The sequence below is a fragment of the Synechococcus sp. H55.8 genome (assembly GCF_047462375.1).
Taxonomy (GTDB): Bacteria; Cyanobacteriota; Cyanobacteriia; order Thermostichales; family Thermostichaceae; genus Thermostichus.
The window spans coordinates 1-55,424 of record NZ_JANSJC010000019.1; the positions used below are offsets into that span (position 1 = coordinate 1).

Annotated in this window: 54 protein-coding genes and 4 tRNA genes (1 of these 58 running past the window's edge); 25 read left to right on the top strand and 33 right to left on the bottom strand. The window is 59.2% G+C overall.

Features of this window, described 5'->3' with window-relative positions; genetic code table 11:
• Positions 1–134: 134 nt before the first annotated feature.
• The 4 genes from argS to NW862_RS08985 all read right to left on the bottom strand — a co-directional run bounded on the left by argS (position 135) and on the right by NW862_RS08985 (position 3,054).
• Entirely contained in the window at positions 135–1,925 is a 1,791-nt protein-coding gene (gene argS / locus NW862_RS08970; protein WP_414332691.1) for an arginine--tRNA ligase, read from the bottom strand.
• Between the two features lie 197 nt (positions 1,926–2,122).
• A tRNA-Pro gene (locus tag NW862_RS08975) sits at positions 2,123–2,196 on the bottom strand.
• A 103-nt stretch (positions 2,197–2,299) separates the two neighbouring features.
• Positions 2,300–2,725, bottom strand: a complete 426-nt coding sequence (locus NW862_RS08980; RefSeq protein WP_414337413.1) for an NfeD family protein — start codon at positions 2,723–2,725, stop codon at positions 2,300–2,302.
• Between the two features lie 89 nt (positions 2,726–2,814).
• Entirely contained in the window at positions 2,815–3,054 is a 240-nt protein-coding gene (locus tag NW862_RS08985; protein ID WP_414332581.1) for a hypothetical protein, read from the bottom strand.
• Positions 3,055–3,193: 139 nt separating this feature from the next.
• Between NW862_RS08985 and NW862_RS08990 the strand changes: the two genes are divergently transcribed.
• Positions 3,194–3,388 (top strand): hypothetical protein, encoded by a 195-nt coding sequence (locus NW862_RS08990; RefSeq protein ID WP_414332583.1) that lies wholly within the window; start codon positions 3,194–3,196, stop codon positions 3,386–3,388.
• Here the strand turns inward: NW862_RS08990 and NW862_RS08995 are convergent.
• The 3 genes from NW862_RS08995 to NW862_RS09005 all read right to left on the bottom strand — a co-directional run bounded on the left by NW862_RS08995 (position 3,364) and on the right by NW862_RS09005 (position 5,454).
• Positions 3,364–4,434 carry an SAM-dependent methyltransferase gene (locus tag NW862_RS08995; protein WP_414348893.1) on the bottom strand — a complete coding sequence of 357 codons (1,071 nt, stop codon included), beginning with the start codon at positions 4,432–4,434 and terminating at the stop codon, positions 3,364–3,366. The genes NW862_RS08990 and NW862_RS08995 overlap by 25 nt on opposite strands.
• Positions 4,431–5,033 (bottom strand): 3-isopropylmalate dehydratase small subunit, encoded by a 603-nt coding sequence (leuD, locus tag NW862_RS09000; RefSeq protein ID WP_414332587.1) that lies wholly within the window; start codon positions 5,031–5,033, stop codon positions 4,431–4,433. Before leuD ends, NW862_RS08995 begins: the two co-directional genes overlap by 4 nt.
• A 94-nt stretch (positions 5,034–5,127) precedes the next feature.
• A complete protein-coding gene (locus NW862_RS09005; RefSeq protein WP_414332589.1) occupies positions 5,128–5,454 on the bottom strand; it encodes a phasin family protein in 327 nt (108 codons plus the stop codon).
• Positions 5,455–5,495: 41 nt separating this feature from the next.
• Here NW862_RS09005 and NW862_RS09010 point away from each other — a divergent pair, with 41 nt between their 5' ends.
• Both NW862_RS09010 and NW862_RS09015 read left to right on the top strand, forming a co-directional pair.
• Entirely contained in the window at positions 5,496–5,834 is a 339-nt protein-coding gene (locus tag NW862_RS09010) for a hypothetical protein (protein ID WP_414348892.1), read from the top strand.
• On the top strand, positions 5,831–6,307 hold the full coding sequence (locus NW862_RS09015) for an urease accessory protein UreE (RefSeq protein ID WP_414332593.1): 477 nt from the start codon (positions 5,831–5,833) through the stop codon (positions 6,305–6,307). The genes NW862_RS09010 and NW862_RS09015 overlap by 4 nt, the downstream gene beginning before the upstream one ends.
• Before the next feature lie 25 nt (positions 6,308–6,332).
• On the opposite strand, the gene NW862_RS09020 is transcribed toward NW862_RS09015, so the two are convergent.
• On the bottom strand, positions 6,333–8,258 hold the full coding sequence (locus tag NW862_RS09020) for a S9 family peptidase (RefSeq protein WP_414427107.1): 1,926 nt from the start codon (positions 8,256–8,258) through the stop codon (positions 6,333–6,335).
• Between the two features lie 359 nt (positions 8,259–8,617).
• Here NW862_RS09020 and urtA point away from each other — a divergent pair, with 359 nt between their 5' ends.
• From urtA to mnmH, 6 genes are all read left to right on the top strand, one after another.
• On the top strand, positions 8,618–9,892 hold the full coding sequence (gene urtA, locus NW862_RS09025) for an urea ABC transporter substrate-binding protein (protein WP_414332597.1): 1,275 nt from the start codon (positions 8,618–8,620) through the stop codon (positions 9,890–9,892).
• A 108-nt stretch (positions 9,893–10,000) separates the two neighbouring features.
• Positions 10,001–11,158, top strand: a complete 1,158-nt coding sequence (gene urtB, locus NW862_RS09030; protein ID WP_414332599.1) for an urea ABC transporter permease subunit UrtB — start codon at positions 10,001–10,003, stop codon at positions 11,156–11,158.
• A gap of 56 nt (positions 11,159–11,214) precedes the next feature.
• A complete protein-coding gene (gene urtC / locus NW862_RS09035; RefSeq protein WP_414348890.1) occupies positions 11,215–12,360 on the top strand; it encodes an urea ABC transporter permease subunit UrtC in 1,146 nt (381 codons plus the stop codon).
• Between the two features lie 148 nt (positions 12,361–12,508).
• Positions 12,509–13,276, top strand: a complete 768-nt coding sequence (gene urtD, locus NW862_RS09040; protein WP_414332603.1) for an urea ABC transporter ATP-binding protein UrtD — start codon at positions 12,509–12,511, stop codon at positions 13,274–13,276.
• A 66-nt stretch (positions 13,277–13,342) separates the two neighbouring features.
• Complete coding sequence (gene urtE / locus NW862_RS09045; protein ID WP_414367710.1) at positions 13,343–14,095, top strand: urea ABC transporter ATP-binding subunit UrtE; 753 nt, start codon at positions 13,343–13,345, stop codon at positions 14,093–14,095.
• Between the two features lie 129 nt (positions 14,096–14,224).
• Positions 14,225–15,274, top strand: a complete 1,050-nt coding sequence (gene mnmH / locus NW862_RS09050) for a tRNA 2-selenouridine(34) synthase MnmH (RefSeq protein WP_414332607.1) — start codon at positions 14,225–14,227, stop codon at positions 15,272–15,274.
• On the opposite strand, the gene NW862_RS09055 is transcribed toward mnmH, so the two are convergent.
• The 3 genes from NW862_RS09055 to NW862_RS09065 form a co-directional block, all read right to left on the bottom strand.
• Positions 15,271–16,074: a M55 family metallopeptidase gene (locus tag NW862_RS09055; protein ID WP_414332609.1), complete on the bottom strand. Its 804-nt coding sequence runs from the start codon at positions 16,072–16,074 to the stop codon at positions 15,271–15,273. The genes mnmH and NW862_RS09055 overlap by 4 nt on opposite strands.
• A gap of 276 nt (positions 16,075–16,350) precedes the next feature.
• Entirely contained in the window at positions 16,351–17,385 is a 1,035-nt protein-coding gene (locus NW862_RS09060; RefSeq protein WP_414332611.1) for an adenosine deaminase, read from the bottom strand.
• A gap of 122 nt (positions 17,386–17,507) precedes the next feature.
• Positions 17,508–18,386, bottom strand: a complete 879-nt coding sequence (locus NW862_RS09065; RefSeq protein ID WP_414332613.1) for an isoaspartyl peptidase/L-asparaginase — start codon at positions 18,384–18,386, stop codon at positions 17,508–17,510.
• Between the two features lie 229 nt (positions 18,387–18,615).
• On the opposite strand from NW862_RS09065, the gene NW862_RS09070 reads away from it, so the two are divergent.
• Entirely contained in the window at positions 18,616–20,229 is a 1,614-nt protein-coding gene (locus NW862_RS09070; protein ID WP_414332693.1) for an NAD(P)H-quinone oxidoreductase subunit 4, read from the top strand.
• 20 nt (positions 20,230–20,249) lie between these two features.
• On the opposite strand, the gene NW862_RS09075 is transcribed toward NW862_RS09070, so the two are convergent.
• Positions 20,250–20,858 (bottom strand): Uma2 family endonuclease, encoded by a 609-nt coding sequence (locus NW862_RS09075; RefSeq protein WP_414332615.1) that lies wholly within the window; start codon positions 20,856–20,858, stop codon positions 20,250–20,252.
• Positions 20,859–20,919: 61 nt separating this feature from the next.
• Positions 20,920–21,666: a rhomboid family intramembrane serine protease gene (locus tag NW862_RS09080; RefSeq protein ID WP_414332617.1), complete on the bottom strand. Its 747-nt coding sequence runs from the start codon at positions 21,664–21,666 to the stop codon at positions 20,920–20,922.
• A gap of 193 nt (positions 21,667–21,859) precedes the next feature.
• On the opposite strand from NW862_RS09080, the gene NW862_RS09085 reads away from it, so the two are divergent.
• Positions 21,860–22,534, top strand: coding sequence for a response regulator transcription factor (locus tag NW862_RS09085; RefSeq protein ID WP_414332619.1), 675 nt, complete (start codon positions 21,860–21,862; stop codon positions 22,532–22,534).
• Positions 22,535–22,615: 81 nt separating this feature from the next.
• Here the strand turns inward: NW862_RS09085 and psb35 are convergent, their stop codons facing one another.
• On the bottom strand, positions 22,616–22,924 hold the full coding sequence (gene psb35, locus NW862_RS09090) for a photosystem II assembly protein Psb35 (RefSeq protein ID WP_414332621.1): 309 nt from the start codon (positions 22,922–22,924) through the stop codon (positions 22,616–22,618).
• 122 nt (positions 22,925–23,046) lie between these two features.
• The gene (locus NW862_RS09095) at positions 23,047–23,265 is read right to left on the bottom strand and encodes a chlorophyll a/b-binding protein (protein ID WP_414332623.1); all 219 of its coding nucleotides are present in this window, start codon (positions 23,263–23,265) and stop codon (positions 23,047–23,049) included.
• A 179-nt stretch (positions 23,266–23,444) separates the two neighbouring features.
• Here NW862_RS09095 and NW862_RS09100 point away from each other — a divergent pair, with 179 nt between their 5' ends.
• From NW862_RS09100 to NW862_RS09115, 4 genes are all read left to right on the top strand, one after another.
• Complete coding sequence (locus NW862_RS09100; RefSeq protein ID WP_414332625.1) at positions 23,445–24,722, top strand: SufS family cysteine desulfurase; 1,278 nt, start codon at positions 23,445–23,447, stop codon at positions 24,720–24,722.
• Positions 24,723–24,939: 217 nt separating this feature from the next.
• On the top strand, positions 24,940–25,053 hold the full coding sequence (gene petG / locus NW862_RS09105) for a cytochrome b6-f complex subunit V (RefSeq protein WP_414332627.1): 114 nt from the start codon (positions 24,940–24,942) through the stop codon (positions 25,051–25,053).
• 48 nt (positions 25,054–25,101) lie between these two features.
• Positions 25,102–26,730 carry a bifunctional pantoate--beta-alanine ligase/(d)CMP kinase gene (locus NW862_RS09110; RefSeq protein WP_414332695.1) on the top strand — a complete coding sequence of 543 codons (1,629 nt, stop codon included), beginning with the start codon at positions 25,102–25,104 and terminating at the stop codon, positions 26,728–26,730.
• A gap of 343 nt (positions 26,731–27,073) precedes the next feature.
• On the top strand, positions 27,074–28,111 hold the full coding sequence (locus tag NW862_RS09115) for a hemolysin family protein (protein ID WP_414332631.1): 1,038 nt from the start codon (positions 27,074–27,076) through the stop codon (positions 28,109–28,111).
• Positions 28,112–28,120: 9 nt separating this feature from the next.
• On the opposite strand, the gene NW862_RS09120 is transcribed toward NW862_RS09115, so the two are convergent.
• The 3 genes from NW862_RS09120 to bioB form a co-directional block, all read right to left on the bottom strand.
• Complete coding sequence (locus NW862_RS09120; RefSeq protein WP_414332633.1) at positions 28,121–28,417, bottom strand: 2TM domain-containing protein; 297 nt, start codon at positions 28,415–28,417, stop codon at positions 28,121–28,123.
• Between the two features lie 88 nt (positions 28,418–28,505).
• Complete coding sequence (locus tag NW862_RS09125; protein ID WP_414337423.1) at positions 28,506–30,581, bottom strand: ATP-binding protein; 2,076 nt, start codon at positions 30,579–30,581, stop codon at positions 28,506–28,508.
• A gap of 158 nt (positions 30,582–30,739) precedes the next feature.
• On the bottom strand, positions 30,740–31,672 hold the full coding sequence (gene bioB / locus NW862_RS09130; protein ID WP_414337425.1) for a biotin synthase BioB: 933 nt from the start codon (positions 31,670–31,672) through the stop codon (positions 30,740–30,742).
• Between the two features lie 109 nt (positions 31,673–31,781).
• Here bioB and NW862_RS09135 point away from each other — a divergent pair, with 109 nt between their 5' ends.
• Positions 31,782–32,777 carry a deoxyhypusine synthase family protein gene (locus tag NW862_RS09135; RefSeq protein WP_414332639.1) on the top strand — a complete coding sequence of 332 codons (996 nt, stop codon included), beginning with the start codon at positions 31,782–31,784 and terminating at the stop codon, positions 32,775–32,777.
• A 142-nt stretch (positions 32,778–32,919) separates the two neighbouring features.
• On the opposite strand, the gene NW862_RS09140 is transcribed toward NW862_RS09135, so the two are convergent.
• The 3 genes from NW862_RS09140 to NW862_RS09150 are packed head-to-tail and all read right to left on the bottom strand — an operon-like array spanning position 32,920 to position 34,878.
• Positions 32,920–33,468, bottom strand: coding sequence for an ankyrin repeat domain-containing protein (locus NW862_RS09140; protein WP_414332641.1), 549 nt, complete (start codon positions 33,466–33,468; stop codon positions 32,920–32,922).
• Positions 33,469–33,472: 4 nt separating this feature from the next.
• Positions 33,473–34,246 (bottom strand): MBL fold metallo-hydrolase, encoded by a 774-nt coding sequence (locus NW862_RS09145; RefSeq protein ID WP_414427108.1) that lies wholly within the window; start codon positions 34,244–34,246, stop codon positions 33,473–33,475.
• Complete coding sequence (locus NW862_RS09150; protein WP_414427109.1) at positions 34,243–34,878, bottom strand: anthranilate synthase component II; 636 nt, start codon at positions 34,876–34,878, stop codon at positions 34,243–34,245. Before NW862_RS09150 ends, NW862_RS09145 begins: the two co-directional genes overlap by 4 nt.
• Before the next feature lie 171 nt (positions 34,879–35,049).
• Here NW862_RS09150 and NW862_RS09155 point away from each other — a divergent pair, with 171 nt between their 5' ends.
• Together NW862_RS09155 and NW862_RS09160 are read left to right on the top strand one after the other, a co-directional pair.
• On the top strand, positions 35,050–37,461 hold the full coding sequence (locus NW862_RS09155; RefSeq protein WP_414348896.1) for a DEAD/DEAH box helicase: 2,412 nt from the start codon (positions 35,050–35,052) through the stop codon (positions 37,459–37,461).
• Between the two features lie 229 nt (positions 37,462–37,690).
• Positions 37,691–38,236 (top strand): hypothetical protein, encoded by a 546-nt coding sequence (locus NW862_RS09160; RefSeq protein ID WP_414332647.1) that lies wholly within the window; start codon positions 37,691–37,693, stop codon positions 38,234–38,236.
• Between the two features lie 338 nt (positions 38,237–38,574).
• Here NW862_RS09160 and NW862_RS09165 read toward each other — a convergent pair.
• From NW862_RS09165 to NW862_RS09190, 6 genes are all read right to left on the bottom strand, one after another.
• Positions 38,575–38,659: transfer RNA gene (locus NW862_RS09165), tRNA-Ser, on the bottom strand.
• Positions 38,660–38,731: 72 nt separating this feature from the next.
• Positions 38,732–39,157 (bottom strand): DUF2358 domain-containing protein, encoded by a 426-nt coding sequence (locus NW862_RS09170; RefSeq protein ID WP_414332649.1) that lies wholly within the window; start codon positions 39,155–39,157, stop codon positions 38,732–38,734.
• Positions 39,154–39,951, bottom strand: a complete 798-nt coding sequence (locus tag NW862_RS09175) for an MBL fold metallo-hydrolase (RefSeq protein ID WP_414332651.1) — start codon at positions 39,949–39,951, stop codon at positions 39,154–39,156. The genes NW862_RS09170 and NW862_RS09175 overlap by 4 nt, the downstream gene beginning before the upstream one ends.
• 4 nt (positions 39,952–39,955) lie before the next feature.
• Positions 39,956–41,296 (bottom strand): TldD/PmbA family protein, encoded by a 1,341-nt coding sequence (locus NW862_RS09180; protein WP_414348881.1) that lies wholly within the window; start codon positions 41,294–41,296, stop codon positions 39,956–39,958.
• A 13-nt stretch (positions 41,297–41,309) separates the two neighbouring features.
• Positions 41,310–42,206 carry an Rpn family recombination-promoting nuclease/putative transposase gene (locus NW862_RS09185; RefSeq protein WP_414427110.1) on the bottom strand — a complete coding sequence of 299 codons (897 nt, stop codon included), beginning with the start codon at positions 42,204–42,206 and terminating at the stop codon, positions 41,310–41,312.
• 15 nt (positions 42,207–42,221) lie between these two features.
• On the bottom strand, positions 42,222–43,682 hold the full coding sequence (locus NW862_RS09190) for a TldD/PmbA family protein (RefSeq protein ID WP_414367693.1): 1,461 nt from the start codon (positions 43,680–43,682) through the stop codon (positions 42,222–42,224).
• A gap of 289 nt (positions 43,683–43,971) precedes the next feature.
• Between NW862_RS09190 and NW862_RS09195 the strand changes: the two genes are divergently transcribed.
• Positions 43,972–44,592, top strand: coding sequence for a uracil-DNA glycosylase (locus NW862_RS09195; RefSeq protein ID WP_414348894.1), 621 nt, complete (start codon positions 43,972–43,974; stop codon positions 44,590–44,592).
• Between the two features lie 85 nt (positions 44,593–44,677).
• Here NW862_RS09195 and NW862_RS09200 read toward each other — a convergent pair whose 3' ends face one another.
• Positions 44,678–45,526, bottom strand: coding sequence for a methyltransferase domain-containing protein (locus NW862_RS09200; protein WP_414348879.1), 849 nt, complete (start codon positions 45,524–45,526; stop codon positions 44,678–44,680).
• A 137-nt stretch (positions 45,527–45,663) separates the two neighbouring features.
• Here NW862_RS09200 and NW862_RS09205 point away from each other — a divergent pair, with 137 nt between their 5' ends.
• Positions 45,664–47,280, top strand: coding sequence for a B12-binding domain-containing radical SAM protein (locus tag NW862_RS09205; RefSeq protein ID WP_414332665.1), 1,617 nt, complete (start codon positions 45,664–45,666; stop codon positions 47,278–47,280).
• A 6-nt stretch (positions 47,281–47,286) separates the two neighbouring features.
• Here the strand turns inward: NW862_RS09205 and NW862_RS09210 are convergent, their stop codons facing one another.
• Both NW862_RS09210 and NW862_RS09215 read right to left on the bottom strand, forming a co-directional pair.
• Complete coding sequence (locus NW862_RS09210) at positions 47,287–47,805, bottom strand: inorganic diphosphatase (RefSeq protein ID WP_414332700.1); 519 nt, start codon at positions 47,803–47,805, stop codon at positions 47,287–47,289.
• A 244-nt stretch (positions 47,806–48,049) separates the two neighbouring features.
• Positions 48,050–48,121, bottom strand: a tRNA-Asn gene (locus tag NW862_RS09215).
• Positions 48,122–48,319: 198 nt separating this feature from the next.
• On the opposite strand from NW862_RS09215, the gene yidC reads away from it, so the two are divergent.
• The 4 genes from yidC (at position 48,320) to NW862_RS09235 (ending at position 51,676) form a co-directional block, all read left to right on the top strand.
• A complete protein-coding gene (gene yidC, locus NW862_RS09220) occupies positions 48,320–49,510 on the top strand; it encodes a membrane protein insertase YidC (RefSeq protein WP_414332667.1) in 1,191 nt (396 codons plus the stop codon).
• A gap of 70 nt (positions 49,511–49,580) precedes the next feature.
• Entirely contained in the window at positions 49,581–50,174 is a 594-nt protein-coding gene (locus NW862_RS09225) for a protein jag (protein ID WP_414332669.1), read from the top strand.
• A gap of 86 nt (positions 50,175–50,260) precedes the next feature.
• A complete protein-coding gene (locus NW862_RS09230; protein WP_414332671.1) occupies positions 50,261–50,755 on the top strand; it encodes a YceD family protein in 495 nt (164 codons plus the stop codon).
• A 9-nt stretch (positions 50,756–50,764) separates the two neighbouring features.
• Complete coding sequence (locus NW862_RS09235; protein ID WP_414332673.1) at positions 50,765–51,676, top strand: homogentisate phytyltransferase; 912 nt, start codon at positions 50,765–50,767, stop codon at positions 51,674–51,676.
• A 49-nt stretch (positions 51,677–51,725) separates the two neighbouring features.
• Here NW862_RS09235 and NW862_RS09240 read toward each other — a convergent pair whose 3' ends face one another.
• A complete protein-coding gene (locus NW862_RS09240) occupies positions 51,726–52,526 on the bottom strand; it encodes a photosystem II S4 domain protein (protein ID WP_414332675.1) in 801 nt (266 codons plus the stop codon).
• Between the two features lie 68 nt (positions 52,527–52,594).
• Between NW862_RS09240 and NW862_RS09245 the strand changes: the two genes are divergently transcribed.
• Positions 52,595–52,667 (top strand) — tRNA-His (locus NW862_RS09245).
• Between the two features lie 30 nt (positions 52,668–52,697).
• On the opposite strand, the gene NW862_RS09250 is transcribed toward NW862_RS09245, so the two are convergent.
• Both NW862_RS09250 and NW862_RS09255 read right to left on the bottom strand, forming a co-directional pair.
• Complete coding sequence (locus NW862_RS09250) at positions 52,698–54,719, bottom strand: hydantoinase/oxoprolinase family protein (RefSeq protein WP_414332677.1); 2,022 nt, start codon at positions 54,717–54,719, stop codon at positions 52,698–52,700.
• A 242-nt stretch (positions 54,720–54,961) separates the two neighbouring features.
• Positions 54,962–55,424, bottom strand: the 3' portion of a protein-coding gene (locus tag NW862_RS09255; RefSeq protein WP_414332679.1) for a peroxiredoxin. 188 nt of this gene lie beyond the right edge of the window; the window shows 463 of its 651 coding nt (coding positions 189–651); its start codon lies beyond the right edge, outside the window — the gene reads right to left on this strand; its stop codon occupies positions 54,962–54,964.

Genomic DNA, 55,424 nt, shown 5'->3' on the forward strand with positions numbered 1-55,424 from the left:
TGTATTGGGAAGGGCTAGGCTTTGGCATGATTTGCTCCCTAGAAATTGTGAAGCAATACATCCAGAATCAGTCAGAGAGTGCTATCCATCCCCACCGTATAGACGGTGGGGAATTCCGCACCTTACGTTAACATCTACATCGACTCTGGCGCGCTCAGGCCGAGAATGCCGGTGAGCACGTTAAATAAAACCTGTCGCGTGGCCTGCACCAATTGGATGCGGGCTTGGGCCAAAAGGGGATCCTCTTTTAAGAGGGGCAAAATGCGGCAGTTGTCGTAAAACTTGTTGAAATCGGCAGCAATCGCCTCGGCATAGCGAATGATCTTGTGAGGGGCGCGCTCTTCGGCAGCGGCAATCAGCTCATCGGGCAGGGCCAAGAGGCGCAGCAGCAGGGATCGCTCTTCAGGTTCTTTGTAGGGCAGTTTTTGCTGCTCCGTCAAAGCAACTGTGGCGGTTAGCTGCACCTGTTCCTCTTCCTGTAACCGCCGCAGCAGGGTACAGCAGCGGGCGTGGCTGTAGTGGACATAGACCACCGGGTTGTCGAAAGTTTGCTTGACGGCCAAATCCAAATCAAAGTTGATGGGGCTGTCCATGCTGCTGCTGAGCAAAAACCAGCGGGCTGCATCGACCCCCACGCCAATTTCGGGATCCTCAATAAGATCGTTTAAGGAGACAAAATTGCCGGTGCGCTTCGACATGCGCACTTCGGTCTTCTCGCCGGTTTCCGGGTCGGTTTTGAACAATTTGACAAATTGTCCAATCAGGATCTCCAGCTTGACCTCTGGGCTGAAGGCGCCCACCGCCGCCCTTAAACGACCGATATAGCCGTGGTGATCCGAGCCGAGGATGTTGATGAGTCGCTGATAGCCCCGCCGCACTTTGTCGCGGTGGTAGGCAATATCGGCGGCCAGGTAGGTAAAGGAGCCATCGGCCTTTTGCACCACCCGATCCTTGTCGTCGCCAAACTCTTGGGTTTTGAAATAGACGGCCTCTTCCGCCCCCGGCTTGGGATCCTCACCCCGCGGCGCCTTAGCCCTGTAGAGGAAGCCGCGCTCCTGCAGCTCCTGCAAAGCCTGTTGGATGGCGCTCAGCCCTGTCTGGGGATCGGGGGTGTGCAGGCGGCGTTCGCTAAACCAGTGATCGAACTCGGTGCGCAGTTGTTGCAGGGTCTGCTGTTGCCAGGCCAGCATTTCCTGGTAAGCAAAATCGGTGTACTCTTCCGGGGTGGTGGGCAGAGGGCGGATCCCGGCCTTGACCTGATCCAACAGCCGCCGGGCGATATCGACCAAATAGCTGCCGTGGTAGGCATCTTCCGGCAGAGCCACCTCTTCGCCTTGCAGTTGTCGCACCCGCACTTCTAGCGACTGGCCCAAGAGCCGCATCTGGTTGCCAGCATCGTTGATGTAGAACTCCCGCTCCACCTGGTGCCCCGTCCAGCGCAGCAGGTTGGCCAGGGTCGAGCCGACAGCAGCCCAGCGCCCATGTCCCACGTGCAGCGGCCCCGTTGGGTTAGCGGAAACATACTCCAGCAGGATGCGCTCGGGATGGGGGGCAGCGGTTTTGCCGAAATCTTCCCCCAACCGCAACAGCTCTTGCAATCGCTCGGCCAAAAAGGGATCCCCCAGCCGGAAGTTGAGGTACCCACCGCCTGCCACCTCGGTTTCTATGTCCGGCAGATCCAGGTGTTTTTGCAGGGTTTGGGCAATTTGGGCCGGCGCCATGCGGCAGAGCTTGGCCATCCCCAAGGGGGTAGGACAGGCGTAGTCGCCGTAGCGGGGATCGCTGGGGATCTGGATCACGGGAGTAACCCCTGCCGCCTGCTCAGGTGTTAGGGATCCCAGTTGGCCTGCCGCCCGTTGAATGCTCTCGGATACGGCGGCGGCGAGGAACCGAATCAGCGAGGTGGAAGGGGATTGGGTTGCCATGGCTAAAGGGAGCTGAGTGGAGAGCGAGGTTGACAGGGATCCCTGCTGCAGCAGGAGCACTATCATACTGGCAACAGACTGGCTATGACCAAAGGCTGCCCACACCTGAGCTGCGAATTTCCCAGCATCGAAGAGCTGATGGTTGCCCCCGACCCTCGACAAGCAGGCGAACAGCTCAACTCGTTGTACAAGCAGGATCGGGATGACAGGATTTGAACCTGCGGCCCTCTGCTCCCAAAGCAGATGCGCTACCAAGCTGCGCTACATCCCGGCTTAACTTTTGCGATTATGACAGATCCCCGCCGCTAATGCACACTTGAACAAGGCTGCGGCAGCCCCCTCAGGGCGATAGGGGAATGGAAAATCCGTTCAGATCAAGACTTCAGCATCTTGGCCGGCATGACAATGAGGGTGTTTCCCTGCCGCTCCACCACGTAGAGCTCCTGCCCGGCTTGGATTTCGAGGTTGGGGATGCTGCACTTGGCATTCCAGGTGGAACCGAGATAAGAGACCCGACCGCGCTGACCAGGCGGGATCGCTGTAACTGCCCGTGCCTCTCGCGATTCTTTGAGAAGATCTTCTAGTTGAGTCGAACCGGAAGGGACTAGGCGTCGGCTGAGGACGATCAATCCAATGGAGAGCAGGATCCAAGCCGAAAATTGTGCCCAAATGGGCCAACCCCAGTAGGCCAAAAGGGCGGCCCCCAGGGCCGCTACACCTACCGGGCCGGCTACCAACTCCGGCAAAAACAGCTCAGAGGCGATGAGAACCAAGCCAAAGACAATCCAAGGCCAAACCATAGAATCCAGGGATCCCACAAATTCAGTATGGCTTAAAACCTGTGATTGTTCAGGGGGATCCCTTGTCTTTGGAGAGATGGGGTTGGGGCTTATCCACCCAGGCGGTAATTCTCCAAAAACTGGAGGGGATCCAACTCGCCTTGAGGCAGGTTCTTGGGCAGGTTTTTGGATTCGGCAATCTGCATCAGCGTCTCCCAGTCGGTGTTCATGACAAAGGCCACCGCTTGACGAGCCGCCTCTCGGTGGGGGCAGGCCTCTCCCAAGACACAGCCATCTCGACAGAGGGTAGCGCAATCGTGTGCGGTGCTTTTGGGATCCGGGCCAGCCATGATGTCTTCCTCTCTTGGGTTTCATATTTTCTTTAGGATACCTGAAGAGAATCTTGCGCTTGCAGGAGATTTTGGAGAGGGCGGATAGCCTAGACGAGGAAATGAGGCGACAAGACCTGTTCAAGCGAAGAGGAGCCTTATGGAGTTTTCACAATTGCAAGCGCTGGTGAATCGAGCCTTAGAAGACAAAAAGCTCACCCGCACCGAGGTTGACCAAATCGTCGGCGCCATCCGGGCCGACGGCAAAATCTCCCCCGAAGAGATGGACTTGCTGGAGTCCATTCGCCAGATGGTGCTCCGCCGGGAAATTCAGGTGGTGGAAACGGCAGATTGAGGGACCCTCAAGTAGAGGGTGACTTCGCTGCGGTTGTGGAACAGGTGACGGGCCCTCACCACAGAGAAGGCACGACCCAAGATCTCCAGACTTTGCCGCAGCACCCGCAGGCGCTGCCGGTGGGGCAACTTCAGGGTCATCAGGGCCGCTCCCTGTGGCTCCAGATGGGGGGCGAAAGCCACCATCAAGTTGGCAGAGGCCGGGCCATCCATGCGCATGTCGTTGAGGATGAGGTGAAACCGGCCTGGGCTACGGGCCAAGTAGGCTTGGGCGCTGAGGCGATGGTGGCAGATCCCCGGATCTTGGCTGAGGCGCTCGTCCAAGTCTGCCGGATCCACTGCTGTCACCTGCTGGCCATACAGGCGCAAAATGCGCGACCATCCCCCCGGCGCTGCCCCCAGATCCAAAGCCTGTCCGCCCGCTACCCAAGGAACCTGAAACACCTGGATGGCCTCCAGCAGCTTAAACTCGGAGCGGCTGATCTGGTTTGGATCCCGCCGGAAGCGGTGGATCCCGCCAGCCCAGTTGGAGAGGTTCTGTGCAGCCAGGGATAGGCCCAGCCAGGCCCGGATCCCTCCTGTCTCGGCCAGGATCACCACCGAGATCACCTGCTGGGGATCTTTGACCTGCAGGGGGGCTCCCACCGCCGCGATCACCTGTTCGGCCAGGGCTTCGTTGACCTGAAAGGGCTTGAGATTCGGCCCTCCAAACAGGCGCGTCTGCACCGAAAAGCTGCGCATGGGGTCGATGGCCGCCAACATTTCCTCATCAAGGTGCAATTTGCTCAGGGATCCCTCGTCTAGCCGCTGTTCTCGGTGAATGGGGCAGATGTGGCGCAAAAAAATGGGCGGGTCAGCCTGCCAAGCCTCCACCAGGTCAACAAACGAGCGTTGGCTGCACACCCACACCAAGCCGGGCGCCTCCCGCAGCCGCTGTACGGCGGCCTCCGGATCCGCAGCTTTTATCTCCCGGATGGCCAGATCCAAAAAATCCGGGTCGGCGCTGCCCAGCCAGGTATGGGTATCGGGGGGAAGAGAACTGCTCAACGGGCTCGCTGCCAACGCAGGTAGGGTAAACAGGCGGCTACTTGTTGAATCTGGGCTGTGGCCGCCAGCAATTGCCCTGTGGCATCCCAGGTGCCCTGCACCAGCATTTGCCAGGCCCCCTGAGGGATCTCCACAGCAGCGGCATGGTTCTGCCAGCGCACCTGTTTGTTGGGCAGATCCAGGGTCAACCGAAGCTGTGGATCCTCGGCCACCGCCTTTTGCAGGGTTTGGATCAGGCTCGCCGGCGCCGTCGCACAAGGGATCCCCAGGGCCAAACAGTTGCCGAAGAAGATCTCGGCAAAGCTTTCGCCGATGAGGGCGCGGATCCCCCACTTGGCCAGCGCTTGCGGCGCATGCTCGCGGCTGGAGCCACAGCCAAAATTGGCGTTGACCACGAGGATTTCGGCTCCCTGGTACTGGGGCAGGTCAAAGGGATGCTGGCCGGAAGCTTGGGCGCGGTCGTCGGCAAACACGTGCCGGCCCAAGCCCTCAAAGGTGACGCACTTCAAAAAGCGGGCCGGGATGATCCGATCGGTGTCGATGTCGTTGCCCAGCAGGGGGATGCCTCGGCCTGTAACGGTCAAAACTTCGCTCGGCATGGAAACTGGAATGAACTTTGGGACTGGATCTGGGGGTTGGCTGCGGGGTAGCGACGTTTGGCAATGCCCTGCTCGACGGCCAACTGGGCCTCGGCTACCGGCGGTAAACCTGATTTTCCAGATTGCGCACCTGCCGTTCCAGCCGATCCAGCCGCCCGCGCAGCTCGTCCATTTCCGATTGGCGGGGCACGCCCAAATCCTGTAGAACGTTGCGCACCTGCCGCTGCACGTAGGATTCAAAGTTGCTCTGCTCGGATTTTACCTGGTTGAGCAGGTTGTTGATGAGATTGGATGCCTCTTCTGGGTTGAGCTGGCCCTTCTGCACCAGATCGTCGGCAGCCTTCTTCAACTGCTCTGCCAGCAAGGTGGTGGTGCCGACGCCCATCAGCAAAAGCTGACGTAAGATACTGTTGTTATCCAATGCTGCCCTCCAGAGAACGCGTGCCGAAGGTACGGGCTTCTATGACCATCCATTTTCCTCAGTTTGCCTTCAACTTCGCAACCGGTTCGGCCAGCTTCTCCCTTCCCCCTGAGGCAGCACAACAATGGCACGAGGTTCTGCAGATTCTTTGGGAGCGACTCAAGCGCAGCTCCCGCCAGCAGCCTCAGGATCCCGTTGAATTTCGTTACCCTGCTGAGGATTTCAGCTTGGAGATGTTCTGCAACCCCAATATCTGGACTGGCCCCCATGCAGCCAAGGTGCTGGTAACTTTGAAAACCAAGGTGCTGCGCCTTTCCACTGAAGTGGAGTTCTCTCGCCTGCAAGAAGACCTCAGCCAGTATCTGGAGTCCCTGCCATGAGCGAAGGGCGGCACACTGCGGCAGAGGATCCCGTGGCTATTACGGTGATGCAACTGCTGGAAGAGCCGCCAGAGGGGATCCCCGGCCACTTGGAAGTGGTTTGCCTCACTTGGCATGACCGCCAGCGATCCCGGCAGCGGCTGGTGAGCGATCAGGGCACGGTAATCCAGTTGATGCTGCCTCGCGGCACTCATCTTCAGGATGGGGATCTACTCTACGCGGATGCGCAGCGACACATCCGGGTCAAAGCCCAAGCCGAACCGGTACTCTTGATTCAACCGGAAAACCCGATCCAGATGGGCCAAGTGATGCATCAACTGGGCAATTGGCACCGCCCGGCCCACATTTCCCCCCAAGGGCAGATCCGGGCGCTGGCCGATGAGCCGTTGCAGGACTGGCTGGCCCACCTGGGGATCCCGTTTCAGTTGGAGATGGCTGTCTTCGAGCCCAACCTGTTGGCCCACAGCCATTAGCCTGGGTCTAGCTGAGCAGTCATCCTCAGGTGTCTAAGTTCTCGATCCGAACGGGCTCAAGAGCTTCTGCCGGCGGAAACCCCAGCACCTGAGCATAAAAATAAAGCTCCGCCTCTAAGGCCCGTTTGATGTTGGCCGCCTGGCGAAAGCCGTGTTGTTCTCCCTCGAAGGGCACATAGGCCACCGGGATCCCTTTGGCCCGCAGGGCGGCTACCATCCTCTCTGCCTGATTGGGGGGCACGATGGCGTCTTCCAAGCCCTGAAAGAAAATAACCGGACAATTGAGGCCATCCAGGTGGTGGATGGGAGAGCGCTCCCGGTAGAGATCTCGTCGTTGCGGGTAGGGGCCAATTAAGCTGTCCAAGTAGCGGGACTCGAACTTGTGGGTGTCCTGTGCCAGGGCCTCCAGGTCGCTCACCCCGTAGTAGCTGGCACCGGCCTTGAAGACGGTGTGAAAGGTCAAAGCCGCCAGCGTGGTGTAGCCGCCGGCGCTGCCGCCGCGAATGAGCAATCGCTCGCCATCAACCCGGCCCTGTTGGGCCAAGAATCGGGCTCCAGCAATGCAATCTTCCACGTCCACAAGGCCCCATTGGCCCTTGAGGGCCTCCCGGTAGGCCCGTCCATAGCCGCTGCTGCCGCGGTAGTTGACATCCAAAACGGCAATCCCGCGGCTGGTCCAGTACTGGATCCCCAGGTCGAGCACGGCTGCTGTTGCTCCCGTGGGCCCGCCGTGACTTTTCACCAGCAGGGGCGGCTTTTCGCCGGCAGGGGCCACAAAGTCGCGGTTCTTGGGAGGATAGAAGAAGCCGTAGGCCACTGCTCCGCCCGAGGTGGGAAAGGTGATGGGCTCAGGGATCGACAAATACTCCAGATCTATTGCCACGCTGCTAGAACGGGCCACCACCTCCAATTGGCCAGAAGGTAAGTCCAGACAGACCAAGGCCATGGCTTCGCTGGGGGATCCGGCCAGGAAGGCAGCTTTTTCGCCGCTAACTTGAAGGTTGTGGAGCTCGGTGTAGGGTATGGGGAGCTCCTGCCTCTGTCCTGAACGCGGATCCAAAAGCGCCAGGTGGCAGAGCCCCTCTTGTCGATAGATGGCCAGGATTTGCCCATCCCCACAGAAGCCGTAGGTGCTCAGGCCAAACACCCACTGGGGCTCGCCAAACTCCGCTTCCATAGGACAGAGGGAAATGGGGCCCTGGGGATCCCAGCAGTAGAGGTTCCACCAGCCGCTGCGGTCGGAAACAAAGTAAAGCTCCCCCTGCGGCGACCACTGGGGCTGGAAAATGGACTCAGCCGGGCCACCAACGAGTTTCTGGGGTTCTCCCAAGCTGCCGTCAGGAGCCACTTCCGCCCGCCACAGCTCCGTGCCGTCCCAGGGCATCTGGGGGTGATCCCAGGCCAGCCACACCAGGATCTGACCGTCTGGGCTCAGTTGCGGGCTGGCGTAGAAATCGTGGCCCCTGGCCAAAACCTGCTGGGATCCGCTTTCTAGATCGATGGCAACCAGGGTATTTTCCGGCTCTCCCTGGCGGCTGTGATCCTCGCGCACGCAGAGGATGCGCCGGCGCCTCCTGTCCACCACCCCGTCGGCATAGCGGTAGGGGCCAGCTTCGGTGAGGGGCTGGGGATCCGAAGCCGGCAGCAGGCAGTACAGCCGTTGATCGGCAAAGTTGCAGAAATACACCACCCCCTCGGAGACCCAGTAGGCGCCGCCGCCGTACTCATGCACCCGCGTGCGCACGTTGAAGGGTGCTGGCGTCAGTTCCTGCACCGTCCCGTCGGCAGCTCGCCGCATCAGCACGTTGCGCCCCTTCTCCTGCGGGCGGCCCTCCGTCCAGTAGAGATCCCCCTTGTCCCAAGCCGGTTGCCCTAGGCGTAGGGATCCGGCCACCACCAGGTCAGCGGTAATTGGGGATCGCCAAGATCCATAGCCAGCCTGTTGCACCATAAGCCATCAATTTTCAACCTCGAAATCTCCATTATGCCGAGAGCAAGGGATCCCTGGGAGCTTGGCGAGAACAGGCTCAGATTCTGGAAAAAAGTATCTCGCAACACAATTTCTTCCTGGCTGAATGGGTTTGATAGAACACGTCCAGGCAACAGGGGCGCACGACGCTCTCTCGACTGCAGAACTGGCTTTTCCCCCTGTTGATGTTGGGAAGGCATTGGTGAAAACCTCAGCCGAGCGCAGTTGGGCAAGCTGATCCATGGGCAAGGTGATGAGCTGAGTCCTTCCCCCCGTTAGCCAGGCTGCTGTAACCACACTTCGCTACATCCTTTGCACTCACCTCGTTTCGGAGTTTACCGATGGCTCAATCTTTTAATCGTCGTCAAGTGCTGAAAATGGGCGCGCTGGCCGGAGCCGGGGCTGCCTTAGGGCCGCAGATCTGGGTGAAGCGGTCTGTGCCTGCCTATGCTCAGGGAGAGACTATTCGCGTTGGCATTTTGCACTCCCTCAGCGGCACGATGGCCATTTCGGAAACCAGTGTGGTGGATGCGGAAAAGCTAGCCATTAAAGAGATCAATGCCGCCGGTGGGGTTTTGGGCAAGCAGATCGAGCCCATCATCGAGGATGGCGCCTCCGATTGGCCAACCTTTGCCGAGAAAGCCACCAAATTGATCGATGTGGACAAGGTGGCAACGGTATTCGGCTGTTGGACCTCGGCCAGCCGCAAGGCAGTTTTGCCGGTATTTGAATCCAAGCAACACCTGCTCTGGTATCCCGTACAGTACGAAGGACAAGAGTGCTCCAAAAACATCTTCTACACCGGCGCTGCCCCCAACCAGCAGATCGAGCCTTCTGTGGAATGGCTGCTCAAGAACAAGGGCAAAGAGTTTTTCCTGGTGGGATCCGACTATGTCTTCCCCCGCACGGCCAACACCATCATCAAGGCCCAGTTAGAGGCCCTGGGCGGCAAGGTTGTGGGAGAAGATTACCTGCCTCTGGGCAACACCGAAGTGACTCCCATTATCAGCAAAATCCGTGCCGCTCTTCCCAACGGCGGCGTGATCTACAACAGCCTGAATGGCGACAGCAATGTGGCCTTCTTTAAGCAACTGAAAGCAGCCGGTCTGGAGCCGGATCGCTATCCCTCTATGTCCGTCAGCATTGCCGAAGAAGAGGTGCAGGCGATTGGCTCCGAGTTCCTAGAAGGCCACTACGCTGCCTGGAACTACTTCATGACGGTGGATACGCCTGCCAACAAGAAGTTTGTGGAAGCCTTCAAGGCAGAATACGGCCAAAACCGCGTCACCAACGACCCGATGGAAGCGGCCTATATCATGGTTTACATCTGGAAGCAGGCGGTGGAAAAAGCGGGAACCGTGGAGATCGACGCGGTGCGCCAAGCAGCCTACGGCCAAACCTTTGATGCCCCAGAGGGTCTGGTGACGATGAACACCAACCACCACCTGACCAAGTACGTGCGGATCGGCCAGGTGCGCTCTGATGGGCTGTTTGATGTCATCTTTTCTACAGACGCTGTGGAGCCACAGCCCTGGAACCAGTTTGTGGCGGAAACCAAGGGCTTTGCCTGCGACTGGTCGGATCCGGCCAAAGGCGGTCGCTTCAAAGTCAGCTAGCCCTGTTGAGCGCTGGGTGCGGGATCCCTTGCGGGTGAGTTGGGGATCCCGTCCTGGAGTTGGAAGCGCGTCCCCAGTCAACGGGTAAAGAAGGAGGATCCCCTGCCGATGACCTTGCTTTTGGATAGCTTGTTTAACGGCATCAGTATTGGCACCGTTTTGCTGATAGCCGCTCTGGGCCTGGCGATTGTCTTCGGCCTCATGGGGGTGATCAATATGGCCCATGGGGAGCTGATGATGTTGGGGGCCTACACCACCTTTGTGGTGCAAAATGCCTTCCGACAATTGGGGGATCCCTGGCGGGATCTGTATATCTTTCCAGCCTTGGTTGCCGCTTTTGTCGTCACGGCCCTGGCGGGTCTGGCTCTGGAGCGGGGGGTGATTCGCTTTTTGTATGGGCGGCCGCTGGAAACCCTTTTGGCCACCTGGGGCGTGAGCCTGATCCTGCAGCAGTTCGTGCGCAGCGTCAATTGGGTGTTGGCTTTCCGCTTGGGGGCCTTTGCGGTGCTCTTTTTTGGCGGCTGGTGGCTCTTGGCAAAACGGGCCGATTGGCCGCGCCTCAAAGGCTGGGTGCTGACGTTGTTGTTGGTGCTTTCTACGGCCATTGTGGCAGTAGGCGGGCGGGTTCTGGCCCAAACCTATGCCCTGGCCGTCACCCAGCCCTGGTTTGGGGCCCAAAATAGAGACGTGACCGCTCCTCGCTGGCTGCGGGGTGGGATCCCGGTGGGCAACCTGTTTTTGCCCAATACTCGCCTGTTCATCATCGCCCTCACCGTTGTCTGTATCCTGGGGCTGTACTTTTTCTTGCAACGCACCCGCTGGGGGTTGCGCATCCGCGCCGTCACCCAAAATCGGGCCATGAGCGCTTGTGTCGGGATCCCTACGCAAACGGTGGATGCTCTCACCTTTGCCATGGGTTCGGGTCTGGCAGGAGTAGCCGGCGTGGCCGTCAGCCTGCTGGGATCCGTGGGGCCCAATACCGGCCAGAACTACATCGTGGATACCTTCATGGTGGTTGTCGTGGGGGGTGTGGGCAAGCTCCTGGGCAGCATTGTGGCGGCACTGGGGATCGGAATTGCCAACTTTGTCATCGGTTCCGGGACGCTGGCTTTGATCTTTCCCAACGTGCCGATCCTGACCGATACCCTCAACTTTTTTGCCACCACCAGCATGGCTAAGGTGATGGTCTTTGCCTTAATTGTGGCCTTTTTGCAGGTGCGCCCCCGCGGCCTTTTCCCCGAAAAAGGTCGCATGGTGGATGCCTAGGACAGCCCTCTTGAGCGAATCTTTCTAGCCGTATTCCCCATCCCCCCACACCGCCCATGAAACTGGCTCATCTCCCCCCCGCTGATCGTGAAGAGGCCATTCTTGCCACCGGTCGGGATCCCAGTCCTGCCCGCAAGCTCCTGTGGGAAGTTGGGATCCTCATTGGCCTGGCGCTGGCTTTGATCTTGGTGGCCCCAACTGTGTTGTCGGGTTTTCGGCTGAACTTGTTGGGGCGATTTCTGGCATTGAGCATTGTTGCCCTGGGGATCGACCTTATCTGGGGCTATACCGGCATGCTGAGTCTGGGGCATGGGGTGTTCTTTGCCTTGGGGGGCTATGCTTTGGGGATGCACCTCAAGTTGCAACTGCCAGAGGGACAGATACCGGAGTTTTTCAGCCTCTATGGGGTAACGGAATTGCCCTGGTTTTGGTACCCTTTTTATTCGTTTCCGTTTACGGCTATTGCTATTGTCTTGATCCCGGCTGTGGTGGCAGCAGCTCTGGGGTATTTGGTGGTGAGAAATCGCATCCGAGGAGTTTATTTTTCTATTCTGACTCAGGCCACCACAATCATTTTCTTTAACTTCTTCAACGGGCAACAGCGCTTAATCAACGGCACCAACGGCCTGACCAATTTCCAGACGTTATTTGGCCTGGATGTCAACTCTTCCCAGATGCGCTTTGCTGTCTATGTGGCCACGGTTTTAACCGTTGTTTTGGCTTACCTTCTCTGTCGTTGGCTTACCAGTGGCTTGTTTGGTCGAATCCTGGTAGCCATTCGAGACGATGAGCCGCGGGTTCGTTTCTCTGGCTACGATCCCACCGGATTTAAGGTGCTGGTATTTGCCATCTCGGCTGCGCTGGCAGGGATCGCCGGGGCTTTGTTTACCTTACAAACTGGCATCATTTCTCCCAATGCCATGGCCGTTCCCTTCTCCATTGAAATGGTGATCTGGGTAGCGGTGGGTGGTCGGGCCAGTTTAGTGGGGGCAGTGGTCGGGGCTTTGTTGGTAAACTTTGCCAAGAGTTTGCTGAGTGAAAATTTCCCAGAAATTTGGCTGTTTTTCCAGGGGGGATTGTTCCTGCTGGTGGTACTGGTGTTGCCGGATGGTTTGGTGGGCTGGGTGCGCACCCGGGGCAGGCAGCTTTGGGTTACCTTCCAGCTTTGGCGCCGGCGTTTGGCCAATATTTCTCCAGCCTAAATCCGTGCCAGTATCCCCCTATGCAAGGTGCAACTTCAGAGTAAGAGGATCCCAATGGGTGAGATAACGATGCCAAGTGTCCTCTCTTGTTCGATGGGCTGAGAATCCTACTCGTCCTCTGGCCTTTCCGTTCTTGGACGTGATCCCTATGCTTACAGCAGCTCCCACCACTACCCGGCAAATTTTACAAACTCAGGATCTCACCGTCAGCTTTGATGGCTTTAAGGCTTTGGACGGGCTGAACTTCTCTTTGGAAGAAGGGGAGTTAAGGGTGGTGATCGGCCCCAATGGAGCGGGCAAAACTACCTTCCTCGATGTGTTGACAGGCAAGGTCAAGCCTACTCGAGGGCGAGTGCTGTTTAAAGGAAAAGATCTGGCTAAGCTCAAGGAGCACGAAATCGCTGCCTTGGGTATTGGTCGCAAGTTCCAAACGCCGCGGGTCTACCAAAACCTGAGCGTGCGAGAAAATTTGGAGCTCTCTCTCAACCCTCACAAGGGTGTTTTCTCCACCTTATTTGGCAAAAAGCGCTTGCGAGAAAAGACTGATGCTCTCCTGGAAACCATCGGCCTGAGCCGTAAGGATCGGATCCCGGCAGGGCTGCTCTCCCATGGAGAAAAGCAATGGTTGGAGATTGGCATGGTGATTGCCCAGGATCCGGATCTGCTGCTGCTTGATGAATGCGTGGCCGGGATGACGGATAAAGAAACAGAGGCTACGGGAGAGTTAATTCAATCCTTAGCTCGAAATCACACCATTTTGGTGATTGAGCATGACATGGTATTTGTCCGGCAAATTGCTCGCAAGGTTACTGTTTTACACCAAGGAGCGGTGTTGTGCGAGGGTAGCTTTGAGGAAGTGAAGAACGACCCGCGAGTTATCGAGGTCTATCTTGGATCCCACAAAGCCAGAGGCTAAACGAAAACAGGGGAGAAGGGGAGATCTGTGTTGACCGTCCAATTAACCAACTCTATATCCAAGCCTATGAATACGGAAAACGCCACCAAAGCGCAAAATCTATCTCAAAGTGGATCTCAGCCTTTGCTGGAAGTCTGTAACCTGAGAGCTTATTATGGGCAAAGTTTAATTGTGAGAGATCTTTCTTTCAAGATCCTTCCCGGCCAAGCAGTTTGCCTTCTGGGTCGCAACGGCATGGGCAAAACTACCACGCTTAAAGCCCTAATGGGGCTTCTCAAAGACTGTACAGGTAAAGTTCTCTTTGAGGGCCGACCCATCAATCATTACCCACCCAACTGGCGGGCTCGCGCTGGCATTGGCTATGTGCCCCAAGGCCGAGAGATCTTTCCTCGCCTAACGGTTGAGGAAAATCTACTGGTGGGGTTAGAAGCAGCACCGGACAAAGAACGGGCTATACCTGAGTTTATCTATGACTTATTCCCGATTTTGCGTTCTTTTCTAAAGCGTCCCGGTGGAGATTTGAGCGGTGGTCAGCAGCAGCAATTGGCCATTGCCAGAGCTTTGGTGGCAGAGCCTAAACTTTTACTCCTGGATGAACCCACAGAAGGGATCCAACCCTCTATCATCATTGAGATCGAAGAAGCCATTGCCCGCATCCAAAAAGAGCGGGGCGTTGCGGTGTTGCTGGTAGAACAGTACTTTGAGTTTGCTCAAAGCTTGGCCGATTACTTTTACCTCATGGAAAATGGATCCCTCGTTATGGAAGGGCCGACTGACCAAATGGACGAGGAAAAAGTGCGATCCTATCTCTCCCTCTGAGGTTAGCCTGGAGGAGGAGCCGAGCGGTGCAACTCTTGTCAGGCCCAGGGATCCCCTCAGGCAACAACCCTAGAAATCTGCCAGGATCGAGCAAGAGAGAACTCAGTCCACTCCCTCCTCGCTGCGTCTGTGGCTGCCCCCATTCACGTCACTGCCGAACCTTGGCTGCACACCTACAGCGAGATCATTGACGTGCGCTCGCCGGCAGAGTTTGCTGAGGATCATTGGCCGGGGGCCATCAACTTGCCTGTGCTTGACGATGCAGAACGGGCAGAGGTGGGCACCCTCTACAAGCAGGTGGATCCCTTTACGGCCCGCAAGCGGGGAGCCAGCCTGGTGGCCCAGAACATCGCCCGCCATCTGCAGACCCACTTTGCCGACAAGGATCGGGACTACCACCCCCTCATCTACTGCTGGCGGGGAGGGCAGCGCTCGGCCAGCTTGGCGCTGGTGTTGTCCCAGGTGGGCTGGCAGGTCACAGTTTTGCAAGGGGGGTACAAAACCTACCGCGCCTGGGTACGCCGGCAACTGCAGAGCTTGCCCCAGGAGTTTACCTACCGCGTCCTCTGCGGGCCGACGGGGAGCGGCAAAACCCAGTTGCTCCACCACCTGCAGCGCCAGGGATCCCAAGTCCTCGATCTGGAAAAGCTGGCCCGCCACCGCGGCTCCGTGCTGGGAGCGGAGTGGGGGATGCCGCAGCCCACCCAGAAGAGCTTTGAAAGTCAACTGGTGCAGGTTTTTCTCCAGTGGGATCCAGCCAAGCCGGTCTGGGTGGAAGCCGAGAGTGCCAAGGTGGGCCAGCTCCACCTGCCCCCTGCCCTTTGGCAGGCCCTCACCCAAGCCGATTGCGTGGAAGTGCGATTGCCTTTGGAAGAGCGGGTGAAGGGGCTGATTGCCCATTATCCCCACTGGATAGCCCATCCCCAGGCACTCAAGGAAAAATTGCTGCCCCTAAAAGCCCGCCATGGCCAGGCGCGCCTGCAGCGCTGGTTTGAGCTCATCGACGCCCAAGACTGGCCGCAGTTTGTGCAGGAGTTGCTGGAGCAGCACTACGATCCCACCTATCGGCATGGGTTGCAGCAGAACTTCAACCGCATCCACGCCCGGATAGAGCTGCCCGACCTTTCCGAGACCAGCCTCAGAGAAGCTGCCGCTCGCCTGCGCACCCGTCCAGACTAGGTGAGCACAATAAATTGCAGAGCCCGCAGCACCTCAAACCAATTGGAAACCTCCAGCCGAACGGTTGCGTCAGCAACCCACCGGCAGCCGGGGTAAAAAGACTTGCGGTAGGCGCGGGCAGGATCCTTGTAGTCCACCTCCAAGTGAAAGCAATCCGGCAGTGGGCGGGGCCGGTAGGCCGACAGCCGTTTCAGGGATCCCTCTACACCTTGGCGGATGGCCTGCAGAACCTGCTGCGGATGGGGAGCAACGACCGAGTGGCCCATCCCTTTGTGGGTGACCACCGTCTCGATCTGGGCGTCATAGGCTTTCGCTTCCGCACACACCTCTGCGTCTCCGGCCAGAAATACAACCGGCACCCCTTCATAGGCAGCGGTGAGGCTGACCAGGTGAAACTCGGCGATGGCCTGGCCGTTCAGCCGGATTTGGCTAACTTCGGTGGTGTAGGTGTGGGCAAGGGGGTTGGCAGCAGATCCGGCGCGGGCATGGTAGCCGATTAAGATCAGGGCATTGTAACTGCGATCCAGCTCTTGCACCATACAGTAGGGGTGGCCGCTCCAGCCGCGGATGAGTTGCACCGGCGCCGGCAATCGCTCGGGGAGAAGGTTGCGCCCGGAATCATGGGCGTCTTTGACAGTGATCCGGGTGGCTCCGGCAGCCAGGGATCCCTCACAAGCGGCGATCACCGCTTGGGTCATCTGCTCGCGGAATGGCTCATAACCCGGCTGGCCGAGGGTGGCTTCATCCCAATGGCTGATGCCGGAGATCCCTTCGATATCAGCACTGATATAGACCTTCATGCTCGACTGATAGTCATTTCAGACTAGATTGTCAGACTAGATTGAGACAGCCCCAAGCGCTCCACGCCGCCGGCGCGTTCGCCTTTGGCGGCACCCAACACTCCCAGCCCTCACCCCCGGCCCCTCTCCCTTTGGGAGAGGGGAGTTAGGGATTGGCTCAAGGAACTGAGGATATGTTTTGTGGGAGCCCAAGATTTCCATGGCTTTGGTGCGGATCTCTACCCTCGTTTTTGAGAAGTCGGAATAAAGGACAAGGACTCCGTCCCGCTGACGCGATCAGAGGGCTACCAAAGAAGCAGATACCCCCTGCTGTAACTCCGACAACAGAGAGGCCGGGCGCCCCTTATAAGGCCAGGCAAAAGCGTGGCGAAAAGCTGCTTCCTGACAGTGTTTGAGCTGCTCGAAATCGATAATGTCGTGGGTGAGCAGGTTCTCGTACTCAAACGGCAGGCGCACATTGTGCAAGCCGGCGTTGTCGGTGCAGATGGCGATATCTACCCCTGCCTCAAAGCAGCGATCAAACACAATCTTGAGGGGATCCAAACTGGACAAGGTGCCCGTTTTTAGATAGGTGGTGGGACAAACTTCCAGGCATTGTCCTCGCCGCGCCAGCTCCGGCAGCAACTCTGGATAGTGAAGGGGAATTTGAATGCCGTGGCCAATCCGCGAGACATAGGGCAGCAGCTCTGGGTAACAGCCATCCAACGTCTCGTAGAGGTGGGCAGTGGTCTTGAGGCCGCGGGCCAAGGCATACTTGAATAGCTCGATCCACTCGTCCATGCGTTCGCCGTAAGGCTTGTCTCCCCCAGCCAGGTCGATGGCACTCACATATTCCGACTCGGCAGCAGCTTCAACCATAGCCCGGTTGATGTGGCTGGGGAGGCGGGAGTGCAAACACACAATCTGAGTGGTAACAATGGGGTATTCCCGCTGCTGGCTGGCCTGTCCCACCGTCTCGATTACCTGGCGCATTTGCTTGAGGCGATCTGCCTCGTCTAGGCTGGGATCCGTGCGCAGGTAGGGGGTGTAACGAATTTCTAGGTAGGCCAGATCCTCAAATACATAGGCTCCCCGCAGCAGACGGTAGATGAAATAGGGTAAGCTTTCCAGGGTTTGCACCTGTTCCACCAGCGTGTGCAGCTCCAAGTAATCTTCAAGGGTGTTGCGCGGGCGGGTGTAGAACTCTTCAAACTCGGCATAGGTGGGAAAGCGCTCCGCCAGAGGGGATCCCTGGCGATGCAAGTAGCGCCACAGAATCCGAGGGACGACAGAACCGCCCAGGTGGCGGTGCAACTCCGCATGAAGTGCCATAGGTCGGGGCTCCCCATCGCTGCCCGCGCAGGAGCAGACTTGGTTTGTTTAAGTACTATCTTTACTCTTATCCAACTGCCTCGAGCTTGTCCAGGCGGAATTGCGCAAGCTCGGTTGGAAGTTTAGATCGTCAAACCGATCCCCTGCCCATCGTGGTAGGCGGCCAACAGCAGGTCGGTGGTGGTATCCCAGGCAATCTCGCCCAAGCGCGATAGAGCAATGGCCCCCAAGGAGCGGCGCCGTTGGCGGGCCTCTTGAAAAGACTTGGCCATGGCCGCTTTTAGGCTGAGGCCATCTTCCACTCGAATGACAATCCGTGCCGCCAAGCTCTCATCCAAAATATCTTCCCCAACACCGGTGCAACTGACTCCCGCTGCCGCACTGGCGTAGGTTCCTGCGGGCGTGGCCGAATCGCTCACCCGCCCCACCCGCTCAAACCCCCGCCCGCCGGTGGAGGTGCCAACACAAATGCGCCCCTGTTGATCCAGCGCCACCGCTCCAACCGTGCCCATGGCCAGGGCGGTGAGCACCCTTGACGGGGGATGGGTCTGGCGCAACTGCACCCACTCCTGCAGCCGCTTGAGAGTGGTCGGGTCATAGACCGGCAACTTCAGTTCCCGCGCCAGCTCTGCTGCCCCCTGTTCGGCCACCACCCGATCCGGGCTGGATTGCAAAGCCTGGGCCAGGAGGATGGGATGCTGAACCCGGCTGACGTTGATCACCCCACTAAAAGACTGGGTGGCCCCGTTCATGAGGGCGGCGCTCATGCGGATCTGCCCATCCGACTGCAAGACCGATCCTGTGCCGGCGTTGTAGAGGGGATCATCTTCCAGCAGTTGGCAGGCATGTAAGACAGCCGCCTCTGCCGCTTGCCCTGCCAACAGCAGCGCATAGGTACTTTCCACCACCTGCCGCAGGGATCTCCTCACCTTTTCCAGGCTGTCTTCTCCTTCTAGGGCACTGCCGGCTCCGCCGTGGATAATGAGTTTGGGCTGAGGCATGATGGGTTCGGATACCTTGTGAGGCTACTGGGGGATGGTCTTTGCTTTTTGGGTTCACCCTTCACAGATACCACTTTCCAGGAACGCCGGCGGAAAGGGAGGAAGAGTCTTAAGATAATTCTGTGGATTTGCTAAGCATAGATACTCAACGGCAATCCTGGAAGAGGGCTGTCGGGTTGTGGCCGGCAGTGGTTCTCTTGGATCGTATGGCATGAACGAGGTTCTATCGATGGCGCTGCCCAGCTTGAACGAGTTCCCCTGGCTGACCACGGTCATTGTGTACCCTGTGTTGGCCGCTCTCTTTATCCCGTTGATCCCGGCGCCGGCTGGGGATCCCAGTACCCGCGCCTACGCGCAAAAGTTGGCCGAGCGGATCCGCTGGTTTGCTTTGTTCATCGCAGTCACCGATCTGCTGATTCTGCTGGCCGGCTTTTATGTCGGCTACGATCCCGCCCAGACGGGCTTGCAACTGCTGGAGCGCTACACCTGGGTGCCGCAGGTGGGGCTAAGCTGGTCGGTGGGGGCCGATGGCCTCTCCATGCCGCTCATTCTGCTCACGGCTTTTATTACCACGCTTGCCATCTTGGCCGCCTGGCCGGTCACCCTCAAGCCGCGCCTGTTTTACTTTCTCATGTTGGCCATGTACGGCGGCCAGATCGGGGTGTTTGCCGTGCAGGATATGCTGCTGTTTTTCCTGATGTGGGAGCTGGAGCTGATCCCGGTCTATTTGCTCCTCTCCATTTGGGGGGGATACAACCGCCTCTATGCGGCCACCAAGTTCATCCTCTACACCGCCCTCAGCTCGCTGTTTATCCTGGTGGCGGGCTTGGCTATGGCCTTCTACGGGGATCCCATCAGCTTTGACATGACGGATCTGGCCCACAAGGCCTATCCGCTGAGCTTCCAGTTGCTGATGTATGGGGCTTTCCTGATTGCTTATGGGGTGAAGCTGCCCGTCTTCCCCCTGCACACCTGGCTGCCCGATGCCCACGGCGAAGCCACGGCGCCGGTTCACATGTTGCTGGCCGGGATCCTGCTCAAGATGGGGGGCTATGCCCTGATGCGCATGAATGTGGGCATGCTGCCGGATGCCCACCTCTACTTTGCGCCGGTGCTGATCGTGCTGGGGGTGGTGAACATCATCTTTGCTGCCCTCACCTCCTTTGCCCAGCGCAACCTGAAGCGGAAGATCGCCTACTCCTCCATCAGCCACATGGGCTTTGTCCTCATCGGCATCGGATCCCTGACCGAAATCGGCATGAGCGGCGCCATGTTGCAGATGATCTCCCACGGGCTGATCGGGGCCAGCCTGTTCTTCTTGGTGGGGGCCACCTACGACCGCACCCACACGCTGGAGCTGGAGGAAATGGGCGGCGTCGGCCTGAAGATGCCCAAGATTTTCTCGATGTTCACCACTTGCTCGCTGGCCTCTCTGGCTCTGCCGGGGATGAGCGGCTTTGTGGCCGAGCTGATGGTGTTCATCGGCATGGCCACCACCGATGCCTACTCTCTCCCCTTCCGGCTGGTGGTGGTCTTTCTGGCGGCGGTTGGGGTGATCTTGACTCCTATCTACCTGCTGTCGATGTTGCGGCAGATCTTCTTTGGCCCGGAAAACAAAGAGCTGACCGAACATGAAGAATTGGTGGATGCCGAGCCGCGCGAGGTGTTCATCATCGCCTGCCTGCTGATCCCCATCATCGGCATCGGGTTTTATCCCAAGCTGGTCACTAGCCTCTACGACCAGTCCACCAATGCCCTGGTGGCCTTGCTGCGCCAGGAACTCTCCTCCCTCGGAGCGACGGTTGCCCAAGCCCCTGCCCTTTACAACACTGAGCCAAATTGAGGAGAGGGAAGCCGGTGTAGCTAGCCTTGGCTTTTTTCTCCAATGGGCTTGCGGCTCTCGCCGCCTTGAACTCGCATCCAGCCAAACAATGTCCCGATCGTCAGTTGGATCCCTTGAGCAAAAGCGGGAACGGGGATAACCTCTTGCGGATCCTCATGCACTGTTGGCTGCTGTCCGGCAGGATAGGCGAAAACGACCCTTTCTTCGGGGGCCACGATCCACCCCATCTGGCAGCCGTGGGCCAAGCCAATCAAGATCTTTTTGACCAGCTTCATTTGATCTTGATCGGGAGAGAGAATCTCGATGATCCAATCTGGGCAAAAGGGGATGAAATTTTGAATGGTGCCATCTTCATCCACAGGGATCCGCTCCCAGGCGATCACAGAAATATCGGGCACAATCGCATATCCGGCAAAAGTGCAGCGCAGCTCTGGAAATGCCATTCCCAGTTGAGAAGGCTCCAACATCTCGTTAATGAAGCTGCCCAGTTTTAGTTGGAGACGGCTATGCTTTCCCTGTGGCATAGGCTTCTGGATAATTTCTCCTTCAATAAACTCGCTGGCAGGCTGAGTTTCCGGCTGTTGTAGAAAGTCTTCCAGAGTTAGAGGCTTGGCAGATAGACTGACCATAGCTTGCTCCTATCACGCTGCTATTTGATTAACAATAGGCTCAGTAAAGTATCAAAGCCGATCAAAACAGATCCCTGTCCCGTTGTTGCCAAGTCATTTGGCGGTCATAAGGGCTTTTGCCAGAAAATAACCCCATCAACGGCCCCAAGATGGCCCCAAACACAAAGCCGCCCGCGTGGGCCCAGTAGGCAATCCCTCCCCCCTGCATGCCGATGTTGATGGGCGTCTGCAGGCTGGCGATGCCGTAAAACGCCTGTTGCACAAACCAAAAACCCAGGAACACCCAGGCGGGAACATAGATGGTTGTAATGAAAATGCCCAGAGGCACCAGGGTCAAGATCTCAGCTTGTGGAAAACGCAAGATATAGGCTCCCAACACCCCGGCAATGGCCCCACTTGCCCCCAGCGAAGGAATGGTGGATTCCATATCGAAAAACCACTGGGTTAGGGCGGCCAAAGCTCCACAAGTCAGGTAAAAAATGAGGTAGCGCACATGCCCCAAGCGATCCTCAACATTGTTGCCGAAAACCCACAAAAAGAGCATGTTCCCACCAATATGGAGAAAGCCCCCATGCAAAAATTGCGAGGTGAATAGGGTCATCCATTCGGGGCGCAGCGAAGAAGTGACCTCCCCTCGAAAACTCGCCGTCAACTCTACCGGTACCACTGCCCACTCTCGGAAAAAAGCCACCAACTCTCGCGGCGATAAGGTAAGCTCATACACAAAAACCAAGATGTTGATGAGCACCAGGGCATAGGTGACGTAGGCCGTGCGGGTGGTTGGGTTGCGGTCTTGCAGAGGTACCACAGTTGAGATCCGGTTGACATCACCCTCTAGCTTAACCTGTCTCTTCCTACCCCTCAGACTCACCTCTAAAACCCCACTTGAGGCTACACTGGAGTGGTCTGCTGGGAGCCATGCTTACAGTTGGGATCCCCTGTCTGTAGAAATGTTCCGGCTGTTCCCATACGGCCGATGGTGAACTTAGAGGAGTGGACTGATGTCCGAGGTTGAAAGCCCAACTACCCCCCTCAAGTTTTTGATCGTCGAAGATCATCCCGAGGTGGCCCAAAACAACTGCGAGTGGCTGCAGCGGATTGCAGCCGATGCTCAGTGCATCACGGTCAGCAATCCCATGGACGCCATCCTGCGCCTGCAGCGGGAACAGCCGGATTTGGTCGTGGCGGACTTGCTCTACGGTCAAACCAGCGGCGAACAGTCTGCCGAGCCTGGCCTAGAGTTCCTGCGCCACATCTTTGAGAACTACCCCACCCTGAACGTGATGGCCTATTCTAGTGAGCCGCTACTGCTGACTCCATTGGTGGGCTTGATCAGCAAACACCAGGGCGGGTTTGCCGCGGTTAACAAAATGGAACGGCGGACTGTGTTTTTGGAGGGAGCCAAAAGCGCCCTGAATGGAGAATTGCGCATGCCGCGGGAGTTGCGTGGTCTCACGAAGCTGACAGAACGGGAAATTGAGGTCTTGAACTTACTCTGCAAAGAGGCCCTCACCGATCAGGCCATTGCCGATCGCATTCACACCAGCAAGAAGACCGTACAAAACTGCATCCAACGGCTCAAAGAAAAGCTGGATATTTTCGGATCTGAGGATGAGATCAACGCCCGCGTTGCCATGTGTATGACAGCCGTTCAGAAGAAGATTATTCAATGGTAAATAAAGGTAACTAAATGGTAGAGGCCAGAGGATAGCTGTTGCTCTGTAGGAACTTTTATCCGAGACAGTTTTCCACCGGGCTCAGCGGATCCCCAACACAGAGGCGAAGACGCTGTGGCCCACAATGGCCTCTACCACAACACTCAGGGCAAACCCCAGCATGGCCAGCCGTCCGTTCCATCGCTCGGCCTTCTCAGTCCAGCCAATTTCCCACTCCGGCGGGGTGTCGCCGTCTTGACCATACTGCGGCACATACCGCGGGCGACCGGCGCCTTCCCAGCCGGCAGGGCGCTTGGAGTTGAAGAAAGCCATCGAGCCCATCGCAACAGCAGCTACCAGCCCAGCCACCATTACGGCAATGTAGGGGAAAAAGGGATTCTCAAGCATCATCAGCCTGTCAAGATAGGAGTCGAAGGGTAAAAAAGCTCAAGCCAAGGTAGAGCCGCAGCATCTCAAGGCTAAGGGGTAAAGTCTGTGAGATGCCCGATGGGGCTCTACCGGATTATTGCAGATTATTGCAGACCCAGCCACTGAGCGAGAGTGCTGGCAAAAACACTGTGGCCCAGCGCCGCTTCTGTAACCATGCTGATCACGAAGCCCAACATGGCCAAGCGTCCATTCCAACGCTCCGCTTGCTCCGTCCAGCCGGGGATCCAGTCGTTGCTGGTGTCATAGTACTGGGCAACGGATGCGGAATCCAGGCGCGAAGGAATCCTAGGAGACGATTGCATTGTGAATACCTTTATCACTGTACGTAAACAAACTTAACATAAGATTACAGTTTGTGACAAGTTTTGGCTTCCAAGCCCTGACGGCAGAGTGGGTAGGACTGAAGGGATCCCAGATGGGTTTTCCGAGGGCTGGCCCAGAGCGATGTCATACTGAGGGAAACGGGCTTTTTGCGCAGACTATGGCGGTATCCACCCCTTCTTCTCTTAGGCTGGACCATTCTTTCGACCTAGCTGCCCAGGTGCGGTCGGACTTTCCGATTTTGCAGCGCCAGGTCAACGGCCACCCCCTGATCTACTTTGACAACGCTGCCACTTCTCAAAAGCCACTGGCAGTTTTGCAGGCGATGGATCGGTACTATCGGTGCTCCAACGCCAACGTGCATCGTGGGGTTCATACGCTGAGCAACGAAGCCACCGATGCCTATGAGGGGGCGCGGGAAAAGATCGCTCGTTTTATCAACGCCGCTTCGCCACAGGAGATCGTTTACACCCGCAATGCCAGCGAAGCCATCAATCTGGTGGCCTACAGTTGGGGTTTGAGCAATTTGGAACGAGGGGATGAGATCGTCCTTTCGGTGATGGAGCACCACAGCAACCTGATCCCGTGGCAGCTCGTGGCCCAGAAGACGGGAGCCTGCCTCCAGTTCATCCAGATCACGCCAGCAGGAGAGTTGGATCTGGAGCACTACCGGTCTTTGCTCAGCGACCGCACCCGCCTGGTGGCGGTAACCCAGGTTTCCAATATGCTGGGATCCATCAACCCCGTCCAGGAGATCACGGAGCTGGCCCATCGCTACGGGGCCAAGGTTTTGCTGGATGCTTGTCAGAGTGTGCCTCACATGCCTGTGGATGTGCAGGCGTTGAATTGCGATTGGTTGGCCTTTTCAGGGCATAAGATGTGTGGCCCAACGGGGATTGGCATCCTCTACGGCAGGCGGGAGCTGTTGCGAGGGATGCCACCCTTTTTGGGTGGGGGAGAGATGATCGCCGATGTGTACTGGGATCACGCCACCTATGCGGATATCCCCCACAAATTTGAGGCCGGCACGCCGGCGATTGCCCAGGCGGTGGGGTTGGGGGCAGCCGTGGATTACTTGAGCCAGATCGGCTTGGAGCGGGTTCACGCCCATGAACAACGGTTGATCGCCCATTTGTTGGACGGGATCCAAAACATAGCGGGTATCACGGTTTACGGCCCCAAGGATCCGACGCGACGGGCAGGGCTGGTCAGCTTTTCGGTAGAGGCCGTCCATCCGCATGACTTGTCTACCTTGCTGGATGAGCAGGGCATCGCCATTCGAGCGGGGCACCATTGCACTCAGCCCCTGCATCGCTATTTGGGAGTCCAATCCACCGCCCGGGCCAGCGTTTACCTGTACAACACGTTGGCGGAGGTAGATCGCTTCTTGGAAGTGTTGGCAGAAGCGGTGGAGTTCTTCAGCGTTGCTTTGGGCTAGGGATCCGTCACAGGCAGAGGACTTCGTCCCGACTGGCGCCAATCGATATCTCAAGTAACATCAACCAAGTCGGGATGGAAGGCCTGACTCCAAAACCGATGTGGAGACCCTGTAGGACTGGTTTGCCGGCGTCGGTCGGTGAAGCGTCAAAGATCCCTGCCCTAAAAGACAGGGAGTATGTCAACATGATCTAGGTTTGAACTAGGAGGTCGGGGTTGTGATCGAGCCGATTTTGTTGGGGATCGTTTTGGGGATGGTGTTGGTCACCTTGGCGGGCTTGTTTGTGGCCGCCTACAGGCAGTATCAACGGGGCAACAAGATCGGTCTTTGAAAGTTGCCCTGGGTAGGTTAGGCGGAGAAGAAGTGAGGTGGCATGGCGATGCACTGGCTGCGCACCGTTGCTGCTTTGCGGGAGCAGGTAACTGGCTGGCGGGGATCCACCATCGGCTTGGTGCCCACGATGGGATCCCTGCACGAGGGCCATCTCAGCCTGATCCGCCGCTGCCGCCAAGAGTGCGACCGCACGGTGGTCAGCATTTTCGTCAACCCGCTGCAATTTGGGCCCAACGAAGACTGGGATCGCTACCCCCGCGACGAGGAGGGGGATCGGGCCCTGTGTGAAGCGGCGGGCGTGGATGTGGTGTTTGCCCCCGACCCGCAGGAGATGGGCGCCAGCCCGGCAGCCGGCAGCGACCGCACCTGGGTCATGCCTCCCGAGTCCCTTTTGCAAACCCTCTGTGCCCCCCACCGACCGGGGCATTTTCGCGGCGTAGCCACCATCGTGCTGCAACTGCTGAACTTGGTGCAGCCGCAGCGGGCCTACTTTGGCCAGAAAGACGCCCAGCAACTGGCGATCATCCAACGGCTGGTCCAAGATCTGCAGATCCCCACCACCATTGTCCCCTGCCCCACCGTGCGAGAAGCCGATGGCCTCGCCTGCAGCTCCCGCAACCGCTACCTTTCTCCTGAAGAGAGACAGGTGGCCACCAGCCTGTACCGGGCCTTGTGTCGGGGGTATAACCATTGGCAGGCGGGGGATCCCTCGGCAGAAGGGATCCTGGCTGCCGCCCGTGCCGAGCTGGAGCACACCCCTGAACTGCGGGTGCAATACTTGGAACTGGTGGATCCGCAAACCCTCCAGCCGCTGGCCGAGGTGAAAGACAAGGGATTGCTGGCCATCGCCGCCTATGTGGGGCAAACTCGCCTGATCGACAATCTGCTCCTCTCTCCGGCACAAGGGGATCCCTGGGCCGAGAAAGCACAAAACGCGGCACCGCCTTCCTCGGAGGTGGCTTCTACCCCACGTCGCCCGCTGATTGCCATCGACGGCCCGGCAGGAGCCGGAAAATCCACCGTGGCGCGGGCAGTGGCCGCCCAACTGCAGCTTTTGTACTTGGACACAGGGGCCATGTATCGGGCTATCACCTGGCTGGCGCTGCAGCGGGGGATCCCGTTGGACGACGCCGAGCAATTGACCCAACTGGCCGCCCAAACCCAGCTCACCCTGCAAAGTGGCACTTCTTCGGCAGAGCCGACCCGCATCTGGGCCGATGGCGAAGAAATCACCCAGGCCATCCGCTCCCCAGAAGTGACCCGCTGGGTCTCTCAGGTGGCGGCAGTGCCGGGGGTGCGGCAGGAGCTGGTGAAGCGGCAACGCAGCATTGGCCGGGATGGGGGGGCCGTCTTGGAGGGGCGAGATATCGGCACCTATGTCTTTCCCGATGCTGAGCTGAAAGTCTTTTTGACCGCCTCGGTGGGCGAACGAGCCCAACGCCGGCAACAGCAACTCCAAGCCCAAGGGCAAATGGTGCCCCTCGAAGAATTGAAAGCCCAAATCGAGCAGCGGGATCGCCGCGACAGCGAACGGCTTATCTCTCCCTTGCGGCCTGCCCCCGACGCCATCCTGATCGACACAGATCACCTGAGCCAATCCGAGGTGCAAGACAAAATTGTGATGTTGTACCGACAACTTTTGGATCGATCCGGCCAAGCCCGTTTTGATCAATAGCTTTGAGCAACCGGTTAGGGATCAACACAGGATAAGTTAAGCTTTTCACAAGATCTTCCAAGATCTTCAGCAAGCTAGTCGGTTTGAACAGCTTGAGTGCTCTCTCGTTGCTCAATGAAGACTCTCATCGCAAAAGATGGAGTTGGTGGGTGTTTAGGGATTCTGAGCCTTGGGTTGAGTGCTGAACTTTGGCGAAACGGCTGAGGTGTCGAGGTGCCGGATGGGATCCCGTTGGTGATGAAAATGTGCCGACCCGCTTTTCTTTGCATTGGCCGAAGCTACCCATTTTCTGCTCTGGGCAACATGGATCTGGATCCCGTTCCGCTGTTGCGGACGGAGCGCTATGGTTAATGTCTTCCTCTTAGCCTTTTTGCTTCTCCTTTCGGGAGCTTGCTCTGGGGCCGAAACGGCCATCACGGCCATGGATAACTTGCGCCTGGAATCCCTGATCGAGGAACAAGGGGATCCGCAAGGCTTGTATCGACTGGCCCAACAACAGCGCTCACGGCTGATCACCACCCTGTTGTTGGTGAACAACTTTGTCAACATCGGCATTGCTGCCCTGGCCACAGCCCTCTCCATCGAGCTGCTGGGATCCCAGTTTGGAGCTTTGGCCGCCACTGTGCCCACCACGATCCTGGTGCTCCTGTTTGGAGAAGTAGCCCCAAAGTCCCTGGCGGTGAGTCATCCCCTGGGGGTGTTCCGCTGGGTGGTGCGGCCTGTCCATATCCTCTCGGTGCTGCTGCGCCCTTTTACCGACGCCTTTGAATGGATTGTCAGCCGGCTGTTCAACCTGTTGGAGCTCTCGCCGCTGACGGCCACCGCTTCCCTCAAGGATTTGGAGCTGTTGATCGACGTGCTGGGGCAGCGGGGGCTGCTGGATTGGCAAAAACGGCGCCTGTTTCGCGGGGCGCTGGCGTTGGATTTGCTCCAGGCGGGAGATGTGGCCAAACCTAGAGTAAAAATGGAGACCATCTCCCACGATAAAACCCTGCAGGATGTGGTGAAGCTCTGCCTGGAGACGGGCTACTCCCGCATCCCTGTGCAGGGGGAATCTAAGGACGAGATCGTCGGCGTCATCCACCTCAAGCAGGCCCTGCGCCACCTGGAGCAAAAGGGCAATGCCGAGGTGACCAAGGCCATGTCCCCGCCTTTTTTTGTGCCCGATACCAAGCGCGTCAGCCTGTTACTCAAAGAGATGCTGCGCTCCCGCCAACACCTGGGGATCGTGGTGGATGAGTTTGGCGGCACCACCGGCCTGATCACGCTGGAGGACATTTTGGAAGAGCTGGTGGGAGATATCTACGACGAAAGCGATCTCTCCCCCCTGCTGCTGCAGCGACAACGACGACAGCGCCCCTCCTCCCCTGGCTCCCCTTGAGGGAGGCCGCTAGCCGGCTTCTACAGAGTCTTCGTTGGCTTCGGGGGGGAGCTCCACAAAACCTGGATCGGCAGGGTAGCGGGCCACAAAAAAGATCGAGAAGCTGTGGATCCCCAGGCCTAGGCCCCACCAGCCCAGCAGCGGCACCAGCCACGGCCAATCCGCCCGGTACAACTGCTGGAAAAACACCAGTCCCGACGCGCTGCAGAGAAAAACGGCCAGGTGGGCCGCGTAGGTGTAGCGGTCATCCAGCTTGCGAAACTCGGGATCCCGACGGGAGGGCTTCCGGGGCCAGCGAGGCGGCATGGCAGCAACCCCTCACAACTCAAAACCTTCTCCAGTGTAGAACAAGCCACCACCAGGGATCCCTGCAGCCGTACGGGCTTTTTGCTCCTTAAGAGGTTTGCTGGGGATGCTCCCGCCAGCGGCAACTGGGGGGATCCGTTTCGCCGGGCTGGGCGGCAAACTCCAGCGGCCCGTTTTCGGTGTATAGGTGCAGGTCGAACCAGAAGGTGGATCCCTGTTCCAGCTTGCTTTCTAGGCAGATGCGGGTGTGGTGTTTCTCCAGAATGTTGCGCACAATGGCCAGGCCCAGGCCGGTGCCCTCCAAAGTGTGGACGCGGTTCTCGACGCGGAAAAAGCGGTCGAAGATCCGCTCTTGATCCTCCGGGGCGATGCCGATGCCCGTATCGGCCACCGCCACCCGCACCGCCTGCGGGGATCCATCCGCCTGTACCACCAGGTGGGCATGCACCGTCACCAGACCTCCCGACGGCGTGAACTTGAGAGCGTTGCCCAAAAGATTGGTCATCACCTGCAGCAGCAGATCGTAGTTGCCCCACACCAGGGGCAGATCCGGATCGACAAACTTGCGCAACTGGATCCCTTTGTCGCGGGCTTGCAGGTGGTGGGTGCGCAGGGTTTGCTCGATCACCGCCGCGATATCGACGGCCTCGAAGTGGTACTGCTTGCCCGACTCCAGACGCGACAAATCCAACACATCGTTGACCAAGCGGGTGAGGCGATCGGTTTCGCGGTTGGCAATTTCCAGATAGTCCAGCCGCTCCTCTGGCGACATCTGCTCGCCGTACTCGTAGAGGGTCTCGATAAAAGACTTAATACTAAAGAGGGGGGTACGCAGCTCGTGGCTGATGTTGCTGATGAACTGGGCCTTGGCCTCGTTGAGCTCCACCTCGCGGGTAATGTCCTGCACCGTCATTACAATCCCCTTGAGGTTTTGCCGCCGCGGGTCGGATACCGGCGACAGCAGGATGCGAACGACGCGCTTGATGGGGCCGCTGAGGTTGACGCGAATTTCCTCTGCCTCTTGATCCCCGCGGGCAATTTGCATCAGGGGGCGGGCCAACTGCTGCCGTAGATCCTCCGGCAACAGCTCCGGCAAGGGCTTGCCCAAGACGGGATCCCCTTCCCAGCCGAACATGCGAGAGGCCGCCGGGTTGAGCAGCAGCACCCGAAACTCGGCATCCAGCAAAATGGCGGCATCGACGATAGAGAAAACCAACGTCTCCAACTTGGCTTTGGCGGCGGCCAGTTCTTCGATGTTCTGCTCTTCGTAGCTCTGCAGCCGCTCCGCCATCTCGTTAAAGCTGTCGATGAGCTGGGCCAGCTCTCCCCCAAAGGGCAGGTCGATGCGCTGCTTGAAGTTGCCCTTGGTGATCTCCTGAACGCCCTTGACCAGTTCTTTGATGGGATAGGTGATGGTGAGGGCGTTGACCACGGATCCCAGGATGGCCAGAACCCACACTGCCAAAAACACCCCAATCGAGACCTCCCGCGCCAGTTGCGTGGAGCGCACAAGGGCGGGGTTGGGGTTGATGCCGAGGCCAAGGGTGCCCAAAAAGCGGCCCTGATGATAGATGCCGACAAAAATGTCCGTCACCCGCCCGGCGGGGGTGAGGTGGGTGCGCACCAGCGGCTGGCCCTCGGCAGGCGGGCGGTTGTCCGGCAGTTGCATGCGGCGGGTAAGGCTGAGGGAGGTTTTCACCTCCTGGTTGGAAAACGGGATCCCGTAGTAGATGTTCCCCTCCGGGTCGGCGTAGAGCAAATAGCGAATGCTGCTGGTGCTCTCAAAATATTGCCGCGACAGTTGGACCACTTCGCCGATGCGATCTTCTGCGATCAGGGGGGCGACATTGGCTGCCAATAGCAATCCCAGATCCCGGCCAAAGCGGGCCTCGTTAAAGCGGGCATTCTGCTGCACGGTGCTGACGGCCCAGAAGGTGAAGCTGCTCACCACCAGCGAGACCACCAGCGTGGCCACAAAGAGCAACTGGGTCTCCAGGCGCAGCTTTTGTTTCCAGCGCGCCCACCAGCGCCGCAGGGATCCCCAAAAGCCCCCTCCCCTTGTCGGCTCCGCAGTCTCCCCAAGCGAGAGCTCTGGAGGAGAAGAAGCAGCCGCCTCAGGGGATTGGACTTCGGCAAGGGGCTCGGCAGTGCTGACAGGAGACATGAACCCGACGTAACAACCCTGGAGAACGCTGTCGCCACCATTTTGACATGGCTGCCGACAGGGTTAAGAAAGGGTTAGATTTTCTGAAAAGATTGTTACAACAGAAGGGACACGCCTAGATCCAACTAGGGATCCTAAAGGCGCAAAAGGAAATGCTTCTAGAGGGGTTGCAGGCCTAGCTTCTCAAGCAAAGCCGCATCGGCGGCCGAGCCTGGGTTAGGCGTGGTCAACAACTTTTCGCCGGTGAAGATGGAATTGGCGCCTGCCGAGAAGCACAGCGCCTGGTCGCTCTCGGACAGGTTTTTCCGCCCTGCCGAGAGCCGGATCTGGGCTCTGGGCAGCAGCAGCCGAGCCGTGGCGATGGTGCGCACCAGCAGCAGCGGATCGGGAGGGGGAAGCTGGCCCAGGGGCGTGCCAGCCACCGGCACCAGCGCGTTGATGGGTACCGAAGTGGGCGGCGGCGTCAGGTTGGCCAAAACGTGCAGCAGGGCGATGCGGTCTTCGTCGGTCTCCCCAAGGCCGACAATGCCGCCACAGCAGATCTGCAGGCCGGCTGCCCCCACATGGGCCAGAGTCTCCAGGCGATCCTGGTAGGTGCGCGTCGTGATGATGCGGGGGTAGAACTCCGGCGAGGTGTCCAGATTGTGGTTGTAGGCCGTCAGCCCTGCCGTCGCCAACTGCTGCGCCTGAGCAGCCGACACCATCCCCAAAGTGACACAGGCTTCCATCCCCAGCTCGCGCACCGTGCGCACCATCTCCAGCACCCGCTCAAACACCTCCCCTTCCGGGGCTGACCGCCAAGCAGCGCCCATACATAGCCGGGTGGCACCGGCTTTTTGAGCAGCCATGGCCTGCTCGCGCAGCGAATCCAGGGAGATCAAGGGGTAGGTCTCGATCCCTGTCGAGTAGCGGGCGCTTTGGGGGCAATAGGCGCAGTCTTCCGGGCAGCCGCCCGACTTGATGTTGACAAGGGCGCAGAGTTGAACCCGGTTGGGAGGGTGGTGCTGTCGGTGCACCGCTTGCGCCTCGAACACCAACTGCAGCAGCGGCCGGTGGTAGATTTCGCGAACGTACTCCAGAGCAATGGCCATGCCGGCAATGTCCAAAACTCCCTAAAAGCTTGCCAGCGCTCTTAGGTTTGGTTACGATAAGGAGTCTGTGCTTTGAGAAGGCGAACCCGTCTCGCTTAGAAACTCAACAATGATAACCGCAGAAGCAGTGGCCAAAGGCCCTATCAGCCAATTTGTTGAGCATCACTTTCGCCACTTCAACGCCGCCGCCCTGGTGGATGCCGCCAAGGGCTACTCTGCTCACCTGGAAAAAGGCGGCAAGATGATGGTGACCTTGGCCGGCGCCATGAGTACGGCGGAGCTGGGGCTCTCCCTGGCCGAGATGATCCGCCAGGACAAGGTGCACGCCATCTCCTGCACCGGCGCCAACCTGGAGGAAGACATCTTCAACCTCATCGCCCACGACTTCTACGAGCGGGTGCCCAACTACCGCGACCTCAGCCCGCAGCAGGAGCAGGAGCTGCTGGAGCGGCACCTGAACCGGGTAACCGATACCTGCATTCCCGAAGAAGAGGCGATGCGGCGCCTGGAAAAAGCTCTGCTGGAAGAGTGGATGGCTGCCGACCGGGCCGGGGAACGCCACTTCCCCCACGAGTTCATCTACCGCATCCTGCGCAGCGGCAGGCTGGAGCCCTACTACCAGATCAATCCGCGGGATTCCTGGGTTTACGCGGCCATGGAGGCCAACTTGCCCATCTACGTGCCGGGCTGGGAGGACTCCACCACCGGCAACATGTACGCTGCCCACTGCATTACCGGTGAGATCCGCCATGTCCATACCGTCCGCACGGGCATTGAGTACATGATCCAACTGGCGGACTGGTACACGCGCACCTCGGCAGAGTGCTCCATCGGCTTCTTCCAGATTGGCGGCGGCATTGCTGGCGATTTTCCCATCTGCGTGGTGCCCATGCTGCACCAAGACCTGGGCCGCAAAGGGATCCCCCTGTGGGGCTATTTCTGCCAGATCAGCGACTCCACCACCAGCTACGGCTCCTACTCGGGGGCAGTCCCCAACGAGAAGATCACCTGGGGCAAGCTGGGGGTTGACACACCTAAGTTCGTCATCGAGTCGGATGCCACCATCGTGGCGCCTTTGATCTTCGCCTGGGTGCTGGGGTGGTAGGGCCGTCTCAGGGCACCTCCCGCTCGGTCGTCCCTGGAGCGGCAGCCAGGGGAAGGTACAGCTGTTTCAAACGGGATGAAGACATTTCGCCCCCCACTCCCAACACAAGGAGAGAGGGGTTGCTGAGGGTCAGCGATTGTCCTTATGGTTCGGGGCGGGGCCATTGGGAGAGCAGAATCGCAGCTTCCCAGCGCCTCATGTCCTGGGCAATGCGCAGGGGGGTAAGGCCGTAGCCGTCCGGCTCGTCAATCTCGGAGCCATGCTCCAGCAGCAGCCGCACCACCGCGGGGTTGCCCGACCAAGCGGCAAAATGCAGGGGCAGGCCGCCGGCCCCGAAGCGGGCGTTCACTTCGGCACCTCCCTCGAGCAAAGCCTTGGTCACTTCAGGATTGCCCAGGCGGGCAGCTTGGTGCAGGGGGCTGGCTCCGCCGCGATCTAACCGGTTGGGATCCGCCCCAGCGGCCAGCAAAAGGCGGGTGTTGAGGCCGCTTTCGACGAAGAACAGAGCCGTCTTGCCCCGCTCCTCGACGACATTGGCGTCTTTCCCCAGCCAGAGAGCCAGTTGCAGCCGCAGCGGGTTGGCGGTGGCCAGGACTTGAGGATCTTCTGGCAGGGAGTACCCGTAGACCCCCAGCCCTCCCAGCAGCAGGGATCCCAGCCCGACACCCACAGCCCACCACCTACGCTCCATGGCCCTACTCCTCAAAGAACAGGATGGCAATCCCTTGGCTGGGCAGGGCCTGGGCCGAAAGCAGCAACGGGTTGCTGAGGGCAGGTTGCGCGGCAGCGGCGGAAAATAGGCGCAAAAACGCTTCTAAAGGTTGCAGCTCGCATTGGGACGCCTCGGCGGCGGTGCGATACATAGTCGGGATGACCAACTTGGGCTGCAGCGCTTCGATGGCTGCCTTGGCCCCGGCGGGATCGTAGTTTTTCGGCCCACCCCCCACCGGCACCAGCAAGAGGTCAGGGCGAGCCAGCAGGATGGACTGTTCCCGGCCAATGGGCTGCAGGGCCCCCCCCAAATGGACAATGTCGATCCCGGCCATGCGCCAGCGCCAGCCCACGTTGAGGCCAAAGCGGGGGCCCCGCGGCATGCGCACCCCCTGCACGCGGATCCCATCGATGACGTAGTCCCCGGGCTGAAACAACACCCTGGGGTTGCCGGGCACGACGTCCAGGGCCCCTTCGTCGAGAAGGCGGCTGCTGAGCAGCACCAGATCGGCATTAACGCTGGGAGCAGGGTAGCCGGCTGTACAGCCCCCAGGCCGAAAGGGGTTGACCAGAAAGCGCTTGCCCTCCCCCTCGAACAAAACGCAACTGTGGTGCAGCCAGGTCAGTTGCAGGCTCTGGGAGGTGAACTCCAGGGATCCCCCTGGGAAAGGGGCCGTTTGGGCAACCGCCCATTGACCCCCTACGGCGAGGGATCCCACCAGGCCGGCGCTGGCTTGCAAAAGCTGGCGACGCTTCATGGGCACGGGATCCCTGACGCGACGACGGCAGCCGCTGGCTGGGACGATCCCGAGACATGGAGCTGAGCCAGGCGCAGGAAGTTGCCCAACAGGCGCTTGCCCTCCAGGGTCAAGATGCTTTCTGGGTGAAACTGCACCCCCTGAACGTGAGGATAGCGGCGGTGGCGCACCCCCATGATGATCCCACTGTCCGTTTGAGCCGTCACCTCCAGCTCTTCAGGACAGGTGGAGGGCTCAATGACCAAGCTGTGGTAGCGAGTTGCCGCAAAAGGCCGGCTTAGCCCCTCAAACACCCCCACCCCTTGGTGGTAAATCAGGGAAGTTTTGCCGTGCATCAACTCAGAGGCGCGCACGATCTGGCCACCGTAGACCTGGCCGATGCACTGGTGGCCCAGGCAGACGCCCAGAATGGGCAGCCTTGGCCCCAGCTCCCGAATCAGCTCCAGCGAGATGCCAGCATCCTCTGGCCGTCCCGGCCCGGGGGAAATGACCACCCCCTCTGGCTGTAGCTGGCACAGCTCGGCAACCGAGAGCTGGTCATTGCGAAAAACCCGCACCTGCGCCCCCAGTTCCCCCAGGTATTGCACCAGGTTATAGGTAAAGCTGTCGTAGTTGTCAATAACGACCAGCACGATAGCATCCGGCGACGAGACCCCATTTTATCATTGCCCAGGAGGCTGCTAACCCTCGGCTCGGCATTTAGAGCCAATACCCTGAGGAAGCTTGTATTCTGGAAGGTATAACACATAAGCAGCAGCGAGTTGGCTGGCTTTCCAGATGTCAATGCCGACTTCTTGGATCCCATGAATGCGCTTCTCTCCCCGGCAACCGATTTGCTGGACGAGTTGCGGCAGCTTTTCCCCTTCGAGCTGGACGAATTTCAGATCCGGGCCATTCAGGTTCTGGCGGCAGGGGAATCGGTGGTGGTCTGTGCTCCCACTGGATCCGGCAAGACCCTGATCGGAGAATATGCTATCTATCGGGCCTTGTCCCAGGGCAAGCGGGCTTTTTATACAACCCCTCTGAAGGCTCTTTCCAACCAAAAGTTTCGCGATTTCGGCCAGCAATTCGGCCCGGAGCGGGTTGGCCTCCTCACCGGCGACATCTCCATCAACCGGGAGGCGCCGATCTTGGTGATGACCACCGAGATCTTCCGCAACATGCTCTACGGCACGCCGCTCTCTCTGGCGGTTCAGAGAGGGGCCTACGCCAGTGAGATGGAACCTTGGGAGGATGCGGAGGCCCTGAACCGGGATCCCTTGCGGGATGTGCAGGCGGTGATCCTGGACGAATGCCACTACATGAACGACCAGCAGCGGGGCACCGTCTGGGAAGAAGCGATCATCTATTGCCCCCCCACAATCCAGCTCATCGCCCTTTCGGCCACCCTGGCCAACAGCGACCAGCTCGCCGACTGGATGAACCAGGTGCATGGTCCCACCCGCCTGATCGACTCCAGCCATCGCCCGGTGCCGCTGCAATTTCACTTTGCCAATCGCAAAGGACTGTTCCCCCTGCTGGAGCAAACGGAGTCGGGCCAGTGGGTTCGCAATCGCCGCCTAAAAAGCAAACCCTCCAAGTCCGGCCAGTCCTCCTATGGGGGGGTGCCAGATATGGTGCAGGTGGTGGAAAACTTGCGCCAGCGAGATATGTTGCCGGCCATCTATTTCATTTTCAGCCGCAAAGGTTGCGACCTGGCGGTGGCCGGTGTGGGGAACTTGGACTTAATCGCCAGCGAGGCAGAACGGCAGCAGTTGGCCGAGCAGATCGACTGCTTTTGCCGGGAAACGCCGGAAGCTGTGCGTCGGGATCAACTGGATGCCCTCTACCGGGGTATTGCCGCCCACCATGCCGGCATGTTGCCCGCCTGGAAGGGCTTGGTGGAGCACCTGTTTCAGCAGGGATTGGTGAAGCTGGTCTTCGCCACCGAGACCTTGGCCGCCGGGATCAACATGCCCGCCCGCACCACGGTCATCTCTTCTCTTTCCAAGCGCACCGATAACGGCCACCGCCTCTTGACCGCCTCTGAGTTTATGCAAATGTCGGGCCGGGCCGGGCGACGGGGCAAAGATGTGATCGGGCATGTGGTGACCTTGCAATCGCCTTTTGAAGGGGCGCAAGAGGCGGCGCGGCTGGCCACGGCGGGGGCGGATCCCTTGGTGAGCCAGTTTACCCCCACCTATGGCATGGTGCTGAACCTGCTGCAAAAGCACTCTTTGGAAGCGGCGCGGGATCTCATTAACCGCAGCTTTGGCCAGTATTTGCTCTCGCTGCAAAAGCTGCCCGAACAACAAGAACTGCAGCAGACGCGCGCCGAGCTGGAAGAGATCGACCGCCTCCTGGGAGATATTTCTGCTGAAGATATCGCCCGCTATGAGAAAATGCAGGCGCAGCGGCGGGAAGAACGGCGCATCTTGCGCTACCTACTCAAACAGCGAGAAGCCGAGCCGGATCCCACCCTGCGCCTGTTGGCTTTTCCCCACATCCAAGCCCAAGAGGAAAAGATCCGCGCCCTGGAAGCTCAAATCCGAGAGAATCCCGCCCACCAAGTGGGGAAAAAACTGCTGGGCCTACGAGAAAAACGGCAGCGCTTGCTCAAGCGCCTTGAGCATCTGGAGCGGCAAAGCGATTCGGTGCAGGAGTTGCGCTGGCAGCAATTTATGGCCTTGGTGGGGGTGTTGCAGGAGTTCGACTGTCTGCGGGAGTATCAACCTACCGCCAGCGGAGAGGTGGTGGCCGCTCTGCGAGGGGATAACGAGCTCTGGCTGGCGCTGGCTCTGCTCTCTGGGGAATGTCAAGGCTGTGCTCCTCATCATCTGGCCGGAGTTGTGGCTGCCTTGGTTTCAGAGCCTCCCCGTTCAGGTACCTACAGCCGGCTGCGCACCTCGGGGCTGGTGGAGGATGTGTTGCATGGGTTACGGGGCCTGCGGCGGCAACTGTTCCGCAGCCAGCGGCAACACCAGGTGTTTCATGTGCCGATTGGGTTTGAGCCCAGCTTGGCCGGGATCGTGGAACACTGGGCGCAAGGGACTCCTTGGAAAACCTTAGAGGCCAGTACCAACCTGGATGCCGGCGACTTGGTGCGCCTGATCCGTCGCACGTTGGATTTGCTTTCTCAGATCCCCTATGTCCCCCATCTGCCGTCAGAGTTGCGGGAAAATGCCCGCGAAGCCCAAAAGATGCTGGATCGCTTCCCGGTCAGCGAGCTGATCTAGAACTAGAATTACTGACTTTCTCTTTTTCAGGGACACAAGTGTAGCTATGCCACTGTTTGCAGAAAGCCTAGCTGCTAGCCTTTTGACCAACCCCAGTGTAATCCTACTTCAAAGCCTTCAGAAGTGATTGAGCTGCTGGACAGATTCCAGGGGTGTTCATGGATGATACTCTATCTGGGAAAAAAGCCTTTGGGCTTTATCAGAGTTAAGAAAATGAGGTGAGTACAACGTGCCTGACTTCAACTATTGGAAAGATAAGTACAAACATTCCTGGGAGGAGTCTGCAAAGCGAGAGCATAAGGTTGCAAAGCTTCTGGAGTCTATGTCTGATGGCAGAATTCAAGTTGAATTTAGAGGTTTAGGGACAGGCCAGTCAGAGTACCTACCTGGGAACGCAACACAGCATGGTCACGAGAAAGGTGATCCAGATATCTTTGTCGTTGGAACAAACGTGTACCTTGAAATTACTGGGCCATTGACAACCTCGGTCGACGAACATCAGCCTCTGTGGATTAGACCTGACAAGGTTCAAAATGCTCAAAGAAAAAGAGAAGGAGAACATGAGGTTTGGTTAGTGCATCACTTGCCTCGGAACGACTTGTTACGTACGGTAGCGCTCGACACTGAATTTTTTAATGCCTTGCAAGATGGAGAGTTTCCAATCGTTAACCCTAAAATTCGTGGAGCAGAAGAAAAGTATTACTCCATTCCAGCAAACCATCATTGCGTCGGATCAATAGATGTTCTGATTGAAAGACTGACGAGAGGAAGGTAACCCGAACTATACATTAACTAATTCGTAGAGCTAAACTTTACGCTAAATGTTGGCTAATCCAAGAAGAGAAGAAATTGACTACATTGAATCAGGGATCCGTCCGATGAAGCTGACAATGAGGTTTGGATCAGTGGCATTGGTTGTGCAGAGCTCGAACTGGGCTTGGCACTTCTGATGGCCAACTCCGTTAGGTCCATGCCCGACCCCGCTTGCCGTGTCCCACTGTAGCCTGGATCTCAGTGGACTTGGCCAGACTTCCCTGGACACCAAAAAGCCCAGAAGCCTCACCAGATAAGAACTTTCTGGACTTGGGTGGATACCAGTGGACTACCTGATAACGGAGAGAGTGGGATTCGAACCCACGGTGAGTTGCCCCACACAGCATTTCCAGTGCTGCGCCTTCGACCACTCGGCCATCTCTCCAGCGCACAGATTAATGACTTTCCAGCAGAGCTAAAAAGTCAGCTTTGTGATCCTAGCAAAGGATGGCGGTCACTAAGAGGATCCTTTGGCATCCCCAGGCCGAAACATTTGCCGCATCACCTTCCAGCGGGAGCAGCGCCAGTAGTCAACGTGGGATTCGATGAGACCTGCGGGGTTAAGCCGCATCTCTGTCCAGCCGGGGATGCACAGGCGGGGACGCCAGGGCAAAAAAGACAGGGATCCCCTCAGCGTCCACTCGCTGCGGATGTGGCTGCCGCTCTGGTGGATGTCGTGCAGCTCAAGATGGATATCCTGCAGCCAGCGCTCTAGGCTGGCGATCATAGCTCGATAGCGATCCAGGCCGCGAAACTCGTTGAGGGGATCCCGGAAATAAACCTGGGGGTCGTAGATGGAGTAGGTTTGATCCCGGGGAAAGCGGGCGTAATCGGCCCGCAGGATGGCCACCAGGTCGAGGCTGGGCTGAGAAGGGTGGCTCATGCTCTGACCTCAGCGGGAAGGGATACCGTCTCCCCCGGGGCAGGACAGCACAGCCGGATGGATTGGCCGGTGGCGGCGTTCAGGGATCCCAGCTTTTCCCGGAACTCCTCTAGGCTCCCCAGAGGGCGGATCTGGGCGGCAAACCAGCCGTGGTAATCTACCTCTCCCATAGCGGTGGGAATCACCTGCTGTGGGCGCAGGGCGGCCACCACCTGCAGGGCCCGCTCCGGCCCCATGATCACCTCGCCCAAGAGGGGAAAGATCTGACCTACCACCGGGATCAGCAGGGTGTGGATGGGGGCAAACTCCTGCTGCAGCCGCGGGCGGATATCCGGTTGGGAGAGGTGGGGCTCGTAGTAAAGCCGCGTCTGGGTCGGCAGCTCCTCCAGCAAAAAGCCCAGCTCCCGCACCGGCCCCAGGGGTGCTCCCGGAACCGCTGTGATGCGCAGATCTCCCCACTGCACTGACTGCCAGGGATCCAGGGCCTGCACCCTCTTAAAGCCAAGGCTCCGTGCCACGCGGGCGGCTGTCGGCGCAGCGAAAACCGGGATCTGCCGGTTCAGCCGCTGCAGGGTGGGGGGGTGGCAATGATCCGGCTGGCCCTGGCTGAGGAGGATGGCGTCGAGTTTGGGCAGGGTTTCTGGTGTGAAGGGCGGCACCTGGCGGTGCTCCAGGCGGATGAACCAGGGCAGGCCAAAGAACACCAAGGGATCCACCAGCCACGGATCCAGCAGAAAAGTCTGGGTCTGGGTATGGATTAGCCAACTGTTGAGGTCGATGCGGGTGAGTTTCATGGTGCTACTGCCCGGTGATGGAGAGATCGGCTACCCAAATGCGGGGACACAGACCAGCAGGGGTGATTTGGGGCTCCGGCTCGACGTAGAAAATCGACTGCAAGAGTCCTAGAAAATCCCCCGCTACCGTTGCCGCCTCGATACTGATGCGCTCTCCCTGGCGCACCCACCAGCCCTGAAAGGGCAGGGAAAAGGATCCCTGCAGAGGCTTGACTCCGGCATGGAGAGCCTGCAGCTCGTCAATCCAGACCACATTCTCAGCCGTGGCCAGGTCGTAGGTGCTCTCTGGTGGAGCCCCGGCAAAGACGTGGTAGTAGTGGGCCGCCACCGTCACCTTGGCGCCGATATTGGCATGTCCCGTGGGCTGGGCCCCCAGGCGTTTGGCGGTGCCGGCGCTGTGCAAAAAGTGGGTCAGAACTCCATTGGTGATGAGGGGAACGCGGCGGGTGGGAGTGCCTTCACCGTCGAAGCTAATTGCGCTCACGTTGGTAGGGTGCAAGGCGTCATCACACACCGAGAGCAGCGGCGAGGCAATCTGCTTGCCCAGTGAGTCGGGAGTGGACAGGCTTTGGTTGTCCAGGATGTTTTGGGCGTTGAAGAGATTGGAGAAAGCGCCCAAGAGGCTTAAAAAAGCTTCCCCGGAAAAAACCACTGTGTATTTCCCCGAAGGGATCCGCTCGTACTCCAGGTGGCTGATGAGTTTCTCGGCTGCTTCCTTGACGCAGCCCTGGATATCCAACTCCTCCAGGCTGCGGGCTACCCGCATAGCGCCGGCGCTGCGGGGTTTGCGACCCTCCTGTTCTGCCTTGCCGTAGAGAAAGACCGAGGTCAGGGTGTGGCCCTCCTGTCGCAGAGCCTGGTCGCTGTTGAGGTAAAAGCGGTCGATCTGCCGCTGGGCCAGGCCGTTGTAGGGTACCCCCTGGATGGCGGGATGGGATCCCAGTAAAGCCTTCTCAGCGGCCAGCAGTTGCTCCAGAAGCTCGCTGGCCAGCGCCAGCGGCCTTTTGGCGTTACAGGGTTGGAGAATGGGCAGCTTCGCTTCTGGACTCAATTGGGGTGCGTGTTCCCGCACGCCGAAGTGGCTGGCTTCAAAGGCCGTCTGCAGAGCCAGTTCCAGCCCTGCCTCGTCCACAGCGGTGGTGGAAGTCACCCCCACCTGGCCCTGGTCGTTCCAGGCCCGCACCGTCACACTGCAGCGGTGAGAGGCTTTTACCTGACGGGGCTCCCCCTGCTCCACCTGCACGCTGGTCTCGTCCACCTCGGCTCCGTAGAGATCAAACTGGGGGATCCCCAAACGTTTGGCACAGCTTTGCGCCTGTTCGGCCAAGGCCTCAACTTGCAGCATCGCTACTCCTTCCCTACCGACGGGCCAGCCAGGCGGTCAAGTCCTCCACGCTGTGGAAATCCAACAAAGCTTCCCCTAGCGCCTCCAGCTGCGACGGCGGCAAGGCCCAAATCTGGTTTTCCAAGGCCGGGTCAAGGGATCCCAGCTTCCGCCGCAAAAGCCGCAAAACCAGTGTTGCTTCCCCGTGTTGCAAACCCTGTTGCAAGCCCTGTTGTAAGCCCTGTTGTAAGCCCAGTTGCAGGCCTTCTTTGCGCCCTGCTTCCAACCCCTCCCGCAGAGCTTCTGCCCGCCATTCCTGGTAGATCACCGATTCCCTCATATCCAAGGACCTCATGATTTGCCGAATCAAGCCCCGATCCAATGCTAGTCCTGCCAAAACGGCTGTTGCCGCTGCCAATTCCCGCTGCTCGCTGGAGTCTGGCAAGCGCTCCAGCTCAGCAACGACTTCTCGTAAGGTTTCTCCAGGATCCTCCACCTGGCTCAAGACTCGAAAAGGCAGCAGGGCTGGCCAATCGACCCTGGCTGGCAAGTTACACTCCCAGAGGCGAACGACTTCAAACTCATGGCTTAGCCTTTCTAGGCGAAAAGAGGTTTGGAAGACCCGCTGCGAGCGCGTTTTGCGAAGATAAATGACCACCTGCCGCACCGATAGCTGGGGATATTTCCGATAGAGGCGGAGCCGATAGTCGGCCATGCGAAAGGGGATTTCAGGATCCGGATCTGTTTGAAATTCCAGATGCAAAATGCCCTGCTGTAGCCCTAGCAGAATGACCGAATCGGCTCGCATGGGCTCCTCCGACAGTTCTGTGGGCAGAAGCTGTACCGGCAGAGCTACCTCTCCCATCAGCCAACGGGCAAACTGCTCCGGAAAGCGCTCCGCCAGGTACTTGCAGATGTTGTCGTAGGCCATGGGGGATCCCTGAAACTAGCGCCCGCCCACGGTGATAGAGTCCACCTTGATGTGGGGCTGACCCACAGTAACGTAGATGCTGCCGCTGACAGAACCGCAGAAGCCAGGCGCCAGGCGGAGATCCTTGGAGCACATGGAGATCTTGGTCAAGATATCCTTGGCTTCTCCAATCAGCGTGGCTCCCTTGAGAGGCTTGGTGATTTTGCCATTTTGGATGAGATAGGCTTCTTCCACGGCAAAGTTAAATTGGCCAGTGGGGCCGACACTGCCGCCCCCCATGCGCTTGCAGTAGATGCCTTTGTCAATAGAGGCAAACAGGTCGTCCAGTTCGGCGTCGCCGGGGGCGATGTAGGTGTTGCGCATGCGGCTGGCAGGGGCAAAGGTGTAGTTTTGCCGGCGACCACTGCCGGTGCGGGGATGGCCGGTGCGCATGGAGCCGGCCCGGTCGGCCAGGAAGTTTTTCAAAATGCCCTTTTCAATGAGCAGGGTGCGCTGGACGGGCATGCCCTCGTCGTCCACGTCCAGGCTGCCAAAGGCCCCCTCGGAAAGCCCCTCGTCCCAGGCGGTGAGGTTTTTGTGGGCAATTTTCTGGCCTTTTTTGTCGGCAAAGGGAGTGGTTTTGCGCTCGATCTGGGTCGTTTCCAAGAGATGCCCACAGGCCTCGTGGAAGATGACGCCGCCAAAGGCGTTGGACATTACAATCGGGTAGGTGCCCGATTCCACATAGTCGGCATAGAGCATCTGGCCGGCGGCTTCTGCCAGCTCCTGGCTGTGGGCTACGAGATCCCAGCGGCGCAAAAAGTCGGGATCCCTGGTGCCCCCTGCGCGCTGGCTAACGGAAGCGCGATGATCCCCATCGGCACAGAGCAGGGTAGAACTAACCGACTGGGTAAGGCGGATGTCGCGCACAAAGGTGCCGTCGCTGCAGGCCACCAGGATCTCCTGCCAGTCACGGAAGTAGTTGGTGCGGCGGGACTGAACATGGTGAGCTTGCCGCTTCAGCTCTGCGTTGGCCCGCAGCAGGATCTCCCCCATCTCGGCAAGGGAGCTGCATTCCTTGAGCCAGCCGTCTTTACCGCGGCGCTCGGCGTAGTCCTGGAGCAGCCCTAGGTTGACGGTGGAGACCAAAGCAGCAGGGCCAGGGGGGGTGAGGCCCATCAAGAGCAGGCCTTTTTCTAGGGCAGCTTTGAGGCCGGCAAAGGAGAGATCGTTGGTGCTGACGTAGCAGTCGGCCAGGCCGCGAAACACCCGCACCCCCGCGCCGGTGGAAAGTCGAGGGGTGATGCTGGTGAGGGTGTCGTCTTCCGCCAGGCAACTGATGGAGTTAGCCCGCTCCAGGAAGATCTCCACCAGATCGGCGCCGGCAGCCCGCCCCCAGCCCAAGAGAGTTGCAAGGGGATCCCGCCAATCCTCGCCGAAGCGCTGCAGGGTGGGGCGGTAGTCGAGGTTGGGCAGTTCTTTGGATAAAAGCAGCATAGTAGGCCGAGAGCACTCAAAAGAGGGAAAGGGCAGGCTAGATGCCGCCATCTTTTGCTCCCTCAGTTTAACAAGACGTAAAGGCTGCCCTTTTGGGGAAAGAGACTCCAAGCTTGACAAGGGCAGAGGAGCGGCCGAAGATCGCTGCACAAGGATCCCTCACCTTGCAATGGCTGCCAAGAAAAGACCCTCGGAGCTTCAGCCCAGCCTATTTGACGATCCCCTAGAGCCACCTGCCTCTGCAACGGAGACGCTTCCCCAATGGGATCAGATCCCGCTCTCGGCTCAGGTGCCCATTCCCCCCGGCACCTATCGGGATCTAGAACAACTGGAGCAGCACTGCCGAGTCTGCCAGCGCTGTGAGTTGGCGGCCAACCGTACCTATGTGGTGGTGCACCGAGGTAACCCTAAAGCCAAGATCGTGATTGTTGGCGAGGGGCCGGGGGAAAACGAAGATCTGCAAGGCCTGCCCTTTGTAGGTAAGTCCGGCCAGTTGCTGGACAAGATCCTGGCCTCGGTGGGGCTGGATCCCGAGCGGGATACCTACATCTGCAATGTGGTCAAGTGCCGCCCCCCCAACAACCGCGTACCCACCCAGGCGGAGATGGACGCCTGCCGACCCTATCTCTTGGAGCAGATTCGCCTGGTGGATCCCTGGATCATTTTGTTGACGGGGGCCACTTCGGTGCGCTCCCTTTTGGGGGATAAGCGGGGCATTACCAAGATCCGCGGCGAGTGGATCCAGTGGCAGGGGCGCTGGTGCATGCCCATCTTCCACCCCGCCTACTTGCTGCGCAACCCTGACCGCACCCCCGGCAGCCCCAAGTGGTTGATGTGGCAGGATATTCAGGCGGTGAAGCAGAAGTACCTAGAACTTGCTGGCGCAACGCCACCCCAGCAGGACTTTTGAGCCCACTTTCCCTGTCGCTTACGTGGCCAGCGCTGCTGCCCTCACCCCCAGCCCCTCTCCCTTGGGAGAGGGGGGTATGGGATCCCTAACTTGCAGGCTTGAAGCCGCTCAGCAAGCCAAAGCGCAGCAAGCCGGTGGCATAGGCCCGCCGCATCAGGCCCAGCCCCAGCGCCCCACGAACGGTGACCCAGCCGCTGCGCACCAAAGCCGGGATCCACCGCCAATCGCGAGCCGAGGCAATTACCTCATCCCAAAAGGGGGCCACCCGCTCCGACCAGTCGGCGGTGCGCAACTGCTCGAACCCCACCTCTTGGGCCAGTGCTTCATACTCCGACAAGCTGATGACATAGGGCAGGCAGTACACGTCGTAGATCTGCTGCAAAAGCCGCTGATCCTGGCGGCTCAGGGATCCCTCGCGGTGGCACCAGGTCACCACCATCATCTGCCCGCCCGGCTGCAAGACCCGCCAGCCCTCGGCCAGAAACCGCCGCTTATCTGGCATGTGCTCGCCGCTTTCCAGAGCCCAGACCAGATCGAAGGTGTGGTCGGCAAAGGGCATTTCCAGGGCATCGGCCACCCAAAAGCGCACCCTGTGGCTCAGGCCGGCCTCCTGGGCCCGCTGCGTGGCCCGTCGGGCCTGGACAGGGCTGAGGGTAATGCCTGTTACCTCGGCGCCAAAGCGCCGCGCCAGCTCCAGGCTGCTCCCTCCAATGCCACAGCCGAGATCGAGGATGTGCTGAGGGGGTTTAGGATCCCCGATCTGGCCCCATTGAATCACTCGCTCCATGAGATCGATCTGGGCTTGGCGGCGATCCTTGCCGGTCTGGCCCGGCTCATAGTAGCCGTGGTGCATGTGCTCCCCCCACACCTGCTCCCACAGGCCGGAGGAAGCATCGTAGAAGCGGCGGATGCGTTGGTTGAGGGGGGAAGCCATCCAGGTAGGAGCGGGTCGGGATCCCTTCCATTCTGGACGATCTGGCCGTCCCTGCTGGCCCTGGACGCAGCCTGACAAAACCCCGATTAAGCTGGGAAAGTAGGCCCTTGCCGCCCATCCCCCTTTCTTAGACTGCCTTGGCCACCTCGGAATTGGCTCTGGAACAGCTTCTCTTCACCCCGGCCACACCTGCGCCTGACGCGGTGCGGGTCATCTACGCCTTTCCCAACACCTACTCGGTAGGGATCACCAGCCTCGGCTACCAGGTCATCTGGAGCCTGCTGGCCAGCCGCCGCGAGGTGGCGGTCGCCCGCCTGTTTACCGACCTGGCCGAGCCGCTGCCGCGGGATCCGGAGCTGGTGGGTTTTTCCCTGTCTTGGGAGCTGGACTACGTCCATATCCTGGATCTGTTGGAACGACAGGGGATCCCCCTCCAGGCCGAGGCGCGGGAAGAAGCGCATCCCTTGGTTTTTGGCGGCGGCCCGGTGTTGACGGCCAACCCTGAGCCCTTTGCTGCGTTCTTTGACTTGATCCTGCTGGGAGACGGGGAAGGCCTGGTGGAGCAGATGATCCAGACCTATCAGCAGGTGCGGCAGGGATCCCGGGCCGAAAAGCTGCAGGCGCTGGCTCAGGTGCCGGGGATCTACGTGCCCAGCCTCTACGAAGTCCACTACCGCGGCCCCGACGGCCCGGTGGAAAAGGTCATTCCCAAGCGGGACGGGATCCCCAGCTCCATCCGCAAGCACACCTTCCGCGGCAACACCCTCTCGGTGTCCACCGTGGTTACCCCCAAAGCGGCCTGGGAGAGCATCTACATGGTGGAGGTGGTGCGCAGTTGCCCCGAGATGTGCCGCTTTTGCCTGGCCAGCTACCTAACTTTGCCTTTCCGGGCGGCCGACGTAGAAGGGCATCTGATCCCGGCGGTGGAGCGGGGGTTGCAGGTTACCCAGCGGATTGGCCTTTTGGGGGCTTCGGTAACCCAGCACCCCCAGTTTGAGCCGTTGCTGGAGTACCTGGCGCAGGATCGCTTTGAGCAGGTGCGCCTTAGCCTGGCCTCGGTGCGCACGGGCACGGTCACGCCTCGCTTGGCGCAAGTGCTTTCCCGCCGCGGCAGCCAGTCCATTACCGTGGCCATTGAAAGCGGCTCAGAACGGCTGCGCCGGATCGTCAACAAGAAGCTGACCAATGAAGAGATCTTGGCGGCGGCCGCCCACGCCCAGGCCGGCGGACTGAAGGGGATCAAGTTCTACGGCATGGTGGGGATCCCGGCGGAAACCCAGGCCGACCTGGAAGCGACGGTTGCTCTTTTCAAGGAGCTCAAGAAGGCGGCTCCCCGCCTGCGCTTGACTTTGGGCTGTAGCACCTTTGTGCCCAAGGCCCACACCCCCTTCCAGTGGCAGGGGGTGGATCCCCAGGCCGAGAAAAAGCTGCAGTGGTATCAAAAACATCTGCGTCCCCTGGGCGTGGAGTTCCGTCCCGAAAGCTACAGTTGGTCGGTGATCCAAGCCCTCATCTCGCGGGGGGATCGGCGGGTGGCCCGAGTCTTGCAGTTGGCGCGGCAGTGGGGCGAGTCTCTGGGCAGCTTCCGCCGCGCCTTCAAAGAGCTCAAGGGACAACTGCCGCCCTTGGACTACTACGTGCACAGCGACTGGGATCCAGTGGATCCTCTGCCTTGGCAGCACATCGAAGGCCCTCTCACCCCAGAGCGACTGTTACAACATCGCCAGGAAGCTTTTTCGGTTGGCAGCTCTTGAAGGTGCCTACTTGGGCTGTTTGTAGGCGGCAATGCTACTGGCAATGATCGCCTCGGCTTCGGCCAAGCCTTTCCAGCCCAAGATTTGGGTTTCCTTCTTTTCCAGGCGCTTGTAGGTGGCAAAAAACTCCGCAATCTCATCCAGGCGGTGCTGGGCAATGTCCTCCAGCTTGGTTACCGAAGCGTAGCGGGGATCCTTAGCGGGCACACACAGCAACTTCTCATCCGGATCCCCGCCGTCGATCATCTGCAGCATGCCCAACGGGCGCACCGTGACCACACAGCCGGGGAAGGTGGGCTGATCCATAATCACCAAGCCATCCAAGGGATCCCCATCTCCGGCCAGCGTGTTGGGCACAAAGCCGTAATCGTAAGGATACTGCACCGAGGAGTAGAGCACCCGATCCAGCGCCATCGCCCCCATGTCTTTGTCGAACTCATACTTGTTTTTGCTGCCGCCGGGGATCTCAATCAAAATGTTGAGCAGGCCGGGCTTCGGTTGGGCAGGGATCCGCGACAGGTCGATCACAGCAGGCACCCTCAAAGTGGGAATAGACAGCCAGAGGGTATTTTGACATACTCCCTGCCGCAAAAGATAGAGGGACGCTTTGCCGGGAGCAGCCAACCGGCGAGGCAGGCTCCTCAGCCGGCCTTCACATCCCTTCTCCCCCCATCGGGAGGTGCCCCATCCTCGATAAGACCGAAGACTTGGCCTTCGCCCCCAAGCATGCGGGATCCCGATCCAGCTTTTCGATACAATTGCGGACACACTCCCCGGGCAAGATTCGAACTTGCGACCAATCGGTTAACAGCCGACCGCTCTACCGCTGAGCTACCGAGGATTAAGCGTTTTCCATCATAGGAGAAAAAAGCACCGCTAGGCAACTGCCGATGAGGAGCTCTTGGGTGGCCTTGGGATCCCCAGTTCAGATTGTGCGTGGGTTTGTCAACCCTGCTCTAGCGGAAAGTCCGGGAAAACGTCCTCGTCAACCGGACGGAAGCCATTACAATAGGTTACGGACATTCGCCAGCACCCCCTCATGGACTTCGGAGTCGGATTCCTCTCCAACAACGTCATGCTGCCGATCCTGGACTTTTTCTATGGGATCGTGCCCAGCTATGGACTGGCCATTATCTTCCTGACGTTGGTGATCCGCTTTGCTCTCTACCCGCTCAATGTCGGATCCATCCGCAACATGCGACGCATGAAGGTGATCAACCCTGTCATGCAGCGGCGGATGCGAGAAATCCAGGAGCAGTATCGGGACGATCCGCAAAAGCTGCGCGAAGCCCAGGCCAAGCTGTACAGCGAGCTGGGGGCCAATCCCTTGGGGGGCTGCCTGCCGCTGCTCATTCAAATGCCGGTGCTGTTTGCCCTGTTTGCCACCCTGCGGGGATCCCCCTTTGCCGCAGTGACCTACGACGTCAACTTGCAGATCCTGCCGGCGGAGGTGGCGGCTGAGGTGGTGCCCGCTCCCTACGTTAGCCCCAGCAAGAACATTTTTGTGACCGATTCTCTCCATAAGCCGGTGGTGCTGGTGGTGCCTAAGGGTACCAAGATCGCCGTCGGGGAAGAGGTGCAATTTTTGCTGCAGGGGCCGGGGGGCAAGCCCTTTGAGCAGTTGGTGACAGAAGCAGGTGGGGATCCCAACCTGTTGCAGCCCACCTGGAAGATCACCAAAGGGGAAGATCGCGCCCAGATCCAGCCAGACGGCACCTTGCTGGCCCTGCAGCCGGGGGACGTGACTGTGCAAGTGTCGATTCCCGGTTTGGCCTCGGATACCGGTTTCCTGTTCATCGACAAGTTGGGCCGTGTGGGAGCCTTTGACCCGGATGGCACCATCCACTGGGACATCATTGCCATGATCGTCATCTTTGGGGTGTCCATTTACCTGAACCAGTACCTGACGAACGCCGGACAGGATATGGGCAAAGAGGATCCCAGCCAGAGTTCCATGGCTCGTGTTACCCCGGTGCTGTTCTCGGCGATGTTCCTGTTTTTCCCGTTGCCGGCGGGGGTCTTGCTCTACATCCTCGTCTCCAACATCTTCCAAACGGTGCAGACTTTCTTGCTCTCGCGGGAGCCATTGCCGGAGAACTTGCAGCAGTTGGTGGAAGAGGAGCGCCGTCGGGCTGCCCAGACAATAGCGGTGGAGGCCAAGGAAGTGGAGAAATCGAGCAAGCCCAGGGCAGCCAAGGAAGGCCGTGAATCCCTGCCCTTTGAGCCCTAGGGAAGCCTAGCTGCTGGGGTGGACTTGTTGAGTGTTGATAGCTCACTTTCAACGTTGGAAGCTGCCCAAGATGAGCCGCCCTAAGTCTTCTACGGGATCTGCCGCTAAGAAATCTGACTCCCCCAGCAAGTCCACCTTTGTGGCCAACCAAGAGCGAGCCAAGCAGTGGTTGCAGCAGGTGCTGATGGCCATGGGGATCGCGGCGGAGGTGCGGGTGGTGGGTGAGGTGTTGGAAATCGAGGCGGCTTCTTTGACTTCGGATCAGAAGCAACTCCTGCTCTCCAAGGTGTCTGCATCGCCCTTGCCGTCTTCCAAAGAGGCCGGTCTGGAGGAAGAGCGCTCTCCTGTGGTGCTGGATGCGTTGCAATACCTGGCCAACACCCTTCTCAACCTCAACCTGCCGGAAGACCAGCAGCAGCCCTATATTTTGGATCTGGACGGCTATCGTCAGCGGCGTTTGCAGGAGCTGAAGGCTTTGGTGGCTGCTGCTGTGGAAAAGGTGAGAGCCGGTGGCCGCGAATACGAGTTTCCAGATCTCTCGGCTGCTGAGCGGCGGCAGATCCACACGCTGCTGAAAGACCCTGCCTACGCCGATTTGGAAACCTTCAGCCGTGGTAAAGAGCCCGACCGTCGCCTGGTGATCCGACTGGCTTCCTCGTCCTGAAAATTTGGGCCGCGACCCGTTGCGCTCTCTTGCTACCCTGACAACAGGGATCCCTGCTACCCAAAACGTGCGAAGGAGGGGGCGCGATGTTAAGGCCCATTCGTCTATCCGATCTGCGGCAGATGCCAGGTCAGACCCAGGCGTTGCAGTTCAAGCAATTTTTTGCGGGCTTTGAGAGCTTGACCCCTGTCGAGGGATCCCTAGAAGTCAGCCATCGGGGCCACTTTCTCGAGGTCAGTGCCGAAGCCCACACCATTGTGACTCTCACCTGTCACCGTTGCCTACAGCAGTTTAACCACCGGCTGCATCTGGCAGTTGAGGAGATCATCCTGATCCGGGAGCCCAGTTCCGAGCCTCTGCCCTTGGAGCTGGAATTGCAAGACGAAGCAGATCTGCTGGAGAGCCTGCCCTGCAATGGTGAGCTGGATGTCGAAGACTGGATGTACCAGCACCTACATCTGCAGATGCCCCGCCAGTTGCCCTGCCGTCCCGATTGTCCGGGCATTGGGGTGGAATCTCCCGCGCCGGCGGTGGATCCCCGCTGGGCAGCTTTGGCCTCTTTCTTGAAAGATTCTCCCTAGCTTTTTTGAATGTTGCGTCCACAAGTTCTCTGGCGTTTTGCTCGGCCTCACACCGTCTATGGCACCAGCGCCAGCGTGCTGGGCCTCTACCTGTTGGCGGGGTTCGTGGCTGCCGGATCCCTGCAACCGGTTCTCTCGGCGCTGCCCCAATTGGGCTTGGCTTGGGCGGCCTGTTTGGCGGCCAACGTCTACATCGTCGGCTTGAATCAACTGACGGATGTGGAAATCGATCGCGTCAACAAACCCCATTTGCCCTTGGCTGCCGGATGCCTGAGTTGGCGACAGGGGCTGGGGATCGTCGTGGCTTGTGGGGCGGCGTCCCTCCTGCTGGCCGCGGCTGGGATCCCTTACCTGTTGCTGACGGTGCTGTTGAGCAATGGGATCGGCACGGCCTATTCGTTGCCCCCCTTGCGTTTGAAGCGGTTTCCGCTGGCGGCCTCGGCTTGCATTTACAGCGTGCGCGGTTTGATCGTCAATTTGGGCCTTTACAGCCATTTTCAGCAGGTGATGCAAGGAAGGGTCGAGCTTTCTGCTCCGATTGTTTGGCTAACGGGATTTATGTCGATTTTCGGCTTGGTGATCGCCCTTTTTAAAGATATTCCCGACATGGAGGGGGATCGCCAGTTTGCCATTGCCACCTTCTCATTGCGCTTTGGGCCAGAGCGGATTTCAAGGTTTTGTATCACCATTTTGGCCTTTTGCTATCTGGGGTTTATCGGGGTGGGGATCTCCTTGCCCCTCGCGGGCAACGGCCTCTGGCTGTTGGTGGGTCATTTGTTAGGGCTGGGGATCCTCTTAGGCTATGGTGTCCACCTCGATCTCAGTCGCCGAGATGCGATCGTTGGTTATTATCAACTGATCTGGAAGTTGTTTTACTTAGAGTATTTGCTTTATCCTTGGGCTTTTTTCTCTTTTTTCTAGAGCATTTTCCTGTAGCTAAGGATCTGCCCAAGCTCAGGCCAGAAAAAACCTAGAGATACCGCTTCATTTGGACTCGAAAGCGGCCTTTCTTTGTTTCGGCTACCTCTTCAATTTGCAGCCGGCCGCGGCCACGAATGGCGATCCAATCCTGAGGGCCAACGGTGTAGCTGGCTTGGGTAATGGGCTTCCAATTGACCCGCACTTCCCCCCGTTGGATTTCTTCCACCATCTTGCTGCGGGAGATGCCGAACCCGGCTGAGGCCACTGCATCCAAGCGCAAAGAGGCTTCCACGCTGGTGATGGATTTGACGCGGGGGGGTTGAACTTTCAACTGGCTCAGAGGGATCCGGCTCACTTTGACAGGCACCGTGCGCACCTGAGTCAGGTTGAGGCTGAGATAGTCCACCAGTTCGGGCACCACAATGGCCTGGGCACCTGAGTCTCCCAACACGAGGATGTCTCCCACCTTCTCGCGGGCGATGCCGGCTGCCAACAAGGCTCCCAGAAAATCCCGGTGGGTGGCCGGGTCGAACAGGAAGTTGCCTTGAATCTGCAGGGCGGCCAAGGGGATCCCTTCTTGATCGGGCTTTGGATCCCCGACCTCCAGACTCACTTCAGAGCGAGCCAGGGCCAAGCGTTGGCGCTCTGCCTGGGGGTACCCTCCCCAAGCCCACACTTGGAGTTCGGTCAAGTTGCGCAGCCGAGCTTGCACCTCGGCTAGTTCGGGTGGGGAAAGGAAGTCGCTCCAGACCACTTGCCAGGTTTTGAGGGCTTGGTCTCCCCAATCCAAGACCCGTGCCAGGGTTTCTCGATACTCTGCCCCTTGCAGTAAATCGGCTTTGGGTAGCATTTTGGGGTGCTTCGACTTTGTAGCTCAGTCCCGTTTTTCCCATGCTAAGCTAGATACCCGAAATCCTGGCGGGCGTAGCCAAGCGGTTAAGGCAGAGGATTGTGGATCCTCCATTCGTGGGTTCGAGTCCCATCGTCCGCCCTCACCTCTCTCCCAACGTGAGAGATGAGTTCATCCGCAGCTCAAGACCAAGGTTCCCACGGCGTCAATGGCAGCCGTCCAACCGGCGTCGATTACCGCAGTTGCCTCCGGCATCTCGACGATCGCCGGCCCGCGCAGTTGAAACCCCACACCCATGCGCTGCCGATCGTAGACCGGCACTGACCGCATCTGGCCGCCCATCCAGGCCTCTCGCCGCCCCTTGAGGGGATCCCCTGGCAAAGGGCAAGGTGCAGTCAGAGGCACGGTGGGCAGAGCCTGCACCGCCCGCAGACGCAACTGGATCGCCTCCACCGGCTGGGCCGAATCCTGCCAGCCATAGCGCTGCCGGTGGGCCTGGTGAAACTGTTGTTCCAGGCGAGCAATCGGCTCTGACAGGTGCACCGGGATCTCCAGCTCGAAAGACTGGCCGCGATAGCGCAAGTCCAAGCTAAAGTGCAGCGCCGGCTCTTGTAAGTCGGCTTGGGCCTGGCGGATCAGGGGTTCTGCCCACTGGGCTAGCAGGGATCCCCCTGAATCCGACGCCAGCCGCTGCAAGGGTTGTAGGATGGCCCGCCGGTAGTCCCGCCGCAGATCGGCCAAAGCCATGCCCAGTGCCGAGAGCACGCCACAGGCAGCCGGGATCAAGATCTTGCGGATGCCCAGCTCTTCCGCCAGAGCACAGGCATGCATGGGCCCAGCTCCACCAAAGGCCAGCAGGGCAAAATCGGCAGGATCCCAGCCCCGCTCCACGCTGATCACCCGCAAGGCCCGTGACATGGCAGCGTTGGCCAGGGTGCGAATGCCAACGGCAGTTTCCTGCAAGCTCAAGCCCAAGGGATCCGCCAGCGTGGCTATGGCTTGTTCCGCCAGCTCCCGCCGCAACTGGACGGAGTCGCCCAACCGACCGCCGTCCGGCAAGTACCCCAGCCAGAGGTTGGCATCGGTCACCGTGGGAGCCGTTCCCCCTCGGCCGTAGCCGGCCGGCCCGGGGTTGGAGCCGGCACTCTCCGGCCCCACCTGCAGCCCACCGCCCGGCAACAAAGAGGCCAGGGATCCGCCGCCGGCGCTGACGGTGTGGATATCGATTTGGGGCTGCTGCACCGGCAGGCCGCACACCACCGCTGACGGGCTGACCTGAGGGATCCCATCTTGGATGAGGGCTACATCGGTGCTGGTTCCCCCCATATCGAAGCTGAGCAAGTGGAGGTAGCCGCTCAGGCGACCCAGATAGGCCGCCCCGTAAACCCCACCTGCCGGCCCCGAGAGCAAAGCCACCGAAGCGTGGGCCGCCGCCTGGGCAATCGAGGTCACCCCGCCGGAAGACTGCATGATCAAGGGTTGGGGGATCCCTCTCTCTCGACATCCTGAATCCAAGCGGTGCAGGTAGCCCGCCAGCGCCGGGCTGAGGTAGGCATCGAGGGCGGTGGTGCTGAAGCGCTCGTATTCCCGAAACTCCGGCGCTACCTCGCAAGACAAGGAAACGTGCAAGTCAGGGAAAGCCTCTTTCAAAGCGGCTCCCAGCCGCTGCTCATGCTCTGGGTAGAGAAAGGAAAACAAAAACCCCACCCCCACGGCGCGGATCCCGTCCTGCCGCACCCGCTCGCCCACCGCCTGGATCACGCGGCGGATCTCCTCCTCGGTCAGCGGCTCCAACACCCCGTCCACGCTGCAACGCTCCTTCACCTCCAGGCAACAGTGGCGGGGTACCACCGGCTCCGGCTTGGGCTGCGTCAAGTCATACAGAGAGGGGCGGTTTTGACGGCCAATGGCCAGCACATCGCGAAAACCCGCCGTGGTCAGAAACAGGGTGGGGGATCCCTTGCGCTCCAGCAGCGCGTTGGTGGCCACCGTCATGCCATGGCAGAACAAGTCAACCCAGAGCCCCCCTTTGAGCGCACCCAGCTTGTCCAGCGCTGCCAAGACCCCCTCCTCAGGGCTAGGTGTAGAGAGCACCTTCGCCGTCTGAATCTGGCCATCCTGCAAGAGCACCAGATCGGTAAAGGTGCCGCCCACATCGATCCCCAAGCGAGCCCAGCCTCGGCTTGCTGTCATCTGATCCAGATTGGTCGGATGTGACATACTCCCGACTCACGCCTAGTGATTTGGTACCTTGAAGCGGGGCTTGCCGGAACTGTCACCCTTATCGTATCTTCCCATAGGGCATTCCCCCAGCGCCCTGGCTCTGATCCCGACAGCCATCCTGAGGATAGGGTGCGGGGTTTCCCGCCAAAAAAAGATCCCCAAGAGGGGATCCCAATCGAGCCGATCACCAATCGGTTGGATTGCCGAGACTTTTACTTGTTGGGCTGAGGGGTGACCCGCAGGTAGGGCTTAATTTCCTTGTAGCCTTTCGGGAACTTTTCTTTGAGCACTTCCGGATCTTTCAGCGAAGGCGGGATAATGACATCGTCGCCGTCTTTCCAGTCGGCAGGGGTGACGACGCTGTACTTATCCGTCAACTGTAGAGCATCGATGGCCCGCAAAAGCTCGTCGAAGTTGCGGCCCGTGCTGGCCGGATAGGTGAGGATGAGGCGTATCTTCTTGTTGGGATCGATAACGAACACCGAGCGCACCGTCAAGGGCAGCCCTTCTTGGTTGAGGTTGGTTTGATCCAACATGCCGTAGAGCTGCGAGACCTTGCGGTCAACGTCCGCCAAAATTGGGTAGGTCAAGGTAGCGTTCTGGGTTTCCTCAATGTCTTTCACCCAGCCAACGTGGGAGTCCACATCGTCCACACTGAGGGCCAGCACCTTCACC

What these genes read in the sequence shown, in the direction of transcription:
- argS (WP_414332691.1), bottom strand. Translation starts at nt 1,925, where the DNA reads ATGGCAACCCAATCCCCTTCCACCTCGCTGATTCGGTTCCTCGCCGCC.
- NW862_RS08980 (WP_414337413.1), bottom strand. Translation starts at nt 2,725, where the DNA reads ATGGTTTGGCCTTGGATTGTCTTTGGCTTGGTTCTCATCGCCTCTGAG.
- NW862_RS08985 (WP_414332581.1), bottom strand. Translation starts at nt 3,054, where the DNA reads ATGGCTGGCCCGGATCCCAAAAGCACCGCACACGATTGCGCTACCCTC.
- NW862_RS08990 (WP_414332583.1), top strand. Translation starts at nt 3,194, where the DNA reads ATGGAGTTTTCACAATTGCAAGCGCTGGTGAATCGAGCCTTAGAAGAC.
- leuD (WP_414332587.1), bottom strand. Translation starts at nt 5,033, where the DNA reads ATGCCGAGCGAAGTTTTGACCGTTACAGGCCGAGGCATCCCCCTGCTG.
- NW862_RS09010 (WP_414348892.1), top strand. Translation starts at nt 5,496, where the DNA reads ATGACCATCCATTTTCCTCAGTTTGCCTTCAACTTCGCAACCGGTTCG.
- NW862_RS09015 (WP_414332593.1), top strand. Translation starts at nt 5,831, where the DNA reads ATGAGCGAAGGGCGGCACACTGCGGCAGAGGATCCCGTGGCTATTACG.
- NW862_RS09020 (WP_414427107.1), bottom strand. Translation starts at nt 8,258, where the DNA reads ATGGTGCAACAGGCTGGCTATGGATCTTGGCGATCCCCAATTACCGCT.
- urtA (WP_414332597.1), top strand. Translation starts at nt 8,618, where the DNA reads ATGGCTCAATCTTTTAATCGTCGTCAAGTGCTGAAAATGGGCGCGCTG.
- urtB (WP_414332599.1), top strand. Translation starts at nt 10,001, where the DNA reads ATGACCTTGCTTTTGGATAGCTTGTTTAACGGCATCAGTATTGGCACC.
- urtC (WP_414348890.1), top strand. Translation starts at nt 11,215, where the DNA reads ATGAAACTGGCTCATCTCCCCCCCGCTGATCGTGAAGAGGCCATTCTT.
- urtD (WP_414332603.1), top strand. Translation starts at nt 12,509, where the DNA reads ATGCTTACAGCAGCTCCCACCACTACCCGGCAAATTTTACAAACTCAG.
- urtE (WP_414367710.1), top strand. Translation starts at nt 13,343, where the DNA reads ATGAATACGGAAAACGCCACCAAAGCGCAAAATCTATCTCAAAGTGGA.
- NW862_RS09055 (WP_414332609.1), bottom strand. Translation starts at nt 16,074, where the DNA reads ATGAAGGTCTATATCAGTGCTGATATCGAAGGGATCTCCGGCATCAGC.
- NW862_RS09060 (WP_414332611.1), bottom strand. Translation starts at nt 17,385, where the DNA reads ATGGCACTTCATGCGGAGTTGCACCGCCACCTGGGCGGTTCTGTCGTC.
- NW862_RS09065 (WP_414332613.1), bottom strand. Translation starts at nt 18,386, where the DNA reads ATGCCTCAGCCCAAACTCATTATCCACGGCGGAGCCGGCAGTGCCCTA.
- NW862_RS09070 (WP_414332693.1), top strand. Translation starts at nt 18,616, where the DNA reads ATGGCGCTGCCCAGCTTGAACGAGTTCCCCTGGCTGACCACGGTCATT.
- NW862_RS09075 (WP_414332615.1), bottom strand. Translation starts at nt 20,858, where the DNA reads ATGGTCAGTCTATCTGCCAAGCCTCTAACTCTGGAAGACTTTCTACAA.
- NW862_RS09085 (WP_414332619.1), top strand. Translation starts at nt 21,860, where the DNA reads ATGTCCGAGGTTGAAAGCCCAACTACCCCCCTCAAGTTTTTGATCGTC.
- psb35 (WP_414332621.1), bottom strand. Translation starts at nt 22,924, where the DNA reads ATGATGCTTGAGAATCCCTTTTTCCCCTACATTGCCGTAATGGTGGCT.
- NW862_RS09095 (WP_414332623.1), bottom strand. Translation starts at nt 23,265, where the DNA reads ATGCAATCGTCTCCTAGGATTCCTTCGCGCCTGGATTCCGCATCCGTT.
- NW862_RS09100 (WP_414332625.1), top strand. Translation starts at nt 23,445, where the DNA reads ATGGCGGTATCCACCCCTTCTTCTCTTAGGCTGGACCATTCTTTCGAC.
- NW862_RS09110 (WP_414332695.1), top strand. Translation starts at nt 25,102, where the DNA reads ATGCACTGGCTGCGCACCGTTGCTGCTTTGCGGGAGCAGGTAACTGGC.
- NW862_RS09115 (WP_414332631.1), top strand. Translation starts at nt 27,074, where the DNA reads ATGGTTAATGTCTTCCTCTTAGCCTTTTTGCTTCTCCTTTCGGGAGCT.
- NW862_RS09120 (WP_414332633.1), bottom strand. Translation starts at nt 28,417, where the DNA reads ATGCCGCCTCGCTGGCCCCGGAAGCCCTCCCGTCGGGATCCCGAGTTT.
- NW862_RS09125 (WP_414337423.1), bottom strand. Translation starts at nt 30,581, where the DNA reads ATGTCTCCTGTCAGCACTGCCGAGCCCCTTGCCGAAGTCCAATCCCCT.
- bioB (WP_414337425.1), bottom strand. Translation starts at nt 31,672, where the DNA reads ATGGCCATTGCTCTGGAGTACGTTCGCGAAATCTACCACCGGCCGCTG.
- NW862_RS09135 (WP_414332639.1), top strand. Translation starts at nt 31,782, where the DNA reads ATGATAACCGCAGAAGCAGTGGCCAAAGGCCCTATCAGCCAATTTGTT.
- NW862_RS09140 (WP_414332641.1), bottom strand. Translation starts at nt 33,468, where the DNA reads ATGGAGCGTAGGTGGTGGGCTGTGGGTGTCGGGCTGGGATCCCTGCTG.
- NW862_RS09145 (WP_414427108.1), bottom strand. Translation starts at nt 34,246, where the DNA reads ATGAAGCGTCGCCAGCTTTTGCAAGCCAGCGCCGGCCTGGTGGGATCC.
- NW862_RS09155 (WP_414348896.1), top strand. Translation starts at nt 35,050, where the DNA reads ATGAATGCGCTTCTCTCCCCGGCAACCGATTTGCTGGACGAGTTGCGG.
- NW862_RS09170 (WP_414332649.1), bottom strand. Translation starts at nt 39,157, where the DNA reads ATGAGCCACCCTTCTCAGCCCAGCCTCGACCTGGTGGCCATCCTGCGG.
- NW862_RS09175 (WP_414332651.1), bottom strand. Translation starts at nt 39,951, where the DNA reads ATGAAACTCACCCGCATCGACCTCAACAGTTGGCTAATCCATACCCAG.
- NW862_RS09180 (WP_414348881.1), bottom strand. Translation starts at nt 41,296, where the DNA reads ATGCTGCAAGTTGAGGCCTTGGCCGAACAGGCGCAAAGCTGTGCCAAA.
- NW862_RS09185 (WP_414427110.1), bottom strand. Translation starts at nt 42,206, where the DNA reads ATGGCCTACGACAACATCTGCAAGTACCTGGCGGAGCGCTTTCCGGAG.
- NW862_RS09190 (WP_414367693.1), bottom strand. Translation starts at nt 43,682, where the DNA reads ATGCTGCTTTTATCCAAAGAACTGCCCAACCTCGACTACCGCCCCACC.
- NW862_RS09200 (WP_414348879.1), bottom strand. Translation starts at nt 45,526, where the DNA reads ATGGCTTCCCCCCTCAACCAACGCATCCGCCGCTTCTACGATGCTTCC.
- yidC (WP_414332667.1), top strand. Translation starts at nt 48,320, where the DNA reads ATGGACTTCGGAGTCGGATTCCTCTCCAACAACGTCATGCTGCCGATC.
- NW862_RS09225 (WP_414332669.1), top strand. Translation starts at nt 49,581, where the DNA reads ATGAGCCGCCCTAAGTCTTCTACGGGATCTGCCGCTAAGAAATCTGAC.
- NW862_RS09230 (WP_414332671.1), top strand. Translation starts at nt 50,261, where the DNA reads ATGTTAAGGCCCATTCGTCTATCCGATCTGCGGCAGATGCCAGGTCAG.
- NW862_RS09235 (WP_414332673.1), top strand. Translation starts at nt 50,765, where the DNA reads ATGTTGCGTCCACAAGTTCTCTGGCGTTTTGCTCGGCCTCACACCGTC.
- NW862_RS09240 (WP_414332675.1), bottom strand. Translation starts at nt 52,526, where the DNA reads ATGCTACCCAAAGCCGATTTACTGCAAGGGGCAGAGTATCGAGAAACC.
- NW862_RS09250 (WP_414332677.1), bottom strand. Translation starts at nt 54,719, where the DNA reads ATGACAGCAAGCCGAGGCTGGGCTCGCTTGGGGATCGATGTGGGCGGC.